This window comes from Chryseobacterium sp. HNCC26DJ238 (genome assembly GCF_057180465.1).
On sequence record NZ_JBXUGI010000023.1, the window covers coordinates 1 to 48,801 of the forward strand.

Sequence of the window (48,801 nt, forward strand, 5' to 3'; positions counted from 1 at the left end):
TAAATTAACCGCCCTAAAGCTCTCCTGCGCTACCGAATAACTCTCGTTTTTCAGTGGGGCAAAGATAGAACACAAACCTAAACGAAACAAATATTTAATAGTCGATTATTTTGATTGTGGAAAAGTATTAAAGTAAAATACTGGTTTAACAGGCATTAAACCAATTTCCAGAGTTATCCACAATGATCAGATTTTTTTTTGCTGATCAGTGAACATCTGTATAAATATATGACATTGATTTATACAAAATTCTTGCCAACAAGACTTAAACAGAGAATAATTATCTCTAACAAATCAATTTTGAATAATTTGACAATAATTCAAACTAATATTGAAAATAATGTAATTAGACGAGGAATGATTTTTCAAACTCTACAGACGTGCATATACTTTTCTGTGAAGCAGTATTGAAGCAACAATAGTTTAGCCCGGATTGAACGGCATGTCTGAGCTCTTTTTGCATCAAGGGAATAAATCAGGCGCAAAAAAGCGAGTAGTGAAAGCTGGAACCAGCTCCTGAAATAAAATAACAGCACATTTTTGAATTGTACCTAAAGAATTATACTTTATATTATCAAAAAAAACACCTCTGAATTTTCAGAGGTATTCTATATATATGCTGTTGATTAAAATTCTGCACTCTTAGGAGTTCTTGGAAAAGGAATGACGTCACGAATATTTGTCATACCCGTTACGAAAAGAACGAGCCTTTCTAAACCAAGTCCAAAACCTGCGTGAGGAACCGAACCGAATTTTCTGGTATCCATATACCACCAAAGCTCGTGCTCGTCTACATGCATCTCTGCCATCTTAGTTTTCAGAACGTCTAATCGTGCTTCTCTTTCTGATCCGCCGATAATTTCACCAATTCCAGGGAAGAGTACATCCATAGCAGCAACGGTTTTATTATCATCATTCAGCTTCATGTAGAAGGCTTTGATCTCTTTAGGATAATCAAATAAAACTACAGGACATTCAAAATGCTTCTCTACCAAAAACCTTTCGTGCTCAGACTGAAGGTCCGTGCCCCAGCTTTCAACCGGATATTGGAATTTTCCTTTTTTGTTTTCTTTTGAGTTCATTAAGATCTCAATAGCTTCTGTATAGCTTACTCGCTTGAAACGTTTAGCTATAACATTCTGAAGTTTTTCAATCAAACCTTCTTTTGCCCTGTCTTTTTCCGGTTTTGATTTTTGCTCTTCTTCAAAACGTTTATCTAAGAAATCAAGATCATCTTTACAGTTATCTAAAACATACTGAATCACATATTTTAAGAAATCTTCTGCCAAATCAATGTTATCTTCAAGGTTGTTGAAAGCAACTTCGGGCTCGATCATCCAAAATTCTGCAAGGTGACGGGTCGTATTTGAATTTTCTGCACGGAATGTAGGTCCGAAAGTATAGATCCTTCCTAATCCCATAGCAGCAGTTTCACCTTCAAGCTGTCCGGAAACTGTTAAGTTTGTTTTTTTGCCAAAGAAATCCTGAGAAAAATCAATATCCCCCTGTTCGTCTCTTGGAATACTGTTTAAATCAAAGTTGGTTACTCCAAACATTTCGCCTGCTCCTTCTGCATCAGCTCCTGTTACAATTGGAGTATTAATATAGAAGAATTGGTTTTGGTTAAAGAAAGAGTGAATAGCAAAACTCACGGCATGACGTACTCTGAAAACTGCACCGAACAAGTTGGTTCTGAATCTCAGATGAGCCTGCTCTCTCAGTACTTCCAAAGAATGTTTTTTGGGCTGAAGAATTGTTTTATCTCTTTCCTCTGTAAAATTATCACCTAAGATGATGATCTTCTTAGCAATAATTTCCACAGCCTGTCCTGCTCCCTGGCTTTCCACTACTTCCCCTATCACTTTAAGAGATGATGCGGTGCTTATTCTGCTGATAATCTCAGCGTCGAAATTTTCGAAATCAACAACTACCTGCAAATTATTAATTGTAGAACCATCATTAAGCGCAATGAAGCGATTTGCACGGAAGGTTCTTACCCAACCGTAAACTGTAATGTCATGATGTAATACTTTTTTGTAATCCTGTAGGACTTCTTTAATCGTCTGCTTTTTCATTTGTTGATTGATAAATTTTTATATAAAAATTAATGTTTGCAAATTTACAAAAAACAGAGGAACTTTTTGTTGTTATCGTTTGGATTTCAATTAACATTTATATTTCAAAAAGAAAACTTATTTTTTTAATTAAAAAATATCGACTTTTTCCTTTGTATCCCTTTTCGGATTTTAAAGGCATGATAGAAACTGGGAACATCATACTGCCATTTCGGAAGAATCAGAATAATCAGAATAACATCAATATGAGAAACAATCCCCAGTACAATAGCGAGATAAAATGCCCAGCCTGCCTGCTGAAATCCTATTAAATACACAAAAGAAATGAGTAAACTCAACCCCCACATTTTTGAAAGGAATGCATGGGTGCAGGTTTCTTTTTTAAATTTCACCAGACTAACGAGATAACAAAGGGCTTCCATAATGAAAACAAGTACAATACTTCCCCAATGGCTTTTGATGATTTCCGGATTGATAAAATAGGCTGCGAATCCTAATGAGAGCCAAAAAACTAAATCTACCTGACTGTCAAGTCTCCTTAATTTTTCTGAGGACACTCCGACTTTCCGCGCAATGATTCCATCGAAAATATCCGTGAGCAGTCCGATGAACATTAAAGTCAGAATTATAAATCGTGATTCTTCGCCACTCAAATAAGCCAGAAAGAAAATAATTGGAGCAAAAAGAAAACGGATTGCTATTAATAGATAGGGTATGTTCTTCATGACCTACTTCTTTTCAAAAGTGAAATTATAATGATCTGTTTTCCAGTCGCTTATCACTACTAAAAGGCCATTACAAAAAAAGTAATTGGTCTGAATATGAAGATTTTTGTTATCATCTATGATGAGACGTGATTTTTGAATATTCCAACCACCAAAAATCAGCGGAATTCCATCTAACATAAATCTTTTTTCTCTTAAATATATAAAACCGTCTTTTTTCTGTTTAACATTAAAATTTTTATTAAACATCAGTTTTTCATATTCAAATATTTTAACATTTAATTTATTTTTTTTTATTATCTCCAACCTCACATCTATATTTTTTCCATTGTACTTTTCCTTCCAATTAAACATATCAATATTCCGATCAAGAATATCAGTTAATGTTTTTACGTAAGAACCATTTCCGGAAGACGGCTGATTACTGTAAATTCCGTTGATACTTTCAATTTTATTCTTACTAAAATGCAAACCATTTGGTTCAATGTTCTTAAAACCTGCACAATTTACAGTACTGATTAGAATACTTATGTAAATAATTAATTTCTTCATCGTTTTAAATTTTAAATTATACTTCAAAGCTACTTTCGAAAACCTTGATCATGAATGCGAAAAAAAATTAAAATAAATTGATACATTTGTGAAAATCGCAAATACCATGAACCAAGAAATTTTACTGAAACAGATCAGAAAGAAAATTGGCAACAAATCTCTGAATGATGAGATTGCCAATATTCTCAACATGAGTTATGATGCGGCACACAGACGTACATCGATGAAAGCAAAGTTCAGTTTTGAAGAAGCAGTAGAATTGGCAAAATACTATCAGATTTCAATTGACCAATTTTTGGGAACTGCCAACCAATTGGTAGTCAAAAGAACCCAACCCGTGAAAACGCAGGAAGATTTACTGAATTTCTTTGAAAGCTCTTTGCAGATCCTTGATGTTTTTCAAAATACCAAGCGTTCAAAAGTCTATTATTCTGCGAAAGACATCCCTTTCTTTTATACAATCTCGAACACGATCCTCTCCCGTTTTAAATTTTATGTCTGGATGAATCTGCTGAATGAAGATAAATTTTTATGTTCATTTGAAGATTTTGATCTTCCCTACCATTCTTCTAAAAATGAAATGCTGAAAGATTTATATGAAAATCAAAATGTAACAGAGATATGGAATGATACAACAATCATGAGTATTCTGATGCAAATTTCTTTTTATTCTGAAATGGGACTGTTGAAATATAAAGATATCTTATTGATCTTAGAGGAGGTGAGAAATGTCCTGAAAAATATTGAACATAAAATTCAGCACAATCCTGACTTTAATTTTTATGTTAACGATCTTGTAATTCTAAGCAATAATATACTTTTTAAAAATGATTTTCAATCTTCATTTTTCATTCCTTTTAACATGTTTGGATATATGATGACCAACGATGAAAATACCTGTAATGACACGTTGACCTACTTTGAACATGAAATAAAAAATTCAAAATCACTGAACACATCCGGAAACCGAGAGCGTAAAATTTTCTTCAATAGAATGGACAGGCAGATTGATGATTTGGCGGAGAAGCTAAAAAGTTAGTACCAAAGCGACAATATCCATTACTATATAATAAATTCATGTACTGCTTAGACAAATTATTGATCGGTATGGATTATAGATTGGATTCAATACTAAATCAGATAATATGAATATTGCATTACGGCAGGCTCAAAAAATTATTGAATCGCTTGTACGAAATCGAAACATTTAGCAGCGAAAATGAATACAGTAGTGATAAGCTGTGTTGAAAATCCTGTTGCTTTTGTAAAAATGAATGATACCTGGCTCGGATCAATTGATATTGCCAATAAAAAACAAGAACAGCAATATATTAATATAGACAGTTGTGATATAAGGAAATTATCGCAGTCTGTTCAGCCTTTACCCAATATCTGACATTCTAAAGGATTAATTAGATTTCAGGGCGGGTTTTACTCAAAAATAATTCAGAAAATAGTAACAGATCGCCGATAGATATTAGCAAAATAATATAAATGACGATAATGAAGCAGCATTTACAGAATCTAAAGTTTTCGTATAAGCTGATGAATAAGAAATGAGGACTTAAAAAGCGCTTTTTATGAAAGTTGATCAGATTCGATTACTCATCTTTTTTTGAAGGAACCAGAAAAACATCGATCAAACCTTCAGGAACATTCATTTTGATAAATCTTTCTTCACGGTTTACTTCAATAATCCACTCCTTAACCATCGGTACGACAACTTCTTTACCATACAGATTCGTAACGAAATAATTTTGAGCTGTCTGATCATTTACAGAACGTATAACGCCGCAGTCTTTATTATCCTGATCCATAATTTCAAAACCAATTACTTCATGGTAATAGAATTGATTTCCGGTCAGTTTCGGTAAGCTGGTAAGCGGCAGATAAACATCTTTATTCAAAGACTGGTCAACTAAAGCTTCAGATGAGTTTTTAAAAGCAAGATTCAGAGCATCGAGTTTGCTCCAAGATAATTTTTCAATAAAAAAAGGAACCAATAATCCGTTGACTTCAACGAATATTGATTCCAGTTTATTATAAAGCTCGGGTTGATCGGTATCCAGTTTAAGAATAACATTTCCCGCAAGGCCGTGTCTGCGTGTGATTTTTCCTAAAAAATAGCAATCTTCTTTACGCATACCGGTTTTTGTTTTTAAGCTTCAGTGTTTTCTTCAGTTCCGGCAGCAGGAGCTTCTCCTTCAGCAGTATCAGCAGCAACTTCTTCAGCAGGTGCGTTAGCAGCTTCCTCAGCAGCTTTAGCATCAGCTTCTACTTTAGCTGCAGCAGCAACTCTAGCTTCGTTTACTTTAGTTTCAGCATCAAAAGCAGCTTTTTTAGCATCAGCCTGAGCCTTTGTTAAACCTTCTACTTTACCTTGTACTTTTTGTTCTTTAGATTCTAACCAAGCACCGAATCTTTTTTCAGCTTCAGCCTCATCAAATGCACCTTTAGCAACACCACCTTGTAAGTGTTTTTTGTAAAGTACACCTTTATAAGAAAGAATAGCTCTTGCAGTATCAGTTGGTTGAGCTCCGTTGTTTAACCACTTTACAGCAGAGTCAACGTTCAAATCGATAGTCGCAGGGTTAGTAATTGGGTTGTAAGTACCTAGCTTTTCGATGAATCTACCATCTCTTCTAGCTCTTGCATCTGCAACCACGATGTGGAAAAAAGGTCTTCCTTTTGATCCGTGTCTTTGTAATCTGATTTTTACTGACATAATGTATGAATTTTAAGGGAACTCGTCCCGATTAAATATTTAAGTGTGCAAAGATAGTAAAAAAGTTCAAAGTATTGAGTTCAATGTTACTATTTTTTATTCAATCCCCATGATCTTCCGATTCTTCATTTTTGAAGTCATAGAAACCCACAGCTTAAATAGCTCCAGATTGATAAATTAAAGCATTTAAGATTAATCAATATTTCCCATATAAAAAAGCCCCAGACATTTTTGGTTTTCCTCAATCGTCAAAGAATTTTTCAAGTTGTCCACAAGTTTGGGTGAACTCCAGTAACATCCCACAGCATTTGCAGTACAGGTAAGATACATATTTTGAACCGCCATAGAAACAGCAGCAATTTCTTCCCACTCAGGCACCATTCCGCTGAAATTGACAACGATAGAGATTACCGCATCTGATTTATTGATCTTAAAACCAATGTCCTGATATTTTTTCTCCATAAAAACCTGTGGAGCCTGCGTTGACTTATAAATCTCCTGCAGTTCCAAAGCTAATTTCGCTTTCTCTTCACCCCTAAAAATTTTAAAACGCCAAGGTTTTGTCCTCTTGTGATTGGGAGCTAATGTCGCTGAATGTAATATTTCTTCAATAATTTCCTCTGAGATTTCTGTTTCAGCATAATCTTTTGGAAAAATGCTTCTTCTCTGCTCTATGATTTCTTTTAAAACTTCTGCTTTATTCATAAAACAAAAATACAAAAAACAGGGCATTTCATTCCACATTTTTTATCCCCGGCCATTGCTGCTCAGCCACTCTGTCTGGAATAGTATGGAACGATGTATTATGTATAGTATGCCACCGGGTTCATTTTATACTCCATGGGTTTCACCCTCGGTTACTGTTGTTCAGCCACTTTGTGGCTGGATTATGATTATGATTATGTGATAATGAAAATATTCATTTTATTTCACGGAGCTTGCCTGTGGCCGTTATTTTCAGCCACCCTGTCTGGAATAGTATGGAACGATGTATTATGTATTGTATCCCTTGAGTTTCTATTCTGTTTCCAAGGGGTTTCACCTTCTTTTACTGTTGTTCAGCCACTTCGTGGCTGGATTATGATTATGAGATAATGAAAATATTTATTCTATGAGTTTCAGCCGTGGCTGTATTTGTTGAACCACTTCCTGGCTATCCTGAATTTCTTTATTTACTTTTTATATTTTAAATGCACTTATCCATTTTCATTTGAAGTTCCTTTTTTTGTAATCTCATTTGCTTCTTCTATGGAATCTATAGGACCTCAATAATTTCCTGATGAATATTGTTTAAGGTAAATGAAAATCCAGACTGCATGCCCATCATTTTTTTAGCCATCGGACTTTCAGCAGAAATGGCATAAAAGCGATCACCTTCAAAAAAAAACTCTCCTAAAGAAACAGAGATATAAAATCTTGCCTTATTTGTAATCACCAATGATCCCAACTGTATTCTTTCAGTAGCTGCCGGAAGTACTCTTGCCATATTCCTGTTCAGATCATTTAACGCAGCGAGCTGTCTCTGCATCTGGTAGATCTCCTCCTGCATTTCTTCACGCATACTGTCGTATTTTGGAGTCTTTTTAATATCACGGCTTGCTTCCAGAGTAAATTCTATAAAGTTTTTAAGTTTTTCTATTTTTCCGGAAATTACTGTTTTCACATAATTCCTTATATTATTTTTCTCAAATACTATCTTCTCCATGTAGCGTAATCTTTACTATAAAGATAATATTTTTTATATAAAAACCTTGCCAAATTGGCAAGGCAGATAATTTATGGCTTCAATATTATCTTTAAATTCTCAAATCCCTGATCAAACATTTTACCCATCTGCATATCCATAAAAGGTTTCATGGGCTTCATTACAGGAGTAAGTTCATTAGTAATTGTCCATGTTACTTTTGTTTTGTTTCCCTCAGGAAAAATCATAAGATTCGAAGTTGCTTTGCCTTCCCATGGTTTAATAAAATGCAGTCTGCTTGTTACTTTTTCATAGGGAATTACAGCAACTATTTCCTGTTCACCTTCTCCTACGTCACTATTACCTTTCCAATAATAACCATCTCCAATTTTTCCTTCTTTACCTTTATAGGTAATGACTATATTTTTATCAGCTTTAGCAAACGGATTCCAGACATTAAAAGCTCTCATGGAGCTTATATGTGACCAGACTTTTTCTTTGGGGGCATTGATCACTATAGATTTTTCGTAATGATAAACTTTACTGAAGGTCAGCATCGCAAAAATGCTGTATAAAACTACAAGCAGGATGAGTACTACGATAATTTTTAAAATTGTTTTCATAATGTATTATATTAGGTTGTTTGAGGAATTGAACAATAATTCCATTTCATAAATAGATTTCACAGTTTCATTTTTGTCATGGAATAATATTAATGACTTGTGGACATCCTGAAATCAAAATTACACAATCTACTGAAATCTCTTCTTGGCTTATGACAAGATTATTAATCAAAGGTATTTTTGTCACAAACTGAGCTCCGGGCATTGTTTTTGCGCAAAACCTATCTGATTCAAATTAATTAAATTTACATCAATTAAAAATACGTCAATGAATATTCTAATAGAAAAATTTAACACACCATACCAATCTGCACCTTTTGATCAGATTAAAAATGAAGATTATCTGCCTGCTTTTAAAGCATTAATTCAGGAATCAGAAGAAGAAATCGATTCGATCGTTAATAATTCTGAAGAGCCTTCTTTTAAAAATACAATCGAAGCGCTAGCCTACTCAGGAGAACAACTTGACAGAGCCTCGAGTATCTTTTTCAATCTAAATTCTGCAGAAACGAGTGATGAATTACAAAAAATTGCACAGGAAGTTTCACCTATCTTAACGGAATACTCTTCTAAAATTTCTCAGAATGAAGCTTTATTTAATAAAATAAAAAAAGTTTTTGACACTAAAAATCAATACAATCTGAGCGAAGAACAGCAAATGCTTTTGAATGAGACCTATAAAGGCTTTGTAAGAAGCGGTGCCCTTTTAAATGAAGAGGAAAAAGAAAAATTAAAGAAAATCAGCATGGATCTGTCTTTAAAATCTCTTCAGTTCGGGCAGAATGTTTTAGCTTCTACTAATCATTATTTTAAGCATATCACAAACAGAGAAGATTTGGAAGGAATTCCGGAAGCTATTATCGGTCAATATGCTGAAGAAGCTAAAGAAAGAAATCTTGATGGATGGGTAGTTACTCTGCAATATCCCAGTTATATACCTTTTCTGACCTATGCAGAAAACCGTGAACTACGTAAAGAACTGGCATTAGCCAACGGTAAGAAATCTTTTGACGGTAGTGAGTTTGACAATCAGAACCTCATCAAAGAACTTCTCAATCTGAAACAGCAGAAAGCCGAACTTTTAGGATATGCGAATTATGCAGATTATGTTTTGGAAGAGAGAATGGCAAAATCTCCCACCAAAGTTCTGGATTTTTTAAATGAACTTTTAATAAAAGCAAAACCATATGCTGAAAAGGAGATCGAAGATCTGAAATCTTTGGCAAAAGCCGACGGAATTGATGAGATGCAGAGTTACGATCATGCTTATTATGCAGAAAAACTGCGTAAAGCGAAATACGACCTTAATGATGAAGAATTAAAACCTTATTTCCCGTTAGATCAGGTTCAGGAAGCAGTTTTCGGATTATCAAAACAGCTTTTTGGACTAACTTTTGAGGAAAGAACTGATATCCCGAAATATCATGAAGATGTAAAAGTTTATGAAGTAAAAGAAAATGGCGAATATAAATCTTTATTATATGTCGACTATTTCCCGAGAAAAGGCAAACGAGCCGGAGCCTGGATGACAAGCTATAAAAATCAGTATCAAAAAAATAATGAAAATTCCCGTCCTCACATTTCAATTGTATGTAATTTCAGCAAGCCTACCAATGAGACGCCGAGTTTATTAACCTTTCAGGAAGTGACTACTCTGTTCCACGAATTTGGTCATGCACTTCATGGAATGCTGGCTAATACAGAGTATCCAAATCTTTCGGGAACTTCTGTAAAATGGGATTTTGTGGAATTGCCTTCCCAATTTCTGGAAAATTTCTGTTATGAGCCTGAATTTCTGAAAACTTTTGCCAAACATTATAAAACCGGTGAAATTTTACCGGACGAAAAAATCGAAAAAATTGCACAGTCTAAAAATTTCATGGAAGGTTATCAGACAATGCGACAGCTTGGTTTTGGAATTTTAGATATGAACTATCATACGAAAGCCGGAGAATTGGATAGCAAAAGTGTAAAGGAGTTTGAAGACGATTACACAAAAGCTACACAATTGTATCCTTCAAATTCTGAAACAGCGATGAGTCCGAGTTTTTCTCATATTTTTCAGGGTGGCTATTCTGCGGGATACTATTCTTATAAATGGGCAGAAGTTTTGGATGCTGATGCATTCCAATATTTTAGAGAAACCGGAATTTTCAATCCTGAAACTGCGGCAAAATTCAAAATATTACTTTCTTCCGGCGGTACAAAAGACCCAATGGAATTGTATCAGAATTTCAGGGGAAGCGAACCGAAAATAGAGAGCCTGTTGAAAAGAGCATTCGGATAGACTTTACTCCATCTATATTTGAACCATTGAGAATTATTTGAGTTATTTACAGATAGTAAACCTTGCTTTTTATCCTGGAAATAGATAATTGTAATTATTCTCAATGGTTTTGGTTTTGGTTTTGATTTTTATGATTACTTTTATAAAAAACTATATTAACATGCTGCTCGCCATTCTTTTACCATTTTTATCATTCATTGTCAGAGGTAAAATTATTACCGGAATCATCTGTTTTCTTTTACAGATTACTGTTCTCGGCTGGATTCCTGCTGCAATATGGGCTGCTCTTTCCCTGCAGAATGCCAGAGCAGAGAAAAGAAATGATCAACTGATTCGTGCTGTGAAAAAATCCAAATAATTGGATGCATCTAATATTCAGATTTTAAAATTTAACAAATGCTTGCCATAAACTTAACTCTATTCTGCAAATCCACTTTTACAGATAGGCTGAAAAATAGCAAAGGCATATAAACAGACCGGAAATTCTGATTTTGTTCTATAATCAAATGTGACACTTGTAATAGATCCCGTAAAAAAAATCACTCACAAAATCAAATACTTAATAATTATCTCCCATCATGATGTAATATTTTCACTTTGAAAACTGTCTACAAAGTAAATAATATACATGAATAAAAAAATCATTCTGCTTTTTGCTCTTGCCTCATCAGCATTTCTGTCTGCACAAAGTATTGAAGGAACTGTCACCAATAGATCACACCAACCCTCTGCCGATACTGAAATCCTAGTAACCAAAGAAAATTCAAAATTCTCAGCAATTACCGATGAACAAGGAAAGTTTAAAATTAACCTGAAAGAAGATGGTAATTATGATCTTCAAATCATTAAGGATGGCATTACCACCAATAAGGAGAACATTACCGTAAAAGGAAATATTCTTAAAGACATTGAAATCAAAGATGAAAAAGCAGCTTCAGAGCAAAAAATTGAAGGTGTAACAATGACTGTAAAGAAAAAGCTCTTTGAGAGAAAAGTTGACAGGCTGGTTTTCAATGTAGAAAATTCTGTCGCTTCACAGGGAATTGACGCCGTTGAAGCTTTAGCCAAAACACCTATGGTACGTGCGACTGATGATGCGATTTCCATTGCAGGGAAAAGTAATGTTGCCATCATGGTCAATGACAGACTGCTTAATTTATCCGGTCAGGAAATGATCAATTATCTTAAAACTCTACGCTCAGATGATATTGCTAAAATTGAAGTGATCACTACCCCGCCTGCAAAGTATGAGGCCGAAGGGAAAAGCGGATTGATCAACATCATATTAAAAAAGAACACAAGCCTTGGATGGAACGGATCTCTGCAAACTTCCGGAAGTTATTATTGGAAACGACCTGCCGTTTCCACAAGAAGCGGAGTAAGTTTCAATTATCAGGGTGAAAAACTATCTGTTACGACCAACCTTTCATTAGGTGACAATTATTGGGAACAGAGGTCTTACAATTATCTTACAGGAAAAGGCAACACTGACTTCTGGAATACCGACAGTAACAGTTCAAATAATTACCGGTACAAAGGAGGAAACATTAAAGGAGAATACAAGATCAATGATAAAAACCTGATGGGGATTAATTATAATTATTCCTACAGCAATCCGATCGAGAGAGCCCAGAATTACACGAGAAGACAGTCTGAAAATACTCCTCAGGAATTTTATTCTGATTCTGAAAACAGAAACGTCAGAAAAGTGCATAATGCTTCAGCATTTTACGATGTAAAACTGGATACAATGGGAAGTAAACTGAGTCTTTCTGCCAACGTGATGTTCAATGATGCAAACGCTAAAAATTTATACAGCACTGTTACAGACGTCACTACCGCATCGTTTGTCAACCCTGTAAGCCAATATAAAATTTATTCAGGACAGGCAGACCTGGAAAAGAATTTCACAAAGATAAAAACCGAAGCCGGACTGAAATACACCCGTATCAAAAATGATTCTTACTTCAACTTTTTCGATGTTGAAAACGGTCAGAATATCCGGAATACAGAGAGAAGCAACGATTTCTTCTATAATGAGCAGAATTACGCTGCCTATGTTTCCACTAACTTTAAAATCAATGATCAGTGGGATGCAAAAGCAGGATTACGGTATGAATATACCAATCTGGAAGGGATTTCTGTAAATGACAATGTTGCTACAAATATCAAATACGGAAAATTTTTCCCGACCGCTTATCTTAGTTATAAAGCGAATGACAACAATACTTTTTCCATCAACTACTCAAGAAGAATCAGCCGTCCCTATTTTGGAAATTTAAACCCTTTTAAATATATTATTTCAGAGTTTGAATACAGCACGGGGAATCCTTATCTGTTACCAACATTTTCGGACAACCTGGAACTTGGCTATGTTTTAAAAAATAATTTTAATATTACTGCTTATTATAATTATAATAAAGACAATTCGGACAGGATTCAGATTGTTGAGGGTTCACAGAAATACAGCATCGTAAAGAATTTTTATAATGAAGATCAGGCAGGAATAAATATTTCATACAACTACAATAAACTGAAATGGCTTGAATCCAATATTTTCATCAATGGCTTTTACGCTAAATCAAAATCCTATGATGCCGATGCGGTAGCAGCACCTGCAGGATATGGAGCTAATTTTAATCTCGATAATAATTTCTTCCTCAACAAAGAAAAAACAGTTACTTTGATGCTCGGATTATGGAGCAATATCCCCAACAGAAGCGGAAATACATATTTTAATGGTAATTTTTCAGCATATTCGGGCGTAAAACTGAATCTGATGCAGAAAAATCTGATGATCAATCTGTATGTAAATGATTTACTCAACACCAACCGTTCAAAAGGAACAGAATATTATCCAAACTATGATGTAGAATATTACTCTAAAGGCATCACCCGGAATGTGTACCTTTCTGTTACTTACAAATTTGGAAATAACAATGTGAAAGGTGCTACAAAGCAGGTGAAGTTTGAGGAATCAAGCAGAGCCGGTGGTGGAAGTTAATTTTTTTGAAAACGGCAACTCCGGTTGCCACTTTCTTTTTTAAAAATTGTTAACAATCTAGATTAGCTTTAAAACAACATCGAAATCGTCAAAAAAAAGCTACTTTAGATTACCTTAAAAAATCATGATAAATGATATTGAACTTTTTGAAAACTTCTTTCAGTAGAAAAAAGATTATTATCTCGAAAAACTTGAATTATCCTAACATGGAAAAAAAATAACATTCAACTTTACTGCTCTTTATTTTTATTTTGGTTTCTCTATTGTAAAATGTATTTGGAAGCTGCAATAATTTATTCGTTAATCCCCTTAGAAAGCATTGGTGAACAAATTTTTCTGCCTCAATTGATAGGACAGGATAACAGTTTTATTTGTAGTATTATTTCTACCGTGATGATTTTTCTTATTGTTGGTTTTACAGGCAATGTATTGTATATAAAAAAGTCGTTAAGAGTTGTTGGTAAAGCAAAAAAAACAATTTCAAATATCGAAGAACAAAAAGCATGGATTTATAAAAAAAGCGGAACAAGCTTTATTTATATTGGCTTAATTATTACTGTACTAGTTTTAATTGCGATTTTTAAAGGAAGTATAAATTGAAAATTTAAATAAATGACCTGAGTTCGTTATAAACAATTTTTTAAACAATTGATTTTCAAAATAATATTATTTTATCACAAAGAAAAAAAAAAGAAATACTACTTTTTAAAATGCTTTCAAGTTAAACAATGACACATCGTTTATCAAAGTTATACGAGAATTTTGTATTACCTCGATAAGTTCCACACCTATATCTATCCTAAATCTTTGAAAATTATGTGATTAATATCTTTGTTTAGCATTTCGTTTTATATAGCTTTATCCCGAACTGAGGTTAAATATGAAAATTTCACTTTTAGGAAAATCAAAACTAAAAAAGTATGCTTTTCAACATACTTTTTATTCTATTTAATGATCTCTCCTTTATAATATTTCTCAAGAAAGAAGCTAAGATCTGCACGGTAACCAATTCCTGAAGCTTCAAATTTCCAGCTTCCACCCTTTTTGTACAGTCTGCCAAATTCAATTCCCGTTTCTATAGAGAAATCTTCGTCAAGTTCATACTTTGCAATCTCCTGATTAGTATTCTGATCAACAATCCTGATGTAAGAATTTCTGACCTGCCCGAAATTCTGTCTTCTTCTTTCGAAATCTTCGATGGTCACTACAAAAAGAATTTCTTCAACCCGATGATCTACTTTTTCAAGATCAATCATTATAGCTTCGTCATCATCGCCATCACTGTTTTTTCCGCTTGGATCATCACCGGTATGGGTTAAAGCTCCGTCCGGAGAATTCAGATTGTTGTAAAACACAAAATAATCTTCGCTTACCAGTTTTCTTTGATTATCAATCATAATTGCAGAAGCATCAAGATCAAAATCATAACCCGTTCCTTCATTGGGGTCCCAACCGAGACCAATCGTCATTTTGGTTAGCCCGATATCAATTCTCTGTCCTTTCTGTAAGTTAATTGCCATAATTTTGTACTTGATGTCTAAGATAGTTTTGATTTGTCAAATTTCCAAATAATAGAATTAAAAAAATATATAAAAAAGCCTGATCAGAGGACCAGGCAGTATACTTTCTATTGAATTTTTTTAAGCAGATTTAAAATCAGTCTCTAAAGCATCTTTACTCCGTGCTTTTGCTAACATAGGAATAGATAACAAACCCGTTGTCAGCATAATGACAATTTGTAGAGGAAGAGAGATAAATGAATAGGTTAATCCTATTTCACCACCGTATTCCGCACTTTTTCCCATAGAGATAAACAGTGCCATAAAACCGTATTTCATCGCTAAGTTGAATGCTCCGATACCGCCACTCGCCGGCACAATCATTCCTAAAGTTCCCACTACGATAATAAAAAATCCGTCAGCAATGGTAAAACCTGAAGTCTCAGGTAATGCAAAACAGACCAGATATGCTGCCATATAATAACAGATCCAGATTCCCAATGTGTATAGAATGAATTTTATCTTATGTTTTAATTTAAATATGGATGTTAAACCTTGTAAAATACCATCAATAAAACCGATGATTTTTCCTAAGATGGGAACTGTTGCCAATTTCTTTTTAAAAACGAAAAATAAAACTGCTCCAATAATGAGTATCGAAATGACCAGTATAACTTTATTTTGGTTGAATGGTATATCAGAATTTTTATAAAATGACAGAATCGCATCATATTTAAAGATAAAGGTCAACCCCAAAAAACCCATCATACAAACCAGGTCTACAACTCTTTCCAGAATGATGGTTCCGAAAGATTTATCAACAGGCACTTTTTCTACACCATATAATGCTGTGGCACGTGCAACTTCCCCACTTCTCGGAATCGTCAGATTCATTAAATAACCAAACGAGATTGTCCAGAATGCATTGGAATTGGAGATGGTATATCCCATAGGCTCAAGCAAAAGATTCCAGCGAACCGCTCTGAACCAGTATGCTAAAACACCGAACACCGCTGCAAAGGCAACCCAAAGATAATTGGCTTTTTCCAAAGATTTCTGAATCTTGGGAAAATCAAAACCCCTTAATGCTAACCACAGGAAAAAACCTGCAAATGCAAGCGAAATAACAATGGTAAGTATTGATTTTAAAGGACTGGATGATTTCTTTTCCATGAATCAGGTAAGAAGGTTGGTTTTTTCATCCGGGAAAACAATTTTCGGCTGAAAATCTTTTGCCTCTTCAGGTGTCATCTGAGCGTAAGCAATAACAATGATAATATCATCTCGCTGCACCTTACGTGCTGCCGGACCGTTTAAACAAACCTCACCGGACTTTCTCTTACCTTTGATGATATAGGTGTCAAAACGTTCACCGTTATTTACATTTACTATATAAACCCTTTCACCGACTACCAATCCCGCTGCATCAATCAGATCTTCGTCAATGGTAATACTTCCTATATAATTAAGGTCAGAAGCGGTGACTCTTACCCTATGAATTTTAGATTTGAATACTTCTATTAACATGATGCAAATTTATTAATAATATTTTACAAAATGATTCTAAAATTGATTTAAGAAACAGTAGAATTATTACATTTTAATTTGCTGTAAAGCATCAGAATTAACTATTGATTATCAACTCAATAAGCATATAAATAGAATAATTAAAGAACGATAGATGATTCAGGATTTAATAAATTGAAAACTCATTATTAATTTTCACACAAAGCCAATAAACATAAGTACTTGGCACGATTTTAGCATCTTGAAACGTAGATTTTTCGCAATAACTAAAATTACGATATATTGATCTAATCCATGTTAAATCAAAAAAATCAAACAAGTTTTTAGAAAAAATTTGCACAATTTGAAAATTGTTTTATATTTGCTACTATAACTAACTAACTTTTAATATAAAAATTATGAACAAGTCTGAATTAATTGACGCAATTGCGAAAGACGCAGGGATTACTAAGGTTGCAGCTAAAGCTGCATTAGAATCTTTTATTTCTAATGTCACAACTACTCTAAAGGCAAAAGACGGAAAGGTTTCTTTAGTAGGATTTGGAACTTTCTCAGTATCGGAAAGAGCTGCAAGACAGGGTATCAACCCAGCAACTAAAAAACCAATCAAAATTGCGGCTAAAACAGTAGCTAAATTTAAGGCTGGTGCTGATTTGGCAACTGCAGTTTCAGGTGTTAAGAAGAAATAATCCACCCACGTTATAAAAATTTGAACCTCATCTTAAGATGAGGTTTTTTTGTGGCTTCGAGAGCCTCAGCCACCATTCAAAAGCATCAGCTACCATTTGAATGCATCAGCTACCATTCGAAAGCACCAGCCATCATTCGAGAGCCTCAGTCAAAATAAGATGTATTTATTCAAAAGATGTATCTTAAGGATTTAATCAAGAATTGCTGACCTTTTATATTGAAAAATTTTAATGAATAACATGTTGAAATCAAGTAGGTGGCTTCGAGAGCCTCAGCCACCATTCGAGAGTCTCAGCCACCATTCGAGAGCCTCAGCCACCATTCAAGAGTCTCAGCCACCATTCGAGAGACTCAGCCAAAATAAAATGTAATTAGTCAAAAGATGTATAGTAAGAATTTAAATCAAAAAATGCTGACCTATTGTACTGAAGAATTTTAATGAATGACTTGTGAAATCGTGTAGGTGGCTGAGGTTCTCGAAGTCACCATGATCCGAGAGCTACAGATAAATAAGTTTTCAAAAGTCTAAATAGTCCAGTTGAGTATAAATAATACTAAGGTGCCAATCTGGAAATTTCCCAATCAATATCTTTCAAAGAATAGATAATCCGGTCATGGAGTCGGTTGGGTCTTCCCTGCCAAAATTCAATTTCGTAAGGTTTTGCGATGTAACCACCCCAATTTTCGGGCCTTGGAACTTCAGTATTTTCGTACTTTTTTTCCAATTCTTGTAATTTAAGTTCTAAAAACGACCTGTCAGGGATAACTTCACTCTGAGGAGAAACTACTGCCCCTAGCTGACTTCCCTTCGGTCGTGAATGAAAATACCCATCACTTAAATTCTCCGCTATTTTTTCAAGATTTGCTTTAATGACAATCTGCCTCTCTAAACCGGGCCAGAAAAAATGAAGACAGGCTTTGTGGTTTTTTTCAATTGCTCTGCCTTTTCTGCTCTCATAATTGGTATAAAAAATGAAACCTTCATATGTATATTCTTTAAGCAATATCATTCTCGTCCTTGGACAACTATCTTCTTCCAGAGTGGAAACCGCCATGGCATTAGCCTCGGAAACCGTTGGATTGGCTGATGCCTCTAAAAACCAGTCCCTGAACTGTTCAATCGGATTCTCTTTAATCTCACTTTCAATCAGTTGAGATTTTTCATAGATTTTTCTCTTGTCATGGAGGTTTTCCATAAATAATTTTTATTAAATTTGAGTATGAATTACTCATACAAAGGTAAAATATTAATTTCTACGCCTGATATTTCCGGAGATATTTTTTCAAGATCGGTAGTGCTCATTTTGGAACATAATGAACATTCCGCTTTTGGATTAATTCTGAATAAGAAAAATTCAAAAATGAGTAACAGATTCAATAATTTCTTTGATTTTAAAATAGAAGTTTATGATGGAGGACCGGTAGAAAATGACAAGGTTTTTTTTATTATTAAAGGTAAAAAAACGTCCGAAGTGAATATCGAAATCAACAGTGAATTTTACGTTACCGAAGATATTGAAACTGTAATAAGTTCTGTCCTAAATAAAGAATTATCCATCAATGATGTTAAGATATTCTCAGGATATTCCGGTTGGGGGTCTTTACAGTTAGACAACGAAATAAAACGTAAAATGTGGACGGTTGTAGATGTTTACAATCTCGACTATACACTTCCCAATGATCAGACCTTATGGAAATCTATTATGCAGAATCTTGGCGGAGAATATCTTCTGTGGGCAAATTCGCCGGAAGACATTTCATTAAACTGATCACTTCACAATGGATAAAAATTATTTAACAAATTTTAAGTTATTGTTATGTAATTTTTAACATTCTTCAAACGTTATTAAAAAACTAAAATAAAAATATCTGAGTAATCAGGCTAGGATCATCAGACAATACTTAAAAGCCCACGCACATTATTTACTTAACAATAAACAAATTCTTTTCTGACCCCGTATCAGAATAAAACCCGGTAAAGGACGTATACGTTGTTTACCGGGTTTGTCAATTTAGTTTGAAAAACTATTTTTCCATTTTTCAACCAGCTCGTTAATGCGTACACTACTAAATGTCTTGTTTCTGATTTTCCCTACTGAGAATACGCCATTTTCATCAGAAATCATCAGAATTTCTTCAGCTTTCTGAGATTCAAATGCGATAATTTCATGCTCCTGAATGTCTGCGAGGTTATTTTTATGCAAAAACGTGACGAAATTTTCCAGCAAGGGGGAGATATATGCCCCTTCAGAATGCTTGGGTACTTTAATGATTTTACCCTCCAGAAACAAAAGATTACCTGAAGTTGATCGAGCTATTCTCTTGTTTGGATTTAAAAGAATAACATCATCCAAATCATTTTCCTGGGCATAAATTCCAGCATAGATGTTTTCAGGGCAATGCACTCTGATATTGCTTAGAAGATTATTATTGACATTGATTTCTTTGATCAGATCTAATTCTAACGGACGTTGATGAACAGTAAGGATATCATCCATTTCAACGACATCAAAGAAATAAGAGATTGTAGATTTTGATAATGTAATTCCATCAGAATTTCTGTATACCAAAAAATTAATGATTCCGTTTTCTATTCCTCCTTCCTCAATTACTTTTTGATTAAAAAGATTTTGAAAAAATTCTAAAGTATAACTTAGAGGGATATTCATCCTCATTTTTCTCATAGAAGCCATCAGGAAGAAGTAACATTCTTCATCCATGATGAGATCAGAATTTCTTATAAAAAATGAAACTTTCACAGCATCTCCCAGAAGAAATGCCCTGTTTTTCAGTTCAAGCTCTTCTGAAGTAAAATATGTGTTTTTCATACTGATTTATTATTTTAAGGTCTTAAGAAATCATAGTGATTGATCGTCCATCACTATTCACTAGGATTTTAAAGTATGATTATTTATAAAAAAATAATGAACGATAAATCGTTCATCAGTTTTACCACTATGTCAGTACTACTTTCAAATTAAGCAGCACCTAATTTTATTCTAAGGTTTTCGATTAGATTTTCCCAGTACAGAGCGTTTTCTTCTTCATCACCTTCTTCACAGAAATCTGTAATGTTCAAAGCCAGATCTTCTGTAATATCATCAATGGTAATGGTCATTTCAAAGAAGTTTTTGGTTCCTTCATCTTCTTCCCATCTGAAACGAACGAAACCTTCAGGCTTGTACCTGATCAAAGTCGCTTTTTCTTCAGAACCTCCACCCCAACTAAAATAGAAATCGTCACCTTTCTCTATCACATCATCTGCAAACCACTCGGATAATCCCTCAGCACTGGCCAAATATTCATACAAAATCTCTGAAAGACAATGCATTGGGAATTCGTAATGGACTTTATGTTTCGCCATATAACTTATTTTTAACGTCACGCAATATATAAATTAATTTTTTTATTACACAAAAAACTAAATAGATTTTTATCTAATATGAATGATATTTATCAGAAAAATAAGTTTAAATTTTTTCAATAAGATTTTTGTTTTTAAATTAATAATATTTCACAAAAAAACTTCTTTATTGAAGATATTTTATTATTAAAATTATTTTACTTTTCATTCAATACTTCAAGAATAATCCTGCAGCCTTCTATAATTTCATTCTTCGAAATTGTAAGAGGCGGTGATATTCTCAGGTACTCATTTCTGTAAAGTTGCCAAAACAAGATCAGTCCCTTCTCCATACATCTTCCGGCAACATTTAATGTAAATTCAGGTGTACCTAAATTCACAGCGAGCATTAATCCTTTTCCGTTAATATTAATGATTTTTGGATGTACAAGCATTTTTCTGAATAATTCTTCTTTCTCTGCCACCTCATTCATCAATTGGCTCTCCAGCACCTCTTTTAAAGTTGCGTGAGATGCTGCTGCGATAAGAGGGTTTCCTCCAAATGTAGTAATGTGCCCTAATTTTGGAGAATGAGATAAGGTTTCCATGATCTTTTTCGAGCTCATAAATGCCCCTACCGGAACTCCGCCACCCATACCTTTACCCATCACCAGAATATCAGGAACAATCCCAAAATGTTCAAAAGAAAATAATTTTCCTGTTCTTCCGAATCCCGGCTGTATTTCATCCAGAATCAAAAGAGCACCTACCTCTTCACATCTTTTTTTTAATTTAATCAGATATGTTTCGTCCGGAACTAAAAACCCTGCAGCTCCCTGGATCGTTTCGAGAATTACACATGCTGTTTTTTCTGTTATTTTACTGAAATCATTTTCGTTGTTAAATTCAATAAAAGAAACCATGGGCAGCAGTGGGCGAAACTCCCTTTTGTGGAATTCGTTTCCTGAAACACTTAATGCTCCATGCGTATTTCCATGGTAAGAGTTTTTAAAAGAGACGATCTCTTCTCTTCCTGTGTATCTCTTGGCTAATTTTAAACTTCCGTCGATGGCTTCTGCTCCACTGTTAACCAAATAAGTGATTTCCAAGGGATCAGGAGTTGATTCTGCGAGCAATCTGCATAATGCTACAGGCTTTTCCTGAGCATATTCACCATACACCATGACATGAAGGTATTTATCTGCCTGCTCTTTGATCGCATTGACAATTTTAGGATGGGAATGCCCTAAGGTGTTAGCAGAAACTCCTGCCACAAAATCAAGATATTTTTTACCGTTTTTACCGTAAATATAACTCCCTTCTGCTTTCTCTACTTCAAAACCAGCTGCAAATTGTGTGGTCTGTGCCTGATATTTAAAAAAATCCTGTTGCATTTCTATGGATGAAAAATTTAGGCAAAGCTAAAAAAGATAAGTCAGATAGGGAAATTTTGAGGAATGAGAAAGTCATTTTTAATCTATATTAGTAAATTTTAAAGTACTTCACAAATTTCAGATCTGAATTTTTGTAGACCAAAACGCGACAACCGGCAGATTGATTAACAGAAAAATAATTATTGATTACACCGTTTTAATGATTCAAAAGACTGACTTTAAAAATTTCATGTTTTCTTGAAATAAAAAATTCAAATCATGAATTCTGAAAATTTCTTTATTCTTGGTTGATGATTTTTTATCATTTTCTTTTTCATTGAATCTGAATGAAAAAAGTTAAAATTGATAATAATAAAAATAATGTAGTATTTCTATTCATTGAAGCTGTAATGTTCTTCATAGTGACGCACCAATTTAAAAGTAAAAAGACCAGCTTTAAAACTGGTCTTACTTTATGTCTATTTTCTAACCCTCTTAGGTTTTTTGGCTTCTTCTGCAGCTTTCGCTTTATCAATAACTTCCTGAGCCTGATTGAAAAGTTCATCTGAAGATTCATATTTGATCTCCTCATAATTCGGAGAATCAACGAGAATATCCTGCCATTTTCTGATTCTGTCTTTGGTGTTCCAGTTGAAATCAGGAAATTTTTTCCTGTCGGGACCAATTTTGCTCATCGGATAGTTGGTAGAGGTTGCACCGATACTGCAGGATAAAATCTGCAAAACCTGTTCTTCAAAATTTGCATTGATAATTCCACAGGAAGAAAGCACAATTCCCTGTCTTTCTTTTTCTTTTGTTTTCTCATTTACATCATCAGCATAAGCAATAGACTGTGCGTTTCCTATAACTTTGATTTCTTTGATATTTTTATCTTTGTAATACGCTACCATCAGCTTACCCTTAACCTGATTAAACTCATCTTTCATATTCAGAGAATCTGCTTTGCTGATCGCATAAGCATTTCCTATTACCTTTAAAGAGTCTATATTTTCAGTTTGTGTATTAAAATAAGCTTCAATTTTATCACCGGTGACCTGTTTTTCTCCACTCCAGAGGATGGGGTTCGTATACATGTGCATAATACCATCGGTTTCGTTAAATGCTATTGAATCTGCTCTTCCCTGTGCATCAGATTTATAGATTCTGGCTTTTTTAAAAGCACGGAGATAACTTTTTTTAACATTTGCAGAATCTAATTTCTGGTAAGAAAGTATTTTCTCAGAGGCGAAGTAAAGAGAATCTTTTTCAAGGATCTTTACAGCATAGGGACCTTTTGTCATCATTGCCGAATCTTTCTTTTCAAAAATTTCGCCGTAGCCTCCTTTCAGATATCGTTTTTCCAAAGGATCATCCAAAGTTACATTTCCCGTTGCTGTACCGAAACCGCTAAGCTGATTATAATACATTACATCTCCTGTGAGAATCTTATCATTGTAATAAATTCTGGAATTTTTATTCAGAAATGATTCTTTGGTATTGAGATTATGTGTTCCTTTTTCGGTAAAAATCCTGTTTTTAGGATTTTTCCTGTTGGTGATCGTAGTCGGACCATTGATATCAACCACATTGGTGTTCTGATTCTGAACAACATTGATACCGTCCAAAATATAATCTTTGTCTTCAATCCTCACATTGTCAGTAAGATTGATAGTCCGTAAAGCGAGGTTGTACGTTGCAGATTTTGAATAGGTTGTACTTTTACCGTCATTGATCGTACCCCCCGTATTATAATAGGCAAGATTAGAACCCCTGTCATAATACATCGTTTCCGTTTTGATGACCGTACCTTTCGGATCATTCAGAACGACATTTTTTCGGGCTACACCTTTCTGTGTGTTGGCATCATACTCCATCTCTGAAGCTGTAATGACAGATCCGTCCGTATTCTGGAGCCTGGTATTACCCATTGCCTTTACAAAATTTTCCTGTTCATAGAGCACCACTTCATCTGCTGTAAGAATAGAACCCTGATGTTCAATAACAACATTTCCTTTCAGATACTGGTTACCATCATATTTTTTGGGATCTTTAATGATCTCATCTGCATGTTTGATATTGACCCTGTTACCGGCGTTTGATTTCTGAGGCTGGTTTTTTACAGGATTCTGTAAAAACGGATCTCTCTGCACAGGTTTCATCTGATCCTGTGCAAAAGTGAGCGTGGAAAGTAAAAGGAAGAGAAAAAGAAATATTCTCATTGATCAGTCATTCTTTTTGCCATAAAAATAGAGCGAATGGGAATCAATTTTCACCCCAAATGCTTCTTCTATAGCTTCTTTAATTCCCTGTATTCTTGGGTCACAGAACTCGATAATCTCTTCAATCTCCTTATCTGAGCCTTTTTTGTAAATCACCAAATGATCATGCTGCTTATCAAAATATGACTTTTCATACGATGAAGAGGTCAATGTTTTTTCGCCAAACTGGTGTTTACGGATCAATCCTGCGTCTAAAAAAATCTCTATCGTATTATAGATTGTAGCTTTTGAAACATGATATTTCTTCTGCATCATTAAAAGATACAGGTCATCTACATTAAAGTGATGATCCATATTATAGATTTCCTCTAAAATAGTGTATCGTTCAGGTGTATTACGAAAACCTTTCTCTAAAAGGTAATTTCTTAAAACATCTTTTATTAAAGTAATATTTTTTTCTTTTTGTAAAGTATCCATCAAAAAATTTATACTACAAATTTATCGATTTTTATTTAAATACAATACACCACTATAGAGAGTATAATGCTGATATTTAAAACCTGACCTGCTCTATTCTGTTTGCGGAGATTGTTTCTTCAGTCAACGGAGCCGATTCTACTTCTACATTATGCATGGTTACGCCCCAAGCCTTAAAATCATCACTGCCAATATACTTCACGAAGTTATATAAGCTTAATGTAATTTTCTGCTTTACTGTTAAAAGTATATCGTTGATATAGGTATTGTCAATCACAACATATTTTAAATCCGGAGGAATATTATGTGCTCTGAGAGATGGATGGCTGCTTCTTGAAGGAATTGTTCCCTCTGCCATCAAATCTTTTAAGACCATACTGAAATAATCGTTAATTCTTCTGTCTACTTTGAACCCTAAAAGAAAATTAACTTTATAGATGGTTCCAGGAAGGATCTCCTCAACAGTATATTTAAAAGTATAAGGATCTTCCTGATTGATGATACTGAGTATAAAGTAATGATCTGCTCTTTTAGGCTGCTTTTTAATAATGGAATAAATAATTTTTGATTCTATCTCATCATTGTATTTTGCTCTGCTCAGGTAGGCGAGATTGGTACAATACTTCGGTATTGTTTCGTCAAGCTTCATATCTTTAATGATAGAAACGTATTTACTTATTTTGACAAAGTTGATAAATTTGGCTTTGATCTGCCGACCATTATACCATGAGTACATACATATCCCTATAGAGCCTGCAAGAACCACCGTAATCCAGCCGCCATCAAAGAATTTGATGATATTTGCACTGAAGAATCCAATTTCGATTGCACCATATACTAAGAAAAAGCCAAGAATAAGGAGTTTATTTACCCTTTTCTTCAGCAACCAGAATGTAAGCAAGATTGTTGTCATAAACATGGTTACCGTAATAGAAAGACCATACGCAGCCTCCATTTTGTGGGATTCCTTAAAATGTAAAACAACGATGATGCAAAACAGCAACAATCCCCAGTTAATTCTGGGAATATACATTTGTCCTTTTACACCAGAAGGGTAATCAATTTTTTGATTGGGCCATAAATTCAATGACATTGCTTCAGAAAAGATAGTAAAAGAACCGGTAATAAGTGCCTGAGAAGCGATAATTGCAGCTGCAGTAGCTAAAACGACCCCAGGTAAAATCATCCAATCCGGCATAATCCCGAAGAATGGGTTGACTCCGTTGCCTTGTATCAAATGGTAATTCTTTAATAACCATGCTCCCTGTCCAAGATAATTGAGTATAAGCATTATCTTAACAAAAATCCAGCTTATCCTGATATTTTTGGCACCACAGTGTCCCAAATCAGAATACAGAGCTTCTGCTCCGGTAGTACATAAAAAAACAGCTCCTAAAATAATGATTGCACTGGGCGAGTCTATAATTAATTTGTAAGCATAATATGGATTGAAGGACTTTAATATAGAAAAATCCTGAAACAGATGTAATGCACCCAAACCACCTAAAACCAAAAACCAGACTACCATCACGGGTCCGAAGAATTTCCCTATGAAAGAAGTGCCAAATTGCTGAACTACGAAAATAACAATTAAAATTGCACACGTTATCAGGACAACCGGAGTATTAGGATTATAAATCTCCAGCCCCTCAATGGCTGACATCACAGTAAGTGATGGCGTTATTACGCCATCTGCCACCAAAGCAGAAGCTCCAATAATCGCAATCAGATACAGCCATTTCTTTTTCAGATTTTTTATTAGTGAAAAAAGAGCCAGAATTCCCCCCTCTCCTTTATTATCAGCACGAAGTGCTACAATTACATATTTTAGAGTTGTCTGCAATGTTAACGTCCAGATAATACAGGACAGTGCACCTTCTATATATTGATCAAAAGGCATTGTAGCCCCTAATTCCCTGGCGTTCACAATAGCTTTCATTACATAAAGCGGTGAGGTACCGATATCACCGAAAACAATTCCGAGTGAAACAAGAACTCCCATGAGTGAAAGTTTTTTAAGGTCAATGTGGTGACCTCCACCTATAACGTCTGCCATCTCAGCTAATTAATTTTTGAAAGCGCAAATGTATACTAAATTTATGACCCTCCGCTCAAATAGTGATACATTGTATAAATGAAAAAACTTCCTTTCGGAAGTTTTTTTCTATGATTTAACGTACATTGCTTTTTTGATTTCCTCTTTTACTTTTTCAAGCTTAGGGAACCAGTCTGCAAATAATGCAGCTGAATAAGGTGCAGGAGCATCAGGAGTCGTAATTCTTTTGATTGGAGCATCCAAATAATCAAATGCTTTCTGCTGTACCATATAGGTAATTTCTGACGATACAGAGCCAAATGGCCATGCTTCCTCTAAAATCACCAATCTGTTTGTTTTCTTTACTGAAGTCAAAACAGTATCAAAATCTAAAGGACGAACAGTTCTTAAATCAATCACCTCAACAGAAATACCTTCTTTAGCCATATCTTCAGCTGCCTGAATTGCCAGTTTCATGATTTTTCCGAAAGAGACCAAAGTTACATCTGTACCTTCTCTTTTTATTTCTGCTTTTCCTATAGGAAGGTAATATTCTTCTTCAGGAATTTCCATTTTATCTCCGTACATCTGCTCAGATTCCATGAAAATTACCGGATCATTATCCTGAATTGCAGTTTTCAATAATCCTTTAGCATCATAAGGGTTTGACGGAACTACAACCTTAAGACCTGGTACATTGGCAAACCAGTTTTCAAAAGCCTGAGAGTGTGTTGCACCCAGTTGACCTGCTGAAGCTGTAGGACCACGGAAAACAATAGGACAGTTCCACTGACCACCACTCATCTGACGTATTTTTGCTGCATTATTGATGATCTGATCAATCCCCACAAGTGCAAAATTAAAGGTCATATATTCTACAATCGGTCTGTTACCATTCATTGCAGCACCTACAGCAATCCCTGTAAAACCAAGCTCTGCAATTGGGGTATCGATTACACGTTTAGCACCAAACTCATCCAGCATTCCTTTAGAAGCCTTGTATGCACCGTTGTATTCTGCAACCTCTTCTCCCATTAGAAAAATGGATTCGTCTTTACGCATTTCCTCACTCATTGCCTGCGCAATCACTTCACGAAAAGTATATTCTGCCATATTTATTTGAAAAATTTAGAGTACAAAAATAGTAATTATTTATTATTTACATAACAAAAAAGACAACTCATTGCTGAGTTGCCTTATATTTAATAATATTTTAAACCGATTAGTTGACTTTCTGCCAAACCTGAGTTCTTCCCAACAGGGAAACTCCCATATAACCTCTTACGTTCAGTTTGTCACCACTTCTTGTGATGGTACACTTGTAAGTTTTACCTGTTTTAGGATCTGTGATAGTACCGTCAGTAAATTCTTCACCGTCTTTTTCAAGTCCTCTGATAATTTCCATTCCTAAAATAGGCTTGCCTTTGCGGTCGTCTTTACATGATGTACAATTTGGACTTGCAGGTTTGATCAGCAGCTGAGAAACTTTACCATAGTATTTACCGTCGGATTTTTTCCAGATTTCAACAATCGATTTTGCCTGTTTTGTTTCGTCATCGATGGTTTTCCATTTACCTTCAATCTGCGCAAACGACATTACACTGAATAAAGAAAGCACTAATGTTGATAATAACTTGTTCATATTAATTTAGTTTAATTTTAATGATAGATAATTAATTTCTTCAATAGTTAAAAATAGAAATAAATTTCAGACTCACAAACATTTTTATTATCCTCTGCATAAATAACAATAGAGAAACCAATTAATTTGGGGCTCACCTCTATTCATCAAACAATCCAAAATCAATTCAGTTCAGTTCAGTTTTCTGGTCATCACTCTGGTCATATAATCCTGATACCAGGCTTTCGCAATCAGTTTGCCTTTTTCGGTTTCGGAAGTCTTTATTTTATCATTCAGATTATTTTCTAATCCTAAATCATTTTTATCATAAACACCTGTAATCTCTTTTCCATCAAAACGATAAATGTAATTTCCGTAAATGAACTGCTCTGACGAACCATCAGAATTCACAATCAATGGAGCATATTTTTTCTCACTTATAAGGCTTCTCCCCCAACTTCTGATTTTCCCGTTGTAACCAATTATATCTGCTAAAGTCGGATAAATATCAATCTGCTGAGCCAACTCACTGTTGATCCCTTTTAAATTAAATTTTGGATTAGGCGAATAAAAAATCAGCGGTACTGCAAAGCGGTTCATTGCTTTTTCATATTCGGGATAATAAATCTGGTTGGGGTGATCTCCTGTAAATACGAATATAGTATTGTTGTACCACGGCTGCTTTTCAGCTGTTTCAAAATACTTTTTGATTGAATAGTCTGTATACTGCATAGGCTCATGCATTTCTACATTTCCTTTTTTGAATTTTCCAATATATTTTTCAGGAATTTTAAAGGGATGGTGTGATGAAGCTGTAAAAACAGTTGCCATAAAAGGTTTCGATTTCCCTACATTTTTTGCAAAATACTGAAGAAATGGCTCATCCCAAATGGCCCACATTCCATCAAAATCCTCATCATGATTGTATTCATCCTTACCATAATAATGTTTAAACCCAAGAATATTTCCAAAACCCAGAAATCCCATCGACCCATTGGGTGCTCCATGATAAAAGGAAGTATCGTATCCCATGTCATTACACACTGAAACAATCGACTGGATTTTCTGATTTGAGTAAGGAGAACTTGTAAAAGCATCCGTCAGACTCGGAATTCCGGCAAGAATACTGCTCATACCATGAATAGACTGTCTTCCGTTAGCAAAGGTATTCGGAAAAATAAGACTCTCATTTGCAAGACTGTCGATAAATGGGGTATAGGAAACATAATTTTTAATATTTTTACCTTTGTTAAAAGCTCCGGAATATTCTCTTCCAAAAGATTCCACAATAAAAATAACTACATTGGGCTTGTCCCGGACCTGCCTGTCATAAATTTTATAAGGCTGTAAATTTTCGTCTATAAATTTTTCATCAACAAAATATACTTCCCTGAAATTATTGGTACCCAATGTCCTGAAGAATGAAAAAGTACTGTTAAGAACTATATTTCCCTGAAGCGGGGTTTTTACAAATTTATTGGCATCAACCAAATTGATAGGCCTTGTACTGTGCCTGAAATCTCCACGGATTCCTCCGACAGTTAAAACTGCAGAAACGCATATTGTCAATATTGAGAAAAAGAAGTAAGGAATCAGTTTTTTTGGTTTTCTCTCTTCAATTTTAAATCTTTTATAGAGGAAAATCCATAAAGCCATCAGCACAATAAACCAAAAAATTACAAATGGATGTTCTTTTGTTGAAACTGTGAAAACTTTTAAAATGTTCGTTTCATGTTTGGCTACCTGAAAAGCAGCGGATGTCAATCTTGTCTGCGAAAATTTATAGTAGATAAAATCTCCGAAATTCATTGCATAAGCGATTCCATTGGTAATAAAATACAACCAGAAGATGATTTTCTGATATGTTTTTTTTGTATTGATAATGATTGGAATCAGGCTTAATAGAATAAACAGTGAATTAACATATAAAATTGCGGTAAGGTCAAAGGCGATTCCGTGATAAGCAAGATTAAAATAATCTGCTGTACTGTCAATTTTTATTAAATCTTTATTGAAAAACCAAAAAAGAAACCTGGCTATCTGGTAAAATACAAAAACTAAAAAAATCCTGTAACCTAAAATCAAGACTTCTTGTTTTCTAAATTCTTTTAAAAAATTCATAAGGAGATTTTCTATTAATGAAAATGCGCAATCACTCTTAGACAATTTCCGGAGAATGTGATTTCACGGTGCAAATTTAAGTTAAATTCATATTAATGTAATTTTTAGTTCATATTAATTAAGGTTAAAATTTTTAAAAAATGTAATTTTGCTTCCATGAATTTCATTAAAAACAATCTGGCAAATGCCATCACACTCGGAAATTTATTTTCAGGCTGCGTCGGAGCTGTACATTTGATTATTGGGGATTATCAGACTGTTGCCATCTGTATTATTTTATCGCTGGTGCTTGATTTTTTCGACGGATTTATTGCAAGAGCCTTAAAAGCCAATTCCAATCTGGGAACTCAGCTTGATTCTTTAGCAGATATGGTAAGCTTTGGACTAATCCCCGGATTGGCAATGTTTAAAATGCTTGAACCGTCAGGTACTGAGCTTTTAGGAATAGACCTGCCTTTCGAAATCAAATATCTTGGATTTTTTATCACCCTTTTTTCATGTCTCAGGCTGGCCATTTTCAATTTAGATGAAGACCAGAGATATTATTTTAAGGGTTTGAACACACCGAGTAACACGATTCTTATTTTTGGAATCTTCTATGCTTTCAAAGAAAACCAAAGCTTTAGTTTCCTTTTTGCAAATGAAATATACCTGTTGATTTTGACAGTGGTTTCTTCCTTGATTTTAATCTCACCAATCAGGATGATTGCCATGAAATTCAAATCGATGAAGATGAAGGACAATTACCCTAAAATAGCTTTGCTGATTGGATCAATTCTTATTTTAATACTATTTAAAACTGTCGGAATTCCTTTGGTAATAATTTACTATATCTTAATTTCACTCATCTTTCAGAAACAATTAAAGTAGAAAACCGGAAGTTTTTTCCTATTTTCAAATAAATACATTCTCAAATTTTCAATTTAATAAAAATGAATTTAAAACTACATAAGCCACTTTGCATATTTGATCTTGAAACTACAGGAACCAATGTTGGAAAAGACAGAATCGTGGAGATCTGCATTCTGAAAGTTAATCCTGATTCTTCCAGAGAAAGTAAAACATGGAGAATTAATCCGGAAATGCCCATCCCAGTGCAATCGAGTGAGATTCACGGGATCTACGATGAAGATATTAAAGATGCACCAACTTTTAAAGAAATTGCCTCTAAAGTCGTTGAAATGATTTCTGGCGCAGATTTGGGTGGGTTTAATTCTAACCGATTCGATGTTCCATTGTTAGCTGAAGAATTACTACGTGCAGATTTTGATTTTGATCTGAGCAAATTTAAATTGGTCGATGCACAAACAATTTATCATAAGATGGAACCGAGAAATCTGGGCGCAGCTTATCAGTTCTATTGCGGAAAAACTTTAGAAAATGCACATTCAGCGGAAGCTGACGTGTTGGCAACGTTTGAAGTTCTGGATGCGCAGGTTGGCAAATATGATGACGTCCCGAAAGACATCAATGGTTTGAGCGAATTTAGTTTTCATAATAAAAATGCTGATTTGGCAGGTTTTATCGGACTTAATGAAAAAAACACTGAAGTATTCAACTTCGGAAAATATAAGGGACAGGGCGTAAAAGATGTTTTCAAAAAAGATCTTGGCTATTACGGATGGCTTCAGAATGCTGATTTCCCCCTGTACACAAAGAAAGTATTTACAAAAATTCAGTTATCAAGTAAATTTTAAAATAATGAGTGATTTAGTTAAGTTCAAATTTTACGAAACAGCTCTCGAAGCGAACAGAGATAAACAGATCTTAGCTGAAAACGAAATCCAGAGTTTCATTGCCAATGAGCAGACCATTCAGTCCGATTGGTTACTGTCACAGGCATTAGGCGGAATTCAACTGCAGGTTTTTACAGATGACTTTGAGAATGCGGAAAAGATTCTGAGTGATTATTACGAAAACAATAAGTTCTCTTTGGAAGTCGAACATACCGTTGAAAATCCAAAGTTTGATTTCGTATGTCCAAAATGTGGATCCAATCATATTTATAAAGATGACAGTTCAACGAGTTTCTTTGGTATTTCTCTGTTATCAAGCGATAAATACGTCTGTTATTATTGTGAGAACGAGTTTACTCATGAATAAAAATACAGTGCAAGTCAACCGTTCCAGCGTTTAAAATGCTGGAATGGTTGTTTAATAAAAAATAGTAAATCAATCATTAATTCTGATTTCAGATATTAAAGATGAGATGGTAATTAAGAACTAAAAATATTCATATGAAAATAATCTGCATAGGGAGAAACTACAGCGAGCACGCAAAAGAACTGGGAAATGCAATTCCTGACAAACCTGTAATTTTCATAAAACCTGACACTGCGGTTTTAAAAGGAAATAACTTTTATATTCCTGAATTCTCCAATGATATTCATTATGAATTGGAAGTTGTCGTAAAAATTTCAAAGGGCGGAAAATACATTCAGAAAGAATCTGCCGGCAAACATTATGATGAAATCGGTCTGGGAATCGATTTTACAGCAAGAGATCTGCAGAGCGACTTAAAATCCAAAGGTCTTCCTTGGGAATTATCCAAAGGTTTTGACGGATCTGCGGTGGTAGGAAATTTCTTTAAAAAAGAAAACTATAATTTAGACAATCTGGAATTTTACCTTTTGAAAAACAAAGAAGAAGTACAGCACGGAAACTCAAAAGATATGATTTTCAAAATTGATGATATCATTGCTTTTGTTTCGCAGTATTTTACATTGAGAGTTGGCGACCTGATCTTTACCGGAACACCGGAAGGTGTTGGAAGCGTATCTGAAAATGATATTTTAGAAGCTTATATACAGGAAGAAAAAGCATTGGATATTCGAATATTATAAATCTTTAACAGCACTTTTTTATATATTTTTCATATATTTAATGAACAAACTAAAATATAAAAATATGATCAATATTGTACTGCCTGTAGATTTTGGAGAAAAAACAGATCAGCTTGTAGACGGAGCAATCGACTTCGCAAAGAAAGTCAACGGAAAGCTTAACCTGATACATGTAGCGCCAACAGATATTGGTTTTGCAATTGGAGATATGGGATATCAGTATTTTCCTGAGATTGAAGAAAACGAAATAAGAGAAGAGCTCGTACTTCTGAATAAGATCAACCAGAAAATCCTGTCCCACGGTGTAGATTGTGAACACCTTTTAAAGCAAGGGATTGCCAAAGATATTATTCTTGAATATGCAGATACTAAAAATGCAGACTTCATCGTTATGGGATCTCATGGCAGAAGCGGGATTTACGATGTTTTCATAGGAAGCTTAACTAAAGGAATTACAAAAAATTCTACAATACCGGTTTTAGTGTTACCAATACATGATTAACCGAAAAGAATTTTACATATAAAATCATCAACTGAAAAAAGACCGATCAAAAATTTGACCGGTCTTTTTTACTATATAACCAATTAATTAACCTTCCTTTTTGTAGATCGTAGGATCGTAATAAGGGTGTTTTCCCTCAGTTGGAGAATAATACTCTTTGTCTTTGTCCCCTCCAAGTGTTACCACCAAGACATAGCACCAATAGGTAAATAGTACACAACAAACGATAAATAAAATCCAGTTGAGTACGTTTCCAAAGGTTTCGAAAAAACCAAAAGACCATTTGAAAACATCACTTAAGAATAGAAAGAAAGACGTCATTATTTTCCTTTTTTAAATTAACTTTGCACAAATTTATAAAAAATGTTTAGATTACTTTCAAAAGAAAGCAATATTTTTTCAATCCCGGTCTATATTGGTTTTCTTCTTTTAGTAGTTATTATTATTAACACCCTCAATTTCAACACTTATGAGGCTGTCATTGCCATTATCACATTTGTAGGGATTTCACTCGGTTATTTCTGTTTTAATGCAATTGCCCTGAATTATCAGACCCATCTTCCTTTATTTCTGTATACTTTTTTTGTTTTTGGGTTATATCCGGGTAAATTAGATATTGGAATTGCTGTAGCATTGCTTACCAACTCATTTCTTTTGCTTCTTCTCACAAGTACCGATGAAGACCTCAGAAAAAAATCTTATGTTTTGGTAGGATCTATTTTAGCCGTCAATTTCATATTTCTGCCAACAACATGGCCTACGATCTTTTTTGTACTGATTCATCTTATTGTGACTTCAGAAAGGATAGGATTAAATATTTTCAGATTTATTTTAGGAATGTCTATGATTGCACTCAGTTATTTTTCACTGATGTTTTTCCTTCATTTCAATGATTGGAATATGGACTATTTGCCGTTTGGAAAAATAAAGTTCGTCAAAGACTACACAGAACTTATGCCGCTGATTCCAATTATTCTGATGCTGATTTACGCAATATATGACCATTTTAAACATTATAATAAAAAGAGCCCGATCAGCAGATACAAATATACTTTCCTGCTTGTGTTTTCATTTGCTCAGCTGGTGAGTATTATTTTATATATGAACAATCATTATGAATATCTTCTGCTTCTCGCTTTTCCGGCGACGATCATCGTCAGCAGGATGCTTAGGTTCATGCCGAAATACTGGATGCAGGAGGCAAGCCTGTGGATCATTATTATCAGCCTGATCTGTTTTAATGCAGGTACTCATTTCAATTTATTTTAAAAAAAAGATTATGATTCAAATAGACGATAAATTAATTTCTGAGGATATTTTTTCTGAAGAATTTGTATGCAATCTCACCAAATGCAAAGGAGCCTGTTGTGTGGAAGGCGATGTAGGAGCTCCTCTTGATAAAGATGAACTTGTGATTTTAGATAATATTTTCGATAAAATCAAACCTTATCTTACTCAGGACGGAATCAAGGCTTTGGAAGAACAGGGCACATGGACGACTGATCCCATGGACGGTATGTATGTTACGCCTATGATTGAAGATGCAGAATGTGCTTACGTAACTTTTGATGAGCGCGGAATTACAAAATGTGGAATTGAAAAAGCCTATGAGGACGGTGCTGTAGACTGGCAGAAACCTATTTCATGCCACCTATATCCGATACGTGTTACTGAATATTCTTCTTTCACAGCACTGAATTACCATGAATGGCCTATTTGCGATGATGCATGCACATTAGGCAAAGAACTGCAGGTGCCGGTGTATAAGTTCCTTAAAACGCCTCTAACAAGGAAATATGGTGAAGATTTCTACACGACTCTCAGCGAAGTTGCAGAAGAATGGAAAAAGGAGTACGGATCATGATAAGTGATGAATTTCAAAATATAAGATCTGGTAGGAAATAAGGTTTGAATATGTTTAAAAACAAAATGACTGCAGAAAGCTTCTGCGGTTGTTTGTTTTATTTATTAAAATCATTGATTTACTTCGTTACAGTAGCTGTGACAGTTGTATTTTCAGCTTTTTTTGGAGCATTCTCCCAACCGTCTTCCGGCATTAAGGTAGCCACAATTCTGTTTTTGGAAAGATATTTTTTAGCAACGTCCTGAAGATCTTTTACCGTCAGGGCATTTACTTTCTCCTGATAACTTAGTATCTCATATTTATCGCTTCCATCCAATTGATTTTTTGAGATTGCATTCATCCAAAAAGTATTGTCTGTCAAAGATGTATGATAATCATTGATCTCACCTCGCTTATATTTATCAAGATCTTTCTGCTCCGGCCCTTTATCAATCAGTTTCTGCAATTCAGCAATAGCATTTTCCGTCAATTTATCTGCGTTTTCGGGACCACATGGAAAAGTTATACTGAAATTATAATTGCCGTAAGGAATTCTGCTCATTCCACCTTCTGCTTTTCCCTGATAGATTCCGCTTTCGTTTTCTCTCAGTTTTTCAATAATCTTAATGGTTGCCACCTCACCTAAAGCAGACAATGCCATATCTTCTTTTTCATTATATGGAACTTCACCGGAATAAACGATCTGCACCATACTTTTAGGCTCTTTTCCTTTCTTATAAACTTTTGTATGACTTCCGCTTAGGGGTCTGTATCCTGTATCTCTGAAATTGGTTTTTTTTCCGGTAGTCGGCAATCCTGCTATATATTGTAGAACTTCATTTTTAAATTTTTCCTCCTCAATATTTCCCACAAAATAAAAGTGGAAATTTCCAGCATTCGCAAATTTATTTTTATAAACATTATAAGCCATTTTATAATCTGTAGCTTCCCAGTCTTTTTCCATAGGAATCAGACCAGTAAATCGTGGGTTTTTCTGATTGACAAATTTTGCGTACTCACTTGAAAAATAAAACTGAGGGTCATACAGAACATTAGCCAACATGGCAGACCTGTTAATTTTGAATGTATTAAACGATTCAGAACTATAGTTCAAACCCGTAAAATAAGCATACATCAGCTTTAATGCAGAGCTCAGATCTTTTTGATTCGTACTTCCTGACACTCCCTCTAAAACATTGCTGATAAATGGGTTTACATTTACCTGTTTCCCTGCAAGATAATTGTTAAGATCGGTTTTAGAAAATCCGTTTACTCCTGCTTCGGTAAGGGCATCATAAGCAAACTGAGTTTTTTTGTAATCTGAATCATTCAATAATGAATTTCCTCCCGAACTTATTGCAGAGAAAACAATTTCATCATCTTTGAAATCAGTCTTTTTAAATGTGACTTTAGCGCCATTGCTTAAAGTCCATGTAGTAATACCTAATTTAGAATCAGTTTCAGCTTTTGTAATTTTACCGTCAGACTTAAAAGGTTTGACTAAATCTTTGATTATTTCTTTATCTTTATAAGGTTTAAGATCAGCCATTTTTACATTCTCGAAAGTATTCAGAACCATTGCCTCGGAAAGCATCTTCAGACTACTATTTTCAGGCCCAGTGAAAACAATAGCACTATTCTCCTCTTTCCTCATTTTACTGATTACGTCATTGGTCTGAGCGAGTGTAACCGTTGGTAAAAACTTAGTTACATTTTCATATTCCCAGTCTAAACCTGCCATTGGAGTCTGTTTCAGATAATTTTCAACATATACATCCACAAACATATCATTTTCAATCTTATCACGGTTGTTATAAGATCTTTCCAAACTTGAAATCATTTCAGATTTTATTCTGCTTAACTCATCCTTTGTAAAACCAAATTTCTTCGCTCTCTCAATCTCCTCTAAAAGTACTTTTAAAGCATTTAACTGATTTCCTTCTTTTACTACTGCGTATCCCTGAAAAGCTTTTTTACTTCTTGCAAGCGTTTCGCCATAGCCAACGGAGCCCGTAATGAATGGAGGGTTATTTGAGTCAGCCAAATCTCTTAGTCGATTGTTTAACATTGCAATAGCTATACTTTCAATAAGGCCTTGATTATACTGCTCAATGGTAACTTGCGGCTTAGAGTAATCTGCATCATTCATAATAAATTCAACGTTGGAACTTGTCGCATCAGGATCGGTCTCTATTGCTATAAAAGTTTCTTTATGATTAGGTAAATCATAAATTTTTCTTTCTTTAGGGTTCTGTGGATTTTTATATTTTCCAAAATTATTTTTGATTTTGCTTTCAACCTCATCTACATTAATATCCCCTACCACTACGATCGCCATAAGATCGGGCCTGTACCAATCTTTGTGGAACTGTCTCAACTGATCCGGTTTGAAATTTTCAATAATCTCTTTCTTACCGATCGGAAGCCTTTCTGCATATTTAGACTTGTTAAGAATTTTGGGCAGATACCTATCAGACATTCTTTTGTCCGCTCCCAGTCCTATTCTCATTTCTTCTAAAACAACACCTCTCTCTCTGTTGATCTGTTCGTCTGTCAATGTGGCGTTGAAAGCCCAATCTTCCATAACTTTAAGGCCGGCATCAAGATTTCCGGGTTTATCCAAAGGTACGGGGAGCATATAGACGGTTTCATCAAAACCGGTGTAGGCATTAAGATGCTGTCCGAATTTAATCCCTATCAACTGTAAAAAATCTACCAGACTATTATCCGGAAAATTTTTGGTCCCGTTAAAGTTCATGTGCTCCAAAAAGTGGGCAATCCCTCTCTGATTTTCATCTTCAAGAATTGACCCTGCATTAATGGCTAAACGTAAGCTGACCTTGTGTTCAGGTAAATGGTTTTTTCTAATGTAGTATTTCATCCCGTTTGGAAGAATACCTGTTTTAACGGAAGGATCTAAGGGAATAGTTTGTGCAAATACATTAGCTAGAGTCATAAAGACAATACCTAATGATAATAGGATTTTTTTCATATAAGTGTTATAATTAATTAAAAAACAAAGATATAAATTTATTATATAAGAAAAAAAACCATCCTTAAAACATTCGTTAAACTTAGTTAATGTAAGTTAACAATAACTGAGTACATAAAAAAGACCGGAAAATTTCCGGTCTTTTAAAAATATAAGTCGTTAATTTTTACTTGAAATCAGCTTCGCTTACTCCTGAGTTCAAAGTAACTTTATTTGTTTTAATGGTAACCTTCTGACCGCCGCCTTCAGCTTCGATCAGTTCAGGAAATTTAATCCCGTCAACAGTCATATAGCTTTTCATAATGGCATCTCCCTGCCCAGTTCCTGCTTTGTAGAGCAATCCTGTTGCAGCATCAAAATAGAATTTCCCCTTATCTGAAGATAAGACGTTGTAATCTTTATTGTCAATTTTCTCAACCGTTACAGTCTGGAATTTCGATGCGTCATAACCCAATGCGTCAATCGTCTTGCTTTTTTTAAGCTCCTCAATCTGATTGGCCGGAATATCCGTTTTATTACCCATCTGGTTCATGTAACCTTTCTCTCCATCAAAAACCTGAGTCATTTCCTGTCCCATCACAGACTGCACAGATTTAAATTTATTCCCCATTTTTTTGGTGGTAGAGTTGATATCCATCCCCTGAGCCGTAATTGTATTTTCGATAACAGTAGATTTTACTGCTTCCAGTTTAGCTTTACCGCCAAGAGCCGTAAGATAGTTGTCCACTACCTGCTGTGGGGTGATTTTTGAATTTGAAGCTTCAGCTTTTACCGGAGCTGCTGACGTCTTTTTTTGCGCTACTGCTGATGTAGAGAAAAGTACAGCGCAGAATAACGGAAGAATTATCTTTTTCATAGGTAGATATTTATTGTTTAGTTCAGAATATTATCGGTCTAATGTAGGATTAAAAAATCTGAATAATTACGATAACATCAATTTTAATTTTTGCGATGTAAATATAAGAATTATGCATGATATGGAAAGATTAAGTTTTCCCATAAAAAAAGCCACCGAAAATGGTGGCTTTACTATTTATAAAAGCAAATTACTTTTTAAGTTCTTCTAAAAACTCGTCGTGTGAAATTGCAGTTTCTTTTTTAGTCGCTTTTTCAAGAATTACATCTTTCAGTTTTGCCATGGCCACTTCAGAAGAGATTTGTCTTACCTGCTCCTGGTCTTTCAACATTTCAGCAGCATATTTCTGAACTTCCTCATCTCCTAAATGATGAATTCCGTAGATCGCCAATTGATTTCTAACCAACTGTTCAGCCTGAGCCAAAACATCAGCATAATCTAACTGGATATCATTATCAGACATCAGTTTACCTTCAATGATCTGGTATTTCAACTGGTTTTTCTCTGCTTCAAGAATCTCTTTAGCCTGCTCTTCAGACTGAATGTTCTGATTAGAGAATACCAACCACTTCGTTAAAAATGCTTCAGGCAGCTGAACCTCTTCTTTCTCAGAAACCTGCTCCAATACTTTGTTTACAAAGTGAACATCAGCATTTTGCTGGAAATACTCGTCTAATTCGGTTTTTACTTTATCTTTAAGCTCCTCCTCAGTTTTGATATTGCCTTCACCGTACACTTTATCAAATAATTCCTGATTAAGTTCTGCCAGATTTAAGCTGTAAAAATCTTTCACTTTTACTTCAACTTCAGCATGGTGTAAATGCTCAGCCTCCTCTTTAGTGAATCCTAATTCTTTAGCTAAAGTTTCGTCAGATGCAAGCGTTTCTTTAGAAACTTTCACAGACTCATCCATTTTCAAAGCTTTTACCAATTTGAAAGCATCTTTGTTTTCAGCAGTAATGGTAACATTCTTTGGATGGTGGTGGTGCTCTCCTTCAGCATCCTCTTCCACAACCTGAGAAATCTCTAAGTTGATATAAGAATCTTTAGTGATTTTGTCCTGCGGAACCTGCTCTGCAAAACGCTTCTGCATGTTTTCGATGCTTTTGCTGATTTCTTTATCAGAAGCTTCCACCTTATAATGAGGAGCTTCATATTTAGCCAAATCTATTGTAAATTCAGGTTCGTAACCTACTTCGAAAGCAACTTCCAACTTCTCAGCATTGTGATTGAAATCATTCACGGGCTGAGGTACTGGCTGACCTACAAGTCTCAGTTTATTTTCGTTGATATAGTTATTCAAAGCATCAGAAACTTGTTTGTTGATTTCTTCGAATGCAATCCCTGCTTCATATTGCTTTCTAACCATACTCAAAGGCACTTTTCCTTTTCTGAATCCGGGAACTTGTGCGTTTTTAGCATAATTAATCAATTGCTTTTCTACTTTTTCTTTGTAGTCAGATTTCTCCAATGTTACTGTAAGCAATGCACTTACATCATCATGGTTTTTTGCGGTAACCTTCATTATTGATTAAAATTTTAGGTTGCAAAAATATGAATTTTTTATTAAAACGAACCATTCATTTTCTTATAATAAAGTTAAAATAACAAACCACTGAAATATCAGTGGTTTGTTATTAGGATGATTGTTTTAATTTATAATATTATAATTTGCCTGCGCATCTGTTTCGCCTCCTGTATGAGTACCGTAAACAACTCCGTTTCCACTGACTGCAGACGCCTCAGAAACCGTTACAGGTTCATGATATAATGTAAGAACCAGCTGACTTGCTGCAGATGCATTCTTCACAGCAGTGTTTACAATCCATTTAGTTTTTAATCCTACACGGCTTCCATCTTCTCTTGTGGAAGTGTTGTCATCTGTACGGGTCAGTGTAATATCAGAATTTGGAAAGTTATATATTAAGAAATGTTCATTTTTAGCATCTTTTATTTCCTGAGTAGCATCCTCATCTCCGTTTTTAAAAATCACCTCCACATTATAGGTATGGCCATTGATCAGCTTAACGTTAGGATTGGTTGTACTATTCACCTGATAATCATAAATTACCGGAGTTCCTGTAGCTTCATCTGTCACTTTTAAAAGAACATCAGAAAGTTCTTCCTGAGGAAGGTCATCTGATTCATCATCACTTCTGTTACATGAGGTTAAGCTTAAAGAAATAACTAGAAATAAAAGACCTAAAGTAAGCGCAGTATTTTTAAAAATATTTTTCATTTTTTTTTTGATTTAAGTAATTAAAATTGATATTTAAGAGTTAAAATAAAGTTTCTTCCCATCTCATCTGAAAAGAAACGAAGTCTGTTCAGATAATCTCTGTAAGACTGATTTAGGACATTTCGGACTGAGAAATCAATACCGAAATTTTTAGACAGATTGACACCTGTACGAAAGTTCCAAAGAGAATAGCCTTTCGGTGGTGTAGAAATATCTACTTCCTGATTATAAGCATTTCCATCAGAATCAAATAATCTTATCGGAACATTATAAACAGGAAATCTGGATTGCTTTAAAAAAGTATTGTTACTTATATTAACATAAAAGTTCCCCCATTCTTTTTTATTAAATTCCAGTGAATTATTAAAATTGGGAGGCATCATCAAAATAAGAGGAACATCATGAGTAAGATCCTGCCCGTAAACATATGATGCACTTCCTTTATATTCCAGATTATCTGTCATTTTGAGTTGTACATCAAGATCTAGTCCATACATTTTTGCATCAATCTGCTCGTAATTATACACTACAAAAGCACCACCCCACTGGGTATTCTGATAACCTTTAGGGATCTCATTGATAAAATTTTTGGTGTAAAAGAAATATGGATTCACGGATACATTGAGACCTTTTAATACATTTGCTCTTATATCAGCAATCATATTAAACTGGCTCCCGTCTTCGCTTTTTATCCGCATATCCCCTCTTTCAATAATCGCTGCCGAGTGATGCAGACCATCTGCAAAAAGTTCAGCAACATTGGGAGATCTAGAGACTCTGGCATAATTAAACTTCAAATCGAAATATTCCGAAGGACGATAAACGATTCCTCCATTCACTGAAATATTATGATAACTCAGAGTTGGGTTTGTAAGAATTCTGTTTTTATTCACCCTTACTACAAAGTCTGAATAATCTGCGTCATAAAGTTTATTCCAGTCGCTCAGATCATACCATTTAGTCACATCGTAATGATCAAAATCATATCTTCCGCCAAGCTCCATATCTAATTTGGGAGTAATTTTGTATTTTAATACAGAATATATTCCCCCATAATACCTGTCATAATTAGGAACAAGACGCCTAGCTTCTGTCTGCGTATTAGAATAATTATTCTGGTAACCAGCATTAATCCCGGTTTCAAGATTCCAATTTCCTCTTTCAATAAGATGATTGATATTTAGATCATTGGTTATCAATTCAAGGTCTAAAGCCGGCTTTTTGCTGAGTTCTTCTCCACGTCGAATATCAAACTCTTTCCGGTGATTGTACTGAAAACTGTATGTCGCAGTAATCTTCCCGAAATTTTTAAACCTCTGATAAGCCGAAATTTTAGCAATATGATGCTCAATTTCCTGACTCGGATTATCAATATCATAACTGAAATCCCTTTGATAGAAAGGTTGCGGTGCAGTGAGAGCCGCCCGCAGATCTTCCGAATTTCCTACATGGGAACTTCTGAGAATACCAATTGAACTTTTCGTCAGATAATAATCAAAAGAAAAACCTTTGTTAAAAGTCATTTTCTGAACACCAAAATTAAATCCGGAACTCTGAAGTCCTGTATTCATCAGACCATAATCAGGAGCATGGAGATCCCCGAGCTTTTTAAAACTTCCATTGGTTTTGACAGCCCATCCGTTTTCCCATGTTTTTGCCAATTTTATATTAAGGTCTGCACCTCTGCCATTAGAGATACCAGAAAGAGAAACAGCTCCCATAAGAGTATCTTTTTTGGGAAGAATCTGAGGCTGCAAAAGAACAACTCCGCCAACAGCTCCATTTCCATATTTCAGTGCTGAAGCTCCTTTGATCACATCAATATGTTCGAAATTATTAATATCAACATTCGGTGCATGCTCAACTCCCCATTCCTGCTCAGCAAGCCTTACACCGTCGTTAAGGATAGAAACCCGACTTCCGTAAAGTCCATGAATAATTGGTTTTGCTATATTATTTCCGGTTTTAAGTACATTGACTCCGGAAATATTAGCCATCAAATTTCCAAGATTTTCAGTAACGTTTCGCGAGATCATTTCTTTATCTATCGTCTTCACAACCAGACTCCCATTATTCCTATGACTTCCGTGAATGGTCACCGTTTCAATATCCTGCACATGATGTTCAAGGGTAATGGTAAGATGCAAATCCTGTGTAACTCCTACATTTTCAGTATAATCATTACAGTCAGGATGCTTTGCAATGAGCGTATAGTTTCCCGAAGGAATTTTATTGAAAGAAAACTTTCCGGCTTTGTCTGTTCTTGCAGAATAACCTCCCAATGTCACCACTGCATTTTCGAGCGTGGTTTTATCATGGAAATCCTGTACTGTCCCCTGAACAGTGAAAGTTTTCTGTGCATTTGTCAACACCAACCCACAAAGGATCAGCATTACACTATAAATCAGTTTCATTGTGATAGCTTGATTGTACTTTGGCTGCAGGATTTTAATATTTTATAGTAAAACCTTCTTATCATCTGAATTGATGACTCGCAACAACCAAAAGCATTGTTCGTTAAAAAATTTGGATTAAATTTTCTTTAATATTAAATTTCAGAATCCCCTTTACATGCTCTGATTCTAAAAAGAATCATTGGACTTTATGCATGTTGCCAAGATCCTTTATTCAGGAATTCAGCATCAATATGCTTATCTTCAGGGATGTTTAAAAAATCGATCTGATTATTACTCCGGCAATACTCAGGTTCTGATACCACATGAATGGTTAAACGATAATCAGTGTAAATATCAGGTACTTCAGACCATTTAAACTCTAAAATTTAAATAAAAAAATCCGGTAAATAAATCGGTGATTAAGAAATTGTGGGCGGACCCCGAAGTCGGAATGAAAATTTAGTCTGAGACCAAATTCTTTCCTGAACAGCAATGATCTGTTCCACCTGGTGCGTATAAGCCCCAAAGGTGACACTGAACTCTTCAGGAATAAGGGTATTTCCGGTTGCCAGGAAATGACAGGCAAGACAGTCGCCTGCTTTTTCCTTAGCAAGGTTCTTTGAAATAGTATTTTCTGTTTTTTTAAGATTAAAACCTATAAAAACATCTGCCGAATCATGACTGTGGAAACTTGAAGAAAACAATGCAAAAAAGTAGATCCCAAATAAGAGTTTGGAAACAAAACTTTTCAGATTTCTGCTTTCTTTAAAAATCATCCTGCAAAAATAGCAATAAAATTCTAAAGGTATTTATTTAAAGATTAAATTTTGATTAAAGAAAGAATATATTATCGCATCACCCATATTGGAGCCCTGTAACTGTGCAAAAAAAGGACAGGCTTAAAAACCTGTCCTTTCCATTGATATTTCATTAAAATTAATCCAGCTGTGTTCCGAGATGCTCCCATTCCTGCAGTGCAAGATCAAGCTCTTCTTTGATTTTGTTATACTTTTCCAAAGTTTCCTCAGAAGGATTTTCCTTGGTGAAAGATGCTTCAAAATTTTCTATGTTAGTTTCCAGTTCTGAAATTTTTTCTTCTACTTTCTTCAGCTTATTCTGAATATTTTTTTGTTCCTTACTTACTATTACTGTCTGAGAGACAGCTGGCTTTTCTTCATTTTTTTTTGGTTCAGCTTTTGGTTCATCACTGTGGAGTTTTGCTTTTTCAGCAGAAATCTCACGGATGCTTTCCTTTTGTCTGAATTCAAGATATTCATTAATATCACCAAGGAATTCTTTCATGTGCCCATCACGGAATTCGTAAATTTTATCACAGAGCCCCTGCAGGAATTCTCTATCGTGAGAAATTACGATTAATGTCCCTTCAAATTTCTGTAAGGCCAGTTTGATAATCTCCTTAGACTGAATATCCAGGTGATTGGTAGGCTCATCCATAATCAGAGTATTAAAAGGACGCAAAAGCAGTTTACATAATGCCAGACGGTTTCTTTCACCTCCGGAGAGCACCTTTGTTTTTTTATTAACGGCTTCTCCCTGAAAAAGAAAAGATCCCAGCAGATCCCGGACTCTTGGTCTGGTTTCCTCTGTCGCTGCATCTTCAGCCTCTTCCTGAACCGTTTTATTGGGAGTCAATACCTCTTCCTGGTTCTGAGCGAAGTACCCGATATTTACATTGTGACCTAAATTCCAGTTGCCTGAATACTCTTTAATATCTCCTGAAAGAATTTTCGCCAAAGTTGTTTTACCCTGTCCGTTTTGCCCCAGAAGAGCAATTCGGTCACCACGCTGAACGATAAAATCCACATCATCAAAGATCTGCTTTTCACCATAGGATTTACCGAGATTCTCTGCTTCGAAGATAACCTTTCCCGGAACCTGTGACTGCACGAAACGGATATTGAACTTAGAAACATCTTCGTTATCTACTTCGATCCGCTCTATTTTATCTAATTTTTTGATCAGGGACTGAGCAAAAGAAGCTTTGGTGGCACTCGCACGGAACTTATTGATATTATCTTCCATCTGCTTGATTTCCGCATCCTGATTTTTCTTGGCCTGAATCAGTTTTTCGCGGCGGTCTTCACGCATGACCAGGTATTTTGAGTAGTTGGCTTTGTAATCATCTACTTTCCTGTTATTGACATCAAATGTCCTGTTACAAACTGCAGTCATAAACTGTTTATCGTGACTTACCAGAAGAATTCCTCCCGGATAATCTTTCAGAAAGTTCTCGAGCCAGATGATTGACTCCATATCCAGGTGATTGGTAGGCTCATCGAGAAGCATCAGGTCATTTTTTTGCAGAAGCAGTTTCGCGAGTTCGATCCTCATTCTCCAACCACCTGAAAATTCATCAGTTATTTTTTGGAAATCATCTGCTTTAAATCCCAGACCGAATAATACCTTTTCGATATCACCTTCCAGATTATAAGCATCATGGTGCATCAAAAGATCATTCAGATCCGTCATTCTGTTGATCAGATCTGTATAAGAATCACTTTCATAATCGGTTCTCACCGTCATCTGATGATTGATTTCCTCCAGTTCCTCTTTCCATGCATTGATCTGCTCAAAAGCCTGCATGGTTTCATTCCATACCGTTCGCCCTTTGACAAAATCAAGATCCTGTTTAAGAAATCCTATGGTAATACTTCCTTCGGGAACTACACTTCCCTCATAGAACGTGATTTCTCCGGAAAGCATTTTAAGAAGCGTGGATTTCCCCGCTCCGTTTTTACCAACCAAACCAATTTTATCATCCTTTTTAATGGTGAAATTCACGTTTTGAAACAAGTAGTTTCCTGAATGATGTAAGCCTAAACCTTGAACCGAAAGCATCTTTATGAGTAATTAATGATGAATAATTTGTACCGAATATTTTTCGGGTGCAAAAATACGGAAAATAAAGGACTTTGAATTTAATAATTCCTCACGGTAATATGAAAACAGCTCTGCTGACGTTCTTTGATGTAGTAAATCCGTCCTGCATCGGCATAATATTTTAAAACTTTTTCTAAAGCAGCCTCCAGTTTGGGATTATTTTTCAACTTATTATCAAATCTCACGTAAGAAATATCAAAAGAATTCCCATAATTGTGCGAACTGACTCCCAGCGATGCATTAGCATTGACTCTCCGTAATCTGCACTGATCTTCCAGCGTTCTTGTCAGGGATGACACCGTAAAAGTATGTCCTTTGGTATCTTTACTGAATTTAGAGCCTATCTTTTCTAATGTAGCTTTCGCTTTTGAAACCAGATACGCCCTGCTGTAATCAAGCTTTTGAACACGGTAGCCTTTTCCTGTTTTATTAACAGTGTGAAATTTTCCTTTATTAATATACTTCTGAACCTGTGAAGTGTTTTTGAGAATGTTTACATGAAAACTTTTTGAAGCATCTAAATGAGGCTTATAAAGAATCGTTGGCTCCACTTTTAAAACTTCTGCGAAATCATAGCACGGTATCACCTTTTTAGAACCCTGACTGTAAAAAACATGATAAAAAAAGAATAGAATAATATAAATCAACTTCCTCATTGAAAACTATTTTGAAACTCTATACGCAAAAATACAGTTTTTGATGACGTAAAAAGACTTAAATTAAACAGAACCTTCATAAGATTTTACTAACACATAAAAACACATAAATAGTGTTAATCTATTATCATATAAATTTAAAAATGATTCAATATTTAAAAAATAAACACTTCAATCTCTTTAATTCTGAATAATTAATTTTTGTAAGTTTGCTTTACAAATTAAAAATACATAAAAAAGATGATTTCAAAAACTTCAAAATTTTTTGCTGAGATGCTCGGCACAATGGTACTTGTCCTGATGGGCTGCGGAAGCGCAGTGATCGCAGGGGCAGACGGCACAACAGGAATAGGTCTTTTGGGAATTTCATTCGCATTTGGTTTGAGTGTCATAGCAATGGCGTACGCAATCGGACATATTTCCGGATGTCATATCAACCCAGCCATTTCTATCGCCATGGTTGCAGCCGGACGGATGAAACCGGACGAAGCTATACGGTATGTCATTGCACAGATTATCGGAGCTGTTATAGGTGCAGGAATTCTCTATGTCATTTTCATAAATCACCCGGGTGCTGTATTAGCTCCATGGGCTTTAGGATCCAACGGTTGGGGAACAGGATATCTGGATGCTTATAATACAACTGCTGCTTTCGTGGCAGAATTTATATTCACTTTTATTTTCCTCATGGTGATTTTAGGTTCAACGTCCACCAAAAATATCAACGGCGGATTCGCAGGTCTGGCCATTGGTTTTTCACTAGTATTAATCCACATCGTCGGAATAAAAATAACAGGAGTCTCTGTAAATCCAGCAAGAAGTATAGGCCCCGCAATTTTTGCCGGAGGAGAAGCCCTTTCACAGCTGTGGCTGTTTATAGTTGCTCTGGTACTAGGAGGTATTGCAGCTGCATTTACTTATAATTTATTGATGGAAAGACCTGATCAGGTAAAGTAATTTTATATTACAGATTTTAAAAAATCCTGTCTTGAT

46 protein-coding genes are annotated in these 48,801 nt (G+C 34.9%); 16 read left to right on the plus strand and 30 right to left on the minus strand.

The genetic code is table 11. The features are described from left to right. Positions 1–626 precede the first annotated feature (626 nt). From asnS to AC2A07_RS18080, 3 genes are all read right to left on the minus strand, one after another. Positions 627–2,075 carry an asparagine--tRNA ligase gene (gene asnS, locus AC2A07_RS18070; RefSeq protein WP_484051534.1) on the minus strand — a complete coding sequence of 483 codons (1,449 nt, stop codon included), beginning with the start codon at positions 2,073–2,075 and terminating at the stop codon, positions 627–629. 125 nt (positions 2,076–2,200) lie between these two features. Further along, the gene (locus tag AC2A07_RS18075; protein WP_484051535.1) at positions 2,201–2,800 is read right to left on the minus strand and encodes a CDP-alcohol phosphatidyltransferase family protein; all 600 of its coding nucleotides are present in this window, start codon (positions 2,798–2,800) and stop codon (positions 2,201–2,203) included. Positions 2,801–2,803: 3 nt separating this feature from the next. Further along, complete coding sequence (locus tag AC2A07_RS18080) at positions 2,804–3,352, minus strand: hypothetical protein (RefSeq protein WP_484051536.1); 549 nt, start codon at positions 3,350–3,352, stop codon at positions 2,804–2,806. A gap of 106 nt (positions 3,353–3,458) precedes the next feature. Here AC2A07_RS18080 and AC2A07_RS18085 point away from each other — a divergent pair, with 106 nt between their 5' ends. Both AC2A07_RS18085 and AC2A07_RS18090 read left to right on the plus strand, forming a co-directional pair. After that, positions 3,459–4,391, plus strand: coding sequence for a helix-turn-helix domain-containing protein (locus AC2A07_RS18085; protein ID WP_484051537.1), 933 nt, complete (start codon positions 3,459–3,461; stop codon positions 4,389–4,391). A gap of 180 nt (positions 4,392–4,571) precedes the next feature. Continuing rightward, a complete protein-coding gene (locus AC2A07_RS18090; protein WP_484051538.1) occupies positions 4,572–4,748 on the plus strand; it encodes a hypothetical protein in 177 nt (58 codons plus the stop codon). Between the two features lie 205 nt (positions 4,749–4,953). On the opposite strand, the gene rimM is transcribed toward AC2A07_RS18090, so the two are convergent. The 5 genes from rimM to AC2A07_RS18115 all read right to left on the minus strand — a co-directional run bounded on the left by rimM (position 4,954) and on the right by AC2A07_RS18115 (position 8,384). Then, the gene (gene rimM / locus AC2A07_RS18095) at positions 4,954–5,496 is read right to left on the minus strand and encodes a ribosome maturation factor RimM (protein ID WP_484051539.1); all 543 of its coding nucleotides are present in this window, start codon (positions 5,494–5,496) and stop codon (positions 4,954–4,956) included. Positions 5,497–5,510: 14 nt separating this feature from the next. Beyond that, entirely contained in the window at positions 5,511–6,077 is a 567-nt protein-coding gene (locus AC2A07_RS18100) for a 30S ribosomal protein S16 (protein WP_314494855.1), read from the minus strand. A 192-nt stretch (positions 6,078–6,269) separates the two neighbouring features. Next, the gene (locus AC2A07_RS18105; protein WP_484051540.1) at positions 6,270–6,782 is read right to left on the minus strand and encodes a nitroreductase family protein; all 513 of its coding nucleotides are present in this window, start codon (positions 6,780–6,782) and stop codon (positions 6,270–6,272) included. A 550-nt stretch (positions 6,783–7,332) separates the two neighbouring features. Next, on the minus strand, positions 7,333–7,782 hold the full coding sequence (locus AC2A07_RS18110) for a hypothetical protein (protein WP_314494859.1): 450 nt from the start codon (positions 7,780–7,782) through the stop codon (positions 7,333–7,335). Between the two features lie 71 nt (positions 7,783–7,853). Further along, positions 7,854–8,384 (minus strand): SRPBCC family protein, encoded by a 531-nt coding sequence (locus tag AC2A07_RS18115; protein WP_484051541.1) that lies wholly within the window; start codon positions 8,382–8,384, stop codon positions 7,854–7,856. A gap of 268 nt (positions 8,385–8,652) precedes the next feature. Here AC2A07_RS18115 and AC2A07_RS18120 point away from each other — a divergent pair, with 268 nt between their 5' ends. The 4 genes from AC2A07_RS18120 (at position 8,653) to AC2A07_RS18135 (ending at position 14,275) form a co-directional block, all read left to right on the plus strand. After that, on the plus strand, positions 8,653–10,671 hold the full coding sequence (locus tag AC2A07_RS18120) for a M3 family metallopeptidase (protein WP_484051542.1): 2,019 nt from the start codon (positions 8,653–8,655) through the stop codon (positions 10,669–10,671). Between the two features lie 130 nt (positions 10,672–10,801). Beyond that, a complete protein-coding gene (locus AC2A07_RS18125) occupies positions 10,802–11,029 on the plus strand; it encodes a YqaE/Pmp3 family membrane protein (RefSeq protein WP_484051543.1) in 228 nt (75 codons plus the stop codon). Between the two features lie 270 nt (positions 11,030–11,299). Next, on the plus strand, positions 11,300–13,675 hold the full coding sequence (locus AC2A07_RS18130; protein ID WP_484051544.1) for a TonB-dependent receptor domain-containing protein: 2,376 nt from the start codon (positions 11,300–11,302) through the stop codon (positions 13,673–13,675). Positions 13,676–13,951: 276 nt separating this feature from the next. Continuing rightward, a complete protein-coding gene (locus tag AC2A07_RS18135; protein WP_484051545.1) occupies positions 13,952–14,275 on the plus strand; it encodes a hypothetical protein in 324 nt (107 codons plus the stop codon). A gap of 344 nt (positions 14,276–14,619) precedes the next feature. Here the strand turns inward: AC2A07_RS18135 and AC2A07_RS18140 are convergent, their stop codons facing one another. The 3 genes from AC2A07_RS18140 to panD form a co-directional block, all read right to left on the minus strand. Next, complete coding sequence (locus tag AC2A07_RS18140; RefSeq protein WP_484051546.1) at positions 14,620–15,195, minus strand: TerD family protein; 576 nt, start codon at positions 15,193–15,195, stop codon at positions 14,620–14,622. Between the two features lie 120 nt (positions 15,196–15,315). Then, entirely contained in the window at positions 15,316–16,347 is a 1,032-nt protein-coding gene (locus AC2A07_RS18145; protein ID WP_484051547.1) for a lysylphosphatidylglycerol synthase transmembrane domain-containing protein, read from the minus strand. Between the two features lie 3 nt (positions 16,348–16,350). After that, entirely contained in the window at positions 16,351–16,701 is a 351-nt protein-coding gene (gene panD / locus AC2A07_RS18150) for an aspartate 1-decarboxylase (RefSeq protein WP_055864556.1), read from the minus strand. Positions 16,702–17,099: 398 nt separating this feature from the next. Between panD and AC2A07_RS18155 the strand changes: the two genes are divergently transcribed. Then, positions 17,100–17,390 (plus strand): HU family DNA-binding protein, encoded by a 291-nt coding sequence (locus AC2A07_RS18155; protein ID WP_129536153.1) that lies wholly within the window; start codon positions 17,100–17,102, stop codon positions 17,388–17,390. Between the two features lie 555 nt (positions 17,391–17,945). Here the strand turns inward: AC2A07_RS18155 and pdxH are convergent. Next, a complete protein-coding gene (gene pdxH / locus AC2A07_RS18160; RefSeq protein WP_484051548.1) occupies positions 17,946–18,587 on the minus strand; it encodes a pyridoxamine 5'-phosphate oxidase in 642 nt (213 codons plus the stop codon). Between the two features lie 24 nt (positions 18,588–18,611). On the opposite strand from pdxH, the gene AC2A07_RS18165 reads away from it, so the two are divergent. After that, a complete protein-coding gene (locus tag AC2A07_RS18165; RefSeq protein ID WP_484051549.1) occupies positions 18,612–19,160 on the plus strand; it encodes a YqgE/AlgH family protein in 549 nt (182 codons plus the stop codon). A 243-nt stretch (positions 19,161–19,403) separates the two neighbouring features. Here the strand turns inward: AC2A07_RS18165 and AC2A07_RS18170 are convergent, their stop codons facing one another. The 9 genes from AC2A07_RS18170 to AC2A07_RS18210 all read right to left on the minus strand — a co-directional run bounded on the left by AC2A07_RS18170 (position 19,404) and on the right by AC2A07_RS18210 (position 30,580). Further along, positions 19,404–20,219, minus strand: coding sequence for an aminotransferase class IV (locus tag AC2A07_RS18170; protein ID WP_484051550.1), 816 nt, complete (start codon positions 20,217–20,219; stop codon positions 19,404–19,406). Between the two features lie 149 nt (positions 20,220–20,368). Further along, positions 20,369–20,755, minus strand: coding sequence for an START-like domain-containing protein (locus AC2A07_RS18175; RefSeq protein WP_047444457.1), 387 nt, complete (start codon positions 20,753–20,755; stop codon positions 20,369–20,371). 197 nt (positions 20,756–20,952) lie between these two features. Then, complete coding sequence (locus tag AC2A07_RS18180) at positions 20,953–22,128, minus strand: aspartate aminotransferase family protein (RefSeq protein ID WP_484051551.1); 1,176 nt, start codon at positions 22,126–22,128, stop codon at positions 20,953–20,955. Positions 22,129–22,586: 458 nt separating this feature from the next. Continuing rightward, the gene (locus AC2A07_RS18185; protein WP_484051552.1) at positions 22,587–24,326 is read right to left on the minus strand and encodes an OstA-like protein; all 1,740 of its coding nucleotides are present in this window, start codon (positions 24,324–24,326) and stop codon (positions 22,587–22,589) included. Between the two features lie 3 nt (positions 24,327–24,329). Further along, positions 24,330–24,803, minus strand: a complete 474-nt coding sequence (locus tag AC2A07_RS18190; RefSeq protein WP_314494890.1) for a Fur family transcriptional regulator — start codon at positions 24,801–24,803, stop codon at positions 24,330–24,332. Positions 24,804–24,879: 76 nt separating this feature from the next. Further along, positions 24,880–26,859, minus strand: a complete 1,980-nt coding sequence (locus AC2A07_RS18195) for a KUP/HAK/KT family potassium transporter (RefSeq protein ID WP_484051553.1) — start codon at positions 26,857–26,859, stop codon at positions 24,880–24,882. A 108-nt stretch (positions 26,860–26,967) separates the two neighbouring features. Beyond that, the gene (locus AC2A07_RS18200; protein WP_484051554.1) at positions 26,968–27,951 is read right to left on the minus strand and encodes a pyruvate dehydrogenase complex E1 component subunit beta; all 984 of its coding nucleotides are present in this window, start codon (positions 27,949–27,951) and stop codon (positions 26,968–26,970) included. Positions 27,952–28,060: 109 nt separating this feature from the next. After that, positions 28,061–28,480 carry a DUF2147 domain-containing protein gene (locus tag AC2A07_RS18205; RefSeq protein WP_484051555.1) on the minus strand — a complete coding sequence of 140 codons (420 nt, stop codon included), beginning with the start codon at positions 28,478–28,480 and terminating at the stop codon, positions 28,061–28,063. Between the two features lie 171 nt (positions 28,481–28,651). Continuing rightward, positions 28,652–30,580 (minus strand): LTA synthase family protein, encoded by a 1,929-nt coding sequence (locus AC2A07_RS18210; RefSeq protein WP_484051556.1) that lies wholly within the window; start codon positions 30,578–30,580, stop codon positions 28,652–28,654. A gap of 156 nt (positions 30,581–30,736) precedes the next feature. On the opposite strand from AC2A07_RS18210, the gene AC2A07_RS18215 reads away from it, so the two are divergent. The 5 genes from AC2A07_RS18215 to AC2A07_RS18235 all read left to right on the plus strand — a co-directional run bounded on the left by AC2A07_RS18215 (position 30,737) and on the right by AC2A07_RS18235 (position 33,925). Next, positions 30,737–31,450: a CDP-alcohol phosphatidyltransferase family protein gene (locus AC2A07_RS18215; RefSeq protein WP_484051557.1), complete on the plus strand. Its 714-nt coding sequence runs from the start codon at positions 30,737–30,739 to the stop codon at positions 31,448–31,450. A 62-nt stretch (positions 31,451–31,512) separates the two neighbouring features. Further along, complete coding sequence (locus tag AC2A07_RS18220; protein WP_484051558.1) at positions 31,513–32,277, plus strand: exonuclease domain-containing protein; 765 nt, start codon at positions 31,513–31,515, stop codon at positions 32,275–32,277. A 4-nt stretch (positions 32,278–32,281) separates the two neighbouring features. Next, positions 32,282–32,683, plus strand: coding sequence for a putative signal transducing protein (locus tag AC2A07_RS18225; protein WP_484051559.1), 402 nt, complete (start codon positions 32,282–32,284; stop codon positions 32,681–32,683). A gap of 134 nt (positions 32,684–32,817) precedes the next feature. Continuing rightward, positions 32,818–33,423 carry a fumarylacetoacetate hydrolase family protein gene (locus tag AC2A07_RS18230; protein WP_484051560.1) on the plus strand — a complete coding sequence of 202 codons (606 nt, stop codon included), beginning with the start codon at positions 32,818–32,820 and terminating at the stop codon, positions 33,421–33,423. A 64-nt stretch (positions 33,424–33,487) separates the two neighbouring features. Further along, positions 33,488–33,925, plus strand: a complete 438-nt coding sequence (locus AC2A07_RS18235) for a universal stress protein (RefSeq protein WP_314494907.1) — start codon at positions 33,488–33,490, stop codon at positions 33,923–33,925. 87 nt (positions 33,926–34,012) lie between these two features. Here the strand turns inward: AC2A07_RS18235 and AC2A07_RS18240 are convergent, their stop codons facing one another. Beyond that, a complete protein-coding gene (locus AC2A07_RS18240; RefSeq protein WP_314494909.1) occupies positions 34,013–34,246 on the minus strand; it encodes a DUF6341 family protein in 234 nt (77 codons plus the stop codon). Between the two features lie 42 nt (positions 34,247–34,288). On the opposite strand from AC2A07_RS18240, the gene AC2A07_RS18245 reads away from it, so the two are divergent. Both AC2A07_RS18245 and AC2A07_RS18250 read left to right on the plus strand, forming a co-directional pair. Continuing rightward, positions 34,289–35,194 carry a DUF6427 family protein gene (locus AC2A07_RS18245; RefSeq protein WP_314494911.1) on the plus strand — a complete coding sequence of 302 codons (906 nt, stop codon included), beginning with the start codon at positions 34,289–34,291 and terminating at the stop codon, positions 35,192–35,194. A 10-nt stretch (positions 35,195–35,204) separates the two neighbouring features. Beyond that, positions 35,205–35,789 carry a DUF3109 family protein gene (locus AC2A07_RS18250; RefSeq protein WP_314494912.1) on the plus strand — a complete coding sequence of 195 codons (585 nt, stop codon included), beginning with the start codon at positions 35,205–35,207 and terminating at the stop codon, positions 35,787–35,789. Positions 35,790–35,907: 118 nt separating this feature from the next. Here AC2A07_RS18250 and AC2A07_RS18255 read toward each other — a convergent pair whose 3' ends face one another. The 8 genes from AC2A07_RS18255 to AC2A07_RS18290 form a co-directional block, all read right to left on the minus strand. Continuing rightward, the gene (locus AC2A07_RS18255) at positions 35,908–38,760 is read right to left on the minus strand and encodes a M16 family metallopeptidase (RefSeq protein ID WP_484051561.1); all 2,853 of its coding nucleotides are present in this window, start codon (positions 38,758–38,760) and stop codon (positions 35,908–35,910) included. Positions 38,761–38,926: 166 nt separating this feature from the next. Further along, positions 38,927–39,616, minus strand: coding sequence for a hypothetical protein (locus tag AC2A07_RS18260; protein ID WP_484051562.1), 690 nt, complete (start codon positions 39,614–39,616; stop codon positions 38,927–38,929). 190 nt (positions 39,617–39,806) lie between these two features. Continuing rightward, on the minus strand, positions 39,807–41,141 hold the full coding sequence (locus tag AC2A07_RS18265) for a trigger factor (protein WP_484051563.1): 1,335 nt from the start codon (positions 41,139–41,141) through the stop codon (positions 39,807–39,809). Positions 41,142–41,267: 126 nt separating this feature from the next. After that, positions 41,268–41,855 carry a hypothetical protein gene (locus tag AC2A07_RS18270; RefSeq protein ID WP_484051564.1) on the minus strand — a complete coding sequence of 196 codons (588 nt, stop codon included), beginning with the start codon at positions 41,853–41,855 and terminating at the stop codon, positions 41,268–41,270. 20 nt (positions 41,856–41,875) lie between these two features. Then, positions 41,876–44,269 (minus strand): TonB-dependent receptor, encoded by a 2,394-nt coding sequence (locus AC2A07_RS18275; RefSeq protein WP_484051565.1) that lies wholly within the window; start codon positions 44,267–44,269, stop codon positions 41,876–41,878. A gap of 401 nt (positions 44,270–44,670) precedes the next feature. Further along, positions 44,671–45,027 (minus strand): hypothetical protein, encoded by a 357-nt coding sequence (locus AC2A07_RS18280; RefSeq protein WP_484051566.1) that lies wholly within the window; start codon positions 45,025–45,027, stop codon positions 44,671–44,673. Positions 45,028–45,187: 160 nt separating this feature from the next. Next, positions 45,188–47,110 (minus strand): ABC-F family ATP-binding cassette domain-containing protein, encoded by a 1,923-nt coding sequence (locus AC2A07_RS18285; protein ID WP_484051567.1) that lies wholly within the window; start codon positions 47,108–47,110, stop codon positions 45,188–45,190. 80 nt (positions 47,111–47,190) lie between these two features. Then, positions 47,191–47,808: a DUF5715 family protein gene (locus tag AC2A07_RS18290; protein WP_484051568.1), complete on the minus strand. Its 618-nt coding sequence runs from the start codon at positions 47,806–47,808 to the stop codon at positions 47,191–47,193. Between the two features lie 240 nt (positions 47,809–48,048). On the opposite strand from AC2A07_RS18290, the gene aqpZ reads away from it, so the two are divergent. Further along, positions 48,049–48,765, plus strand: coding sequence for an aquaporin Z (gene aqpZ / locus AC2A07_RS18295; protein WP_484051569.1), 717 nt, complete (start codon positions 48,049–48,051; stop codon positions 48,763–48,765). Positions 48,766–48,801 lie beyond the last annotated feature (36 nt).

Coding starts and splice junctions, on each gene's coding strand:
- asnS (WP_484051534.1), bottom strand. CDS start 2,075: ATGAAAAAGCAGACGATTAAAGAAGTCCTACAGGATTACAAAAAAGTA.
- AC2A07_RS18075 (WP_484051535.1), bottom strand. CDS start 2,800: ATGAAGAACATACCCTATCTATTAATAGCAATCCGTTTTCTTTTTGCT.
- AC2A07_RS18080 (WP_484051536.1), bottom strand. CDS start 3,352: ATGAAGAAATTAATTATTTACATAAGTATTCTAATCAGTACTGTAAAT.
- AC2A07_RS18085 (WP_484051537.1), top strand. CDS start 3,459: ATGAACCAAGAAATTTTACTGAAACAGATCAGAAAGAAAATTGGCAAC.
- AC2A07_RS18090 (WP_484051538.1), top strand. CDS start 4,572: ATGAATACAGTAGTGATAAGCTGTGTTGAAAATCCTGTTGCTTTTGTA.
- rimM (WP_484051539.1), bottom strand. CDS start 5,496: ATGCGTAAAGAAGATTGCTATTTTTTAGGAAAAATCACACGCAGACAC.
- AC2A07_RS18100 (WP_314494855.1), bottom strand. CDS start 6,077: ATGTCAGTAAAAATCAGATTACAAAGACACGGATCAAAAGGAAGACCT.
- AC2A07_RS18105 (WP_484051540.1), bottom strand. CDS start 6,782: ATGAATAAAGCAGAAGTTTTAAAAGAAATCATAGAGCAGAGAAGAAGC.
- AC2A07_RS18110 (WP_314494859.1), bottom strand. CDS start 7,782: ATGGAGAAGATAGTATTTGAGAAAAATAATATAAGGAATTATGTGAAA.
- AC2A07_RS18115 (WP_484051541.1), bottom strand. CDS start 8,384: ATGAAAACAATTTTAAAAATTATCGTAGTACTCATCCTGCTTGTAGTT.
- AC2A07_RS18120 (WP_484051542.1), top strand. CDS start 8,653: ATGAATATTCTAATAGAAAAATTTAACACACCATACCAATCTGCACCT.
- AC2A07_RS18125 (WP_484051543.1), top strand. CDS start 10,802: ATGATTACTTTTATAAAAAACTATATTAACATGCTGCTCGCCATTCTT.
- AC2A07_RS18130 (WP_484051544.1), top strand. CDS start 11,300: ATGAATAAAAAAATCATTCTGCTTTTTGCTCTTGCCTCATCAGCATTT.
- AC2A07_RS18140 (WP_484051546.1), bottom strand. CDS start 15,195: ATGGCAATTAACTTACAGAAAGGACAGAGAATTGATATCGGGCTAACC.
- AC2A07_RS18145 (WP_484051547.1), bottom strand. CDS start 16,347: ATGGAAAAGAAATCATCCAGTCCTTTAAAATCAATACTTACCATTGTT.
- panD (WP_055864556.1), bottom strand. CDS start 16,701: ATGTTAATAGAAGTATTCAAATCTAAAATTCATAGGGTAAGAGTCACC.
- AC2A07_RS18155 (WP_129536153.1), top strand. CDS start 17,100: ATGAACAAGTCTGAATTAATTGACGCAATTGCGAAAGACGCAGGGATT.
- pdxH (WP_484051548.1), bottom strand. CDS start 18,587: ATGGAAAACCTCCATGACAAGAGAAAAATCTATGAAAAATCTCAACTG.
- AC2A07_RS18165 (WP_484051549.1), top strand. CDS start 18,612: ATGAATTACTCATACAAAGGTAAAATATTAATTTCTACGCCTGATATT.
- AC2A07_RS18170 (WP_484051550.1), bottom strand. CDS start 20,219: ATGAAAAACACATATTTTACTTCAGAAGAGCTTGAACTGAAAAACAGG.
- AC2A07_RS18175 (WP_047444457.1), bottom strand. CDS start 20,755: ATGGCGAAACATAAAGTCCATTACGAATTCCCAATGCATTGTCTTTCA.
- AC2A07_RS18180 (WP_484051551.1), bottom strand. CDS start 22,128: ATGCAACAGGATTTTTTTAAATATCAGGCACAGACCACACAATTTGCA.
- AC2A07_RS18185 (WP_484051552.1), bottom strand. CDS start 24,326: ATGAGAATATTTCTTTTTCTCTTCCTTTTACTTTCCACGCTCACTTTT.
- AC2A07_RS18190 (WP_314494890.1), bottom strand. CDS start 24,803: ATGGATACTTTACAAAAAGAAAAAAATATTACTTTAATAAAAGATGTT.
- AC2A07_RS18195 (WP_484051553.1), bottom strand. CDS start 26,859: ATGGCAGACGTTATAGGTGGAGGTCACCACATTGACCTTAAAAAACTT.
- AC2A07_RS18200 (WP_484051554.1), bottom strand. CDS start 27,951: ATGGCAGAATATACTTTTCGTGAAGTGATTGCGCAGGCAATGAGTGAG.
- AC2A07_RS18205 (WP_484051555.1), bottom strand. CDS start 28,480: ATGAACAAGTTATTATCAACATTAGTGCTTTCTTTATTCAGTGTAATG.
- AC2A07_RS18210 (WP_484051556.1), bottom strand. CDS start 30,580: ATGAATTTTTTAAAAGAATTTAGAAAACAAGAAGTCTTGATTTTAGGT.
- AC2A07_RS18215 (WP_484051557.1), top strand. CDS start 30,737: ATGAATTTCATTAAAAACAATCTGGCAAATGCCATCACACTCGGAAAT.
- AC2A07_RS18220 (WP_484051558.1), top strand. CDS start 31,513: ATGAATTTAAAACTACATAAGCCACTTTGCATATTTGATCTTGAAACT.
- AC2A07_RS18225 (WP_484051559.1), top strand. CDS start 32,282: ATGAGTGATTTAGTTAAGTTCAAATTTTACGAAACAGCTCTCGAAGCG.
- AC2A07_RS18230 (WP_484051560.1), top strand. CDS start 32,818: ATGAAAATAATCTGCATAGGGAGAAACTACAGCGAGCACGCAAAAGAA.
- AC2A07_RS18235 (WP_314494907.1), top strand. CDS start 33,488: ATGATCAATATTGTACTGCCTGTAGATTTTGGAGAAAAAACAGATCAG.
- AC2A07_RS18240 (WP_314494909.1), bottom strand. CDS start 34,246: ATGACGTCTTTCTTTCTATTCTTAAGTGATGTTTTCAAATGGTCTTTT.
- AC2A07_RS18245 (WP_314494911.1), top strand. CDS start 34,289: ATGTTTAGATTACTTTCAAAAGAAAGCAATATTTTTTCAATCCCGGTC.
- AC2A07_RS18250 (WP_314494912.1), top strand. CDS start 35,205: ATGATTCAAATAGACGATAAATTAATTTCTGAGGATATTTTTTCTGAA.
- AC2A07_RS18255 (WP_484051561.1), bottom strand. CDS start 38,760: ATGAAAAAAATCCTATTATCATTAGGTATTGTCTTTATGACTCTAGCT.
- AC2A07_RS18260 (WP_484051562.1), bottom strand. CDS start 39,616: ATGAAAAAGATAATTCTTCCGTTATTCTGCGCTGTACTTTTCTCTACA.
- AC2A07_RS18265 (WP_484051563.1), bottom strand. CDS start 41,141: ATGAAGGTTACCGCAAAAAACCATGATGATGTAAGTGCATTGCTTACA.
- AC2A07_RS18270 (WP_484051564.1), bottom strand. CDS start 41,855: ATGAAAAATATTTTTAAAAATACTGCGCTTACTTTAGGTCTTTTATTT.
- AC2A07_RS18275 (WP_484051565.1), bottom strand. CDS start 44,269: ATGAAACTGATTTATAGTGTAATGCTGATCCTTTGTGGGTTGGTGTTG.
- AC2A07_RS18280 (WP_484051566.1), bottom strand. CDS start 45,027: ATGATTTTTAAAGAAAGCAGAAATCTGAAAAGTTTTGTTTCCAAACTC.
- AC2A07_RS18285 (WP_484051567.1), bottom strand. CDS start 47,110: ATGCTTTCGGTTCAAGGTTTAGGCTTACATCATTCAGGAAACTACTTG.
- AC2A07_RS18290 (WP_484051568.1), bottom strand. CDS start 47,808: ATGAGGAAGTTGATTTATATTATTCTATTCTTTTTTTATCATGTTTTT.
- aqpZ (WP_484051569.1), top strand. CDS start 48,049: ATGATTTCAAAAACTTCAAAATTTTTTGCTGAGATGCTCGGCACAATG.